51 protein-coding genes, 1 CRISPR repeat array and 1 riboswitch (1 of these 53 only partly in view) are annotated in these 57,671 nt (G+C 58.3%); of the genes, 24 read left to right on the forward strand and 27 right to left on the reverse strand.

Going from position 1 to position 57,671, the window contains the following annotated elements:
- Positions 1-156: 156 nt before the first annotated feature.
- The 3 genes from L6966_RS04745 to L6966_RS04755 are packed head-to-tail and all read right to left on the reverse strand — an operon-like array spanning position 157 to position 1,801.
- Positions 157-279 carry a TspO/MBR family protein gene (locus L6966_RS04745; protein WP_143539199.1) on the reverse strand — a complete coding sequence of 41 codons (123 nt, stop codon included), beginning with the start codon at positions 277-279 and terminating at the stop codon, positions 157-159.
- Positions 280-314: 35 nt separating this feature from the next.
- Positions 315-794, reverse strand: a complete 480-nt coding sequence (locus L6966_RS04750; RefSeq protein ID WP_143539198.1) for a hypothetical protein — start codon at positions 792-794, stop codon at positions 315-317.
- Positions 752-1,801: an NAD(P)H-binding protein gene (locus L6966_RS04755; protein WP_219336369.1), complete on the reverse strand. Its 1,050-nt coding sequence runs from the start codon at positions 1,799-1,801 to the stop codon at positions 752-754. The genes L6966_RS04750 and L6966_RS04755 overlap by 43 nt, the downstream gene beginning before the upstream one ends.
- 265 nt (positions 1,802-2,066) lie before the next feature.
- Between L6966_RS04755 and L6966_RS12085 the strand changes: the two genes are divergently transcribed.
- Together L6966_RS12085 and L6966_RS04760 are read left to right on the forward strand one after the other, a co-directional pair.
- Positions 2,067-2,201, forward strand: a complete 135-nt coding sequence (locus L6966_RS12085) for a hypothetical protein (RefSeq protein ID WP_272878787.1) — start codon at positions 2,067-2,069, stop codon at positions 2,199-2,201.
- 258 nt (positions 2,202-2,459) lie between these two features.
- A complete protein-coding gene (locus tag L6966_RS04760; RefSeq protein ID WP_180377886.1) occupies positions 2,460-3,566 on the forward strand; it encodes an ATP-binding protein in 1,107 nt (368 codons plus the stop codon).
- Positions 3,567-3,575: 9 nt separating this feature from the next.
- On the opposite strand, the gene L6966_RS04765 is transcribed toward L6966_RS04760, so the two are convergent.
- Entirely contained in the window at positions 3,576-4,013 is a 438-nt protein-coding gene (locus tag L6966_RS04765) for a GNAT family N-acetyltransferase (RefSeq protein WP_237232972.1), read from the reverse strand.
- Between the two features lie 136 nt (positions 4,014-4,149).
- On the opposite strand from L6966_RS04765, the gene L6966_RS04770 reads away from it, so the two are divergent.
- A complete protein-coding gene (locus L6966_RS04770; protein ID WP_237232973.1) occupies positions 4,150-4,371 on the forward strand; it encodes a DUF6290 family protein in 222 nt (73 codons plus the stop codon).
- A gap of 407 nt (positions 4,372-4,778) precedes the next feature.
- On the opposite strand, the gene L6966_RS04775 is transcribed toward L6966_RS04770, so the two are convergent.
- The 10 genes from L6966_RS04775 to L6966_RS04820 form a co-directional block, all read right to left on the reverse strand.
- Entirely contained in the window at positions 4,779-5,531 is a 753-nt protein-coding gene (locus tag L6966_RS04775; RefSeq protein WP_237232974.1) for an amino acid ABC transporter ATP-binding protein, read from the reverse strand.
- Positions 5,524-6,201, reverse strand: a complete 678-nt coding sequence (locus tag L6966_RS04780) for an amino acid ABC transporter permease (protein ID WP_083092649.1) — start codon at positions 6,199-6,201, stop codon at positions 5,524-5,526. Before L6966_RS04780 ends, L6966_RS04775 begins: the two co-directional genes overlap by 8 nt.
- A gap of 146 nt (positions 6,202-6,347) precedes the next feature.
- Positions 6,348-7,169, reverse strand: coding sequence for a transporter substrate-binding domain-containing protein (locus L6966_RS04785; protein WP_083092646.1), 822 nt, complete (start codon positions 7,167-7,169; stop codon positions 6,348-6,350).
- A 29-nt stretch (positions 7,170-7,198) separates the two neighbouring features.
- Positions 7,199-8,341: a trans-sulfuration enzyme family protein gene (locus L6966_RS04790; RefSeq protein ID WP_237232975.1), complete on the reverse strand. Its 1,143-nt coding sequence runs from the start codon at positions 8,339-8,341 to the stop codon at positions 7,199-7,201.
- 231 nt (positions 8,342-8,572) lie between these two features.
- Positions 8,573-9,397, reverse strand: a complete 825-nt coding sequence (locus L6966_RS04795) for an NlpC/P60 family protein (RefSeq protein ID WP_237224221.1) — start codon at positions 9,395-9,397, stop codon at positions 8,573-8,575.
- 457 nt (positions 9,398-9,854) lie between these two features.
- Positions 9,855-11,030 carry a pirin family protein gene (locus L6966_RS04800; RefSeq protein WP_237232976.1) on the reverse strand — a complete coding sequence of 392 codons (1,176 nt, stop codon included), beginning with the start codon at positions 11,028-11,030 and terminating at the stop codon, positions 9,855-9,857.
- Positions 11,031-11,216: 186 nt separating this feature from the next.
- Positions 11,217-11,936, reverse strand: a complete 720-nt coding sequence (gene cas5e, locus L6966_RS04805) for a type I-E CRISPR-associated protein Cas5/CasD (protein WP_336603603.1) — start codon at positions 11,934-11,936, stop codon at positions 11,217-11,219.
- Positions 11,921-12,985 carry a type I-E CRISPR-associated protein Cas7/Cse4/CasC gene (cas7e, locus tag L6966_RS04810; RefSeq protein WP_237224218.1) on the reverse strand — a complete coding sequence of 355 codons (1,065 nt, stop codon included), beginning with the start codon at positions 12,983-12,985 and terminating at the stop codon, positions 11,921-11,923. Before cas7e ends, cas5e begins: the two co-directional genes overlap by 16 nt.
- 12 nt (positions 12,986-12,997) lie before the next feature.
- Complete coding sequence (locus tag L6966_RS04815) at positions 12,998-13,609, reverse strand: type I-E CRISPR-associated protein Cse2/CasB (RefSeq protein ID WP_237224217.1); 612 nt, start codon at positions 13,607-13,609, stop codon at positions 12,998-13,000.
- The gene (locus L6966_RS04820; RefSeq protein WP_272878788.1) at positions 13,599-15,224 is read right to left on the reverse strand and encodes a type I-E CRISPR-associated protein Cse1/CasA; all 1,626 of its coding nucleotides are present in this window, start codon (positions 15,222-15,224) and stop codon (positions 13,599-13,601) included. The genes L6966_RS04815 and L6966_RS04820 overlap by 11 nt, the downstream gene beginning before the upstream one ends.
- 258 nt (positions 15,225-15,482) lie before the next feature.
- On the opposite strand from L6966_RS04820, the gene cas6e reads away from it, so the two are divergent.
- From cas6e to cas2e, 4 genes are read left to right on the forward strand one after another with little or no spacing between them, the layout of a single operon-like run.
- The gene (gene cas6e, locus L6966_RS04825; protein ID WP_237232978.1) at positions 15,483-16,172 is read left to right on the forward strand and encodes a type I-E CRISPR-associated protein Cas6/Cse3/CasE; all 690 of its coding nucleotides are present in this window, start codon (positions 15,483-15,485) and stop codon (positions 16,170-16,172) included.
- An 18-nt stretch (positions 16,173-16,190) separates the two neighbouring features.
- Entirely contained in the window at positions 16,191-18,830 is a 2,640-nt protein-coding gene (gene cas3, locus L6966_RS04830) for a CRISPR-associated helicase Cas3' (RefSeq protein ID WP_237224215.1), read from the forward strand.
- The gene (cas1e, locus tag L6966_RS04835) at positions 18,827-19,765 is read left to right on the forward strand and encodes a type I-E CRISPR-associated endonuclease Cas1e (RefSeq protein ID WP_237235509.1); all 939 of its coding nucleotides are present in this window, start codon (positions 18,827-18,829) and stop codon (positions 19,763-19,765) included. The genes cas3 and cas1e overlap by 4 nt, the downstream gene beginning before the upstream one ends.
- A gap of 2 nt (positions 19,766-19,767) precedes the next feature.
- Positions 19,768-20,079 carry a type I-E CRISPR-associated endoribonuclease Cas2e gene (gene cas2e / locus L6966_RS12175; RefSeq protein ID WP_419721882.1) on the forward strand — a complete coding sequence of 104 codons (312 nt, stop codon included), beginning with the start codon at positions 19,768-19,770 and terminating at the stop codon, positions 20,077-20,079.
- Between the two features lie 21 nt (positions 20,080-20,100).
- Positions 20,101-23,787: direct repeats of the CRISPR family, unit length 29 nt; unit sequence CTCTTCCCCGCTCAGGCGGGGGTATTTCC.
- A 192-nt stretch (positions 23,788-23,979) separates the two neighbouring features.
- On the opposite strand, the gene L6966_RS04840 is transcribed toward cas2e, so the two are convergent.
- The gene (locus L6966_RS04840; RefSeq protein ID WP_135012911.1) at positions 23,980-24,483 is read right to left on the reverse strand and encodes a CoA-binding protein; all 504 of its coding nucleotides are present in this window, start codon (positions 24,481-24,483) and stop codon (positions 23,980-23,982) included.
- A 3-nt stretch (positions 24,484-24,486) separates the two neighbouring features.
- The gene (locus L6966_RS04845) at positions 24,487-26,016 is read right to left on the reverse strand and encodes an O-acetylhomoserine aminocarboxypropyltransferase/cysteine synthase family protein (protein ID WP_237232980.1); all 1,530 of its coding nucleotides are present in this window, start codon (positions 26,014-26,016) and stop codon (positions 24,487-24,489) included.
- A 355-nt stretch (positions 26,017-26,371) separates the two neighbouring features.
- On the opposite strand from L6966_RS04845, the gene L6966_RS04850 reads away from it, so the two are divergent.
- Complete coding sequence (locus L6966_RS04850; protein ID WP_237224211.1) at positions 26,372-26,998, forward strand: DedA family protein; 627 nt, start codon at positions 26,372-26,374, stop codon at positions 26,996-26,998.
- Between the two features lie 96 nt (positions 26,999-27,094).
- On the opposite strand, the gene L6966_RS04855 is transcribed toward L6966_RS04850, so the two are convergent.
- Positions 27,095-28,291: an RNase H family protein gene (locus L6966_RS04855; protein WP_237232981.1), complete on the reverse strand. Its 1,197-nt coding sequence runs from the start codon at positions 28,289-28,291 to the stop codon at positions 27,095-27,097.
- A 272-nt stretch (positions 28,292-28,563) separates the two neighbouring features.
- Between L6966_RS04855 and L6966_RS04860 the strand changes: the two genes are divergently transcribed.
- The gene (locus L6966_RS04860; RefSeq protein ID WP_237232982.1) at positions 28,564-29,001 is read left to right on the forward strand and encodes a LytTR family DNA-binding domain-containing protein; all 438 of its coding nucleotides are present in this window, start codon (positions 28,564-28,566) and stop codon (positions 28,999-29,001) included.
- Positions 29,002-29,018: 17 nt separating this feature from the next.
- Entirely contained in the window at positions 29,019-29,462 is a 444-nt protein-coding gene (locus L6966_RS04865) for a DUF3021 domain-containing protein (RefSeq protein WP_237232983.1), read from the forward strand.
- Positions 29,463-29,533: 71 nt separating this feature from the next.
- Here L6966_RS04865 and ilvD read toward each other — a convergent pair whose 3' ends face one another.
- Both ilvD and L6966_RS04875 read right to left on the reverse strand, forming a co-directional pair.
- Positions 29,534-31,372 carry a dihydroxy-acid dehydratase gene (gene ilvD / locus L6966_RS04870; protein ID WP_237232984.1) on the reverse strand — a complete coding sequence of 613 codons (1,839 nt, stop codon included), beginning with the start codon at positions 31,370-31,372 and terminating at the stop codon, positions 29,534-29,536.
- 114 nt (positions 31,373-31,486) lie between these two features.
- Positions 31,487-32,296 (reverse strand): methyltransferase domain-containing protein, encoded by an 810-nt coding sequence (locus tag L6966_RS04875; protein ID WP_237232985.1) that lies wholly within the window; start codon positions 32,294-32,296, stop codon positions 31,487-31,489.
- 321 nt (positions 32,297-32,617) lie between these two features.
- On the opposite strand from L6966_RS04875, the gene treR reads away from it, so the two are divergent.
- Both treR and L6966_RS04885 read left to right on the forward strand, forming a co-directional pair.
- Positions 32,618-33,352, forward strand: a complete 735-nt coding sequence (treR, locus tag L6966_RS04880) for a trehalose operon repressor (protein WP_083092603.1) — start codon at positions 32,618-32,620, stop codon at positions 33,350-33,352.
- A 52-nt stretch (positions 33,353-33,404) separates the two neighbouring features.
- On the forward strand, positions 33,405-35,189 hold the full coding sequence (locus L6966_RS04885) for an alpha,alpha-phosphotrehalase (RefSeq protein ID WP_237232986.1): 1,785 nt from the start codon (positions 33,405-33,407) through the stop codon (positions 35,187-35,189).
- A gap of 96 nt (positions 35,190-35,285) precedes the next feature.
- On the opposite strand, the gene L6966_RS04890 is transcribed toward L6966_RS04885, so the two are convergent.
- Positions 35,286-35,819 carry a TetR/AcrR family transcriptional regulator gene (locus L6966_RS04890; protein WP_237224205.1) on the reverse strand — a complete coding sequence of 178 codons (534 nt, stop codon included), beginning with the start codon at positions 35,817-35,819 and terminating at the stop codon, positions 35,286-35,288.
- Positions 35,820-35,988: 169 nt separating this feature from the next.
- Between L6966_RS04890 and L6966_RS04895 the strand changes: the two genes are divergently transcribed.
- The 5 genes from L6966_RS04895 (at position 35,989) to L6966_RS04915 (ending at position 42,265) form a co-directional block, all read left to right on the forward strand.
- Positions 35,989-37,524 (forward strand): MFS transporter, encoded by a 1,536-nt coding sequence (locus L6966_RS04895; RefSeq protein ID WP_237224204.1) that lies wholly within the window; start codon positions 35,989-35,991, stop codon positions 37,522-37,524.
- Between the two features lie 282 nt (positions 37,525-37,806).
- The gene (locus tag L6966_RS04900; protein WP_237224203.1) at positions 37,807-38,754 is read left to right on the forward strand and encodes a carbohydrate ABC transporter permease; all 948 of its coding nucleotides are present in this window, start codon (positions 37,807-37,809) and stop codon (positions 38,752-38,754) included.
- Complete coding sequence (locus tag L6966_RS04905; RefSeq protein ID WP_237232987.1) at positions 38,744-39,688, forward strand: carbohydrate ABC transporter permease; 945 nt, start codon at positions 38,744-38,746, stop codon at positions 39,686-39,688. The genes L6966_RS04900 and L6966_RS04905 overlap by 11 nt, the downstream gene beginning before the upstream one ends.
- A gap of 87 nt (positions 39,689-39,775) precedes the next feature.
- Positions 39,776-41,077 (forward strand): ABC transporter substrate-binding protein, encoded by a 1,302-nt coding sequence (locus L6966_RS04910; RefSeq protein WP_237232988.1) that lies wholly within the window; start codon positions 39,776-39,778, stop codon positions 41,075-41,077.
- Positions 41,078-41,131: 54 nt separating this feature from the next.
- A complete protein-coding gene (locus tag L6966_RS04915) occupies positions 41,132-42,265 on the forward strand; it encodes an ABC transporter ATP-binding protein (protein WP_237232989.1) in 1,134 nt (377 codons plus the stop codon).
- Between the two features lie 146 nt (positions 42,266-42,411).
- On the opposite strand, the gene L6966_RS12090 is transcribed toward L6966_RS04915, so the two are convergent.
- The 3 genes from L6966_RS12090 to L6966_RS04925 all read right to left on the reverse strand — a co-directional run bounded on the left by L6966_RS12090 (position 42,412) and on the right by L6966_RS04925 (position 44,839).
- Positions 42,412-42,795 carry a CorA family divalent cation transporter gene (locus L6966_RS12090; RefSeq protein WP_272878789.1) on the reverse strand — a complete coding sequence of 128 codons (384 nt, stop codon included), beginning with the start codon at positions 42,793-42,795 and terminating at the stop codon, positions 42,412-42,414.
- Positions 42,780-43,424 carry a CorA family divalent cation transporter gene (locus L6966_RS12095; RefSeq protein ID WP_272878790.1) on the reverse strand — a complete coding sequence of 215 codons (645 nt, stop codon included), beginning with the start codon at positions 43,422-43,424 and terminating at the stop codon, positions 42,780-42,782. Before L6966_RS12095 ends, L6966_RS12090 begins: the two co-directional genes overlap by 16 nt.
- 119 nt (positions 43,425-43,543) lie before the next feature.
- Complete coding sequence (locus L6966_RS04925) at positions 43,544-44,839, reverse strand: adenylosuccinate synthase (protein WP_083092579.1); 1,296 nt, start codon at positions 44,837-44,839, stop codon at positions 43,544-43,546.
- A gap of 457 nt (positions 44,840-45,296) precedes the next feature.
- On the opposite strand from L6966_RS04925, the gene L6966_RS04930 reads away from it, so the two are divergent.
- Entirely contained in the window at positions 45,297-46,067 is a 771-nt protein-coding gene (locus L6966_RS04930; protein ID WP_237232990.1) for a hypothetical protein, read from the forward strand.
- Positions 46,068-46,183: 116 nt separating this feature from the next.
- On the forward strand, positions 46,184-46,609 hold the full coding sequence (locus L6966_RS04935) for an arsenate-mycothiol transferase ArsC (protein ID WP_237232991.1): 426 nt from the start codon (positions 46,184-46,186) through the stop codon (positions 46,607-46,609).
- 128 nt (positions 46,610-46,737) lie between these two features.
- Here the strand turns inward: L6966_RS04935 and L6966_RS04940 are convergent, their stop codons facing one another.
- Together L6966_RS04940 and L6966_RS04945 are read right to left on the reverse strand one after the other, a co-directional pair.
- A complete protein-coding gene (locus tag L6966_RS04940) occupies positions 46,738-47,724 on the reverse strand; it encodes an aldo/keto reductase (protein WP_237232992.1) in 987 nt (328 codons plus the stop codon).
- A gap of 263 nt (positions 47,725-47,987) precedes the next feature.
- Positions 47,988-48,776: a S1 family peptidase gene (locus tag L6966_RS04945; protein ID WP_083092569.1), complete on the reverse strand. Its 789-nt coding sequence runs from the start codon at positions 48,774-48,776 to the stop codon at positions 47,988-47,990.
- Positions 48,777-49,230: 454 nt separating this feature from the next.
- Positions 49,231-49,321: riboswitch (SAM riboswitch) on the forward strand.
- Positions 49,322-49,425: 104 nt separating this feature from the next.
- On the opposite strand from L6966_RS04945, the gene L6966_RS04950 reads away from it, so the two are divergent.
- Both L6966_RS04950 and metE read left to right on the forward strand, forming a co-directional pair.
- A complete protein-coding gene (locus L6966_RS04950; protein WP_083092567.1) occupies positions 49,426-50,337 on the forward strand; it encodes a methylenetetrahydrofolate reductase in 912 nt (303 codons plus the stop codon).
- 37 nt (positions 50,338-50,374) lie between these two features.
- A complete protein-coding gene (gene metE / locus L6966_RS04955) occupies positions 50,375-52,705 on the forward strand; it encodes a 5-methyltetrahydropteroyltriglutamate--homocysteine S-methyltransferase (RefSeq protein ID WP_237232993.1) in 2,331 nt (776 codons plus the stop codon).
- Positions 52,706-52,854: 149 nt separating this feature from the next.
- Here the strand turns inward: metE and L6966_RS04960 are convergent, their stop codons facing one another.
- Positions 52,855-54,366, reverse strand: coding sequence for an MDR family MFS transporter (locus L6966_RS04960; protein ID WP_083092563.1), 1,512 nt, complete (start codon positions 54,364-54,366; stop codon positions 52,855-52,857).
- A gap of 179 nt (positions 54,367-54,545) precedes the next feature.
- Positions 54,546-55,388, reverse strand: coding sequence for a Rho termination factor N-terminal domain-containing protein (locus L6966_RS04965; RefSeq protein ID WP_237232994.1), 843 nt, complete (start codon positions 55,386-55,388; stop codon positions 54,546-54,548).
- Positions 55,389-55,540: 152 nt separating this feature from the next.
- On the opposite strand from L6966_RS04965, the gene vapB reads away from it, so the two are divergent.
- The 3 genes in view from vapB to L6966_RS04980 are tightly spaced (at most 56 nt apart) and all read left to right on the forward strand, a layout consistent with a single transcriptional unit that may run on beyond the window.
- Positions 55,541-55,777, forward strand: coding sequence for a type II toxin-antitoxin system VapB family antitoxin (gene vapB / locus L6966_RS04970; RefSeq protein WP_237224192.1), 237 nt, complete (start codon positions 55,541-55,543; stop codon positions 55,775-55,777).
- Entirely contained in the window at positions 55,777-56,190 is a 414-nt protein-coding gene (vapC, locus tag L6966_RS04975; protein ID WP_083092555.1) for a type II toxin-antitoxin system tRNA(fMet)-specific endonuclease VapC, read from the forward strand. Before vapB ends, vapC begins: the two co-directional genes overlap by 1 nt.
- Before the next feature lie 56 nt (positions 56,191-56,246).
- On the forward strand, positions 56,247-57,671 hold the 5' portion of the coding sequence (locus tag L6966_RS04980; protein ID WP_237224191.1) for a M13 family metallopeptidase. 552 nt of this gene lie beyond the right edge of the window; only the first 1,425 of its 1,977 coding nucleotides appear in the window; its start codon is at positions 56,247-56,249; its stop codon lies beyond the right edge, outside the window.

A 57,671-nucleotide genomic window follows, 5' to 3' on the forward strand; every position in this document is an offset into this window, starting at 1 on the left:
ACCCAACAGAGGCGTAGAGGTCAACCCGCATTTCAGCACCATGTTGACGCCCAGTGCTACCTTATTTATATTTGTCTACCTTGCGTTCCAGCTCATCCTGCTGGCACTGCCGGCGCACAGCGCCGTCCAGGCGATCGGGAAAGCAAGAGCGGGCGGCTAAAAAGAAGGTTTCTTAAGCGCCTTATACCAGGGGTCATCCGGTGTGGTAACCAGGGAACCAACAACGGCTATAGCGGTCACTGCTGCACTACTGACGGCGAGCGCTGGAAGGAATGTCATGGGGTCTCCTTATCGGGAAGAAGATGGTTGAAGGGTCAGCTGGTACCTTGCAGTTTCGGTGCGCCCATGAGGCGCTCTAGTCCCTTGCTGAGGGTGGCAGGAATTGTGCCGTCCTGACGCCAGCGCTCCACAGCTGCTAGTGCTTTGACTTCGTAGCCAAAAGCGGTCATGACCAGCAGGTGCAGTCGCGCCTGGGTCAGACTGTACACACGCCAGGGCAGGGCAGGTTCAAATTCATGGATAGCAATGATGACCTGGTTGGTATCCAGCACCTGGCGGAAGGATAGTCGAGCCCTGCTTTCTTCGCGTATCAGCGCCAGGTGACCCCCGGCAATCAGGTAGGTGGCGAAGTCTTCATAGGCGGCCGTTTCTGGCTTCTTAAGCACTAGCAGGGGCTTGCTGATAAAAGGAAGCCTCACCTGGGCGTCCTGCTCTGTGATATCGGTGTTGATGAGACCGAAGCTGCTGCGCTCTAGCCAGGTGAGGTAGTAGTCTGCGGTGCGTTGTGCCCCCACCCATGAGGCACAGTAACGCGCTGAATGGACTTCACATCGTTACGCCCCGAACCTGACCCGCCACCGGTAAAAGGTAGGGGCAGATGAGAGAGGGTAAATTTCTGCGGCTCCTGGTCCTCAATAGCTGCTTTCACACTGTCTTTGAAACAGGTTGGAGCATTTGAGATGCCCTCAACGTAGTGTTGATCGGTGACCACCATGTCATGCACCAGGCTTTCTAACAAGGGGTTCACCATCTCTTTGGGTCTGCCCGAGATGAGGGTAACCCAAGCTTTAGACAGCCAGACGGGGATGATGGGCAAATCTACCATGGGCAGTTTTTTGCCCAGCACTTCGGCGGTTTGCGCAAAAAGGTCCTTGTAGTTCATTTCTTCAGGGCCGCCGATGTCTATGGCCTGCTGACCGAACTCTTCCGATTCGATGATTTTCTCCAGGGCACCCATAACATCGTGGAGTGCCACAGGGTTGGTCCGGTTGTACGCCCACTTGGGTACTAGTAGACCCGGCAGACGTTCAACCAGGGACTGCAGGATGGGGAAAGAAGAGCCCTCTGGACCCACAATTAGCCCGGCTCGTAGGGTGGTGACGGGCACCTGGTAAGAGCCCAGAATCTTCTCGCACTCAAGGCGGCTGCGCAGGTGGCGGGAAAGTTTCTTGTCGCCCTGCGGGATGATACCGCTGAGGTAGATGATGCGCCCCATCTTGTGCTCAGCGGCGGCGCGGGCAAAATTGTCTGCCAGTAGTGCATCCATATCTTCGAAGGACGCCTGGGTCAGCTTGGCCTGCGGCTGCATGGAGTGCACAAGGTAGATGGCGATATCTACGCCTTCCATAACAGCTCTGACCTGCTGAGGGTCAAAGAGATCGGCGCTCTTCCAGGTGACGTTAGGCTCGTCTTCTTTACCCTCGGTGCTGCGGGAGACAGCGATAATGTGGTGGCGGTCTTTAAGCCGCTTCATGAGGTTCTGCCCAATGTAACCGGTGGCACCGGTGAGCAGGATTTTCACAGAGACGTTCCTTCGCTAAGTATGGTTATCTTCTAGATTAGTTCTAGGGTGAAGGGAAGGAAAGAGCGGGGTAGAAAATTTCGGGATGGGCAGACCTACCGCAGCACCTTAGATGCGGCAGTCCGTCATCTCAAAGATCTGCAAGAAGCGCTGGATACGTTCGTTGTCGGAGGCGAAGAAGGCTTCGCGGGCTTACGGCCAGGGCGCGGGCAATGGAAACGCGCTACTGGCCACCGGAGAGGTTATCGGGGTAAGCCTCCGCCTTATGCCCCAAACCCACCTTCTCTCACAGGACGCCGGTGAGAAAATCACCGCCTGGGTCTACATTCCCCCGGTCAGCAAGCAGGCACAGCTACGCGAGCGCTACCCCCTGGTGCCCGGCGGTGAATGGTGCGAATAGAATTGAAGGCATGCCACGCCACACTCAACAAGCCCGTATGATTGATGGGCTCTCCCCCAGCAATGCCGCCCACCGTATCTCTGCCTACACCTACGGCAATATTTGGGCTTTACCGTAGCTGCTTTGAAGGCTGTGCTGACCCACTAGCTCGCAGTGTTCCTTACCAGCACAGACATGCTGTTTTGAGCGCGCACCTTAGGGTGACAGAGAAAAGTATAAAAAAGTATAAAAAGTATAAAAAAGTATAAAATGAGGGGTATGCGTAACCCTTTCTCCCCATCATTTGGCGCTACCCCACCCAACATCTTCGGCAGGTCCAAAGAACTCAGTAGCTTCACAGAAGCTCTCCAGGAAGGGCCTGGCAGCCCCGGCCGTGCCATGCTTTTTACCGGTGCCCGCGGAATGGGGAAAACAGTACTCCTCAACGAAATCGAAAACATCGCCCGTGATCATGGTTGGGCAACAATCTCTGAAACAGCAACACCCGGTGTAGCCCAGAGGCTCCAAGAGACCTACCTACCGCTGGCTCTTGATGACTGGGGCAAGCGATCTTCCAAAAGTCATATCACGTCGGTTTCCGTCACTGGTCTCGGCAGTCTCACCCGGAGTATCAGCGAGCAGCCCCCTGTTGTTCCTACTCTTCGTCTGCTCCTCAGCGAGATTCTTGATGTCCTTGAAGAAAACAGCTCAGGGCTGCTCATTACCCTCGATGAAGTCCACCGTGAAAACATAGATGACCTCAGAGAAATTGCAACAGCAATCCAGCATCTCTTCCGCGAAGGGCGCAACATCATGTTTGTTGCCGCAGGACTACCGCACGCTATCCACGATTTGCTGAACGACAACGTCCTCACTTTTCTACGGCGAGCAGAACGCTATTCGCTAGGTCTACTATCACCGCAAGCAAGGCACGATGCATTTGTAGAAGCATTCGCAAATAGCGGTAAAACTATCTCATCAGAGGCAGTGGAACAGGTAGCTAGCGCCTCCCAGGGATACCCCTATCTCATCCAGTTACTGGGTTACCATGCCTGGCGACTGTCTGTTGACGATTCTCAAGTGGATACGGCTACGGCACAAGAGGCAATTCAGGTCTCCCGTTCAAAACTCACATATCTTGTGCATGAACCCGCCCTATCAGCACTTTCTCACGGTGATATGGAATTTTTGAGGGCGATGGCTCATGACAAGGGGGAAAGCAAAATCGCTGATATTGCAGAGCGCCTCGGCAAAACTGTTCAAGAACTCAGCGTATACCGCCAGCGGCTTTTGAAAGCAGAAGTTATCGCAGCGACAGGCCATGGCAAGCTTTCTTTTGTCTTGCCCTATATGCAGGAATTTATCGCTAATAAATTCGCTGAATAGTAGACGGGGCTAGTCAAAGGTAAATTTCGCCAGGGTCACGCAGCCGTAGCCCTCAACGGGCGAAAAGCCTCTGCCCCGGTAGAGGTCGATGACGTGCTGGTTGCTGGGGTGGGTGTCGGTGGTGATGTAGACCTGGCGGACGCCGCCCACGGCGTCCAACGCCATGTCGAGCAGGCGGGAGCCCAGGCCGGACTTCTGAAAGTCCGGGTTGATGAGTAGGTCTTGAATATAGCTGATGCTGACCCCATCGCCGACGGCCCGCACCAGCCCGGCGAGTCGGCCGGTGGCGTCCTCGCGAGCCACCGCCAGGTAAAGGCTACCGGTGCACATGGGCACCAGGGCTTCTGGGTGGTTGGTGTAGGCGTTCCACCCAACGGAGGTGTAGAGATCTACCAGTTCCTGCTTGCTAGGTACCAGACCTACTGAAAAAGTAAAAGCGGTGTTCATGGGCAAAACTTTACCGTGCACTTATCCCTGAAAATACTCCCAGCTTCTTCATCACAGAAAGCAAGTCCAGAACAATATCCTATTGTTGAAAGTACAGCCGTTTGCCATACTGGAAAGCATAGTAAGGAGAAAACCTATGACCGTGCATGTTGAGTTTACAGCTACTGAAGAAGCACAACTACAGAATCTTTCTTCTACTCTAGGTACAAGCACTGAAGAGCTAGTGCGTTCTGCTGTACTTGAATATCTTGAACAGCAGGAAGAACAGGTATGGGCACAGCAGGCGTTGGCACGATTTGAGGCAGACGGCCGTGAGATCCGCCCTGCCCAGGAATTGTGGGATGAGCTCGGGGTCTGATTGTGGTCTGGCAACTGGTGCTGGCAAAAGAGTTTGAATAATCGATGAGAAAGCTCGATCAGCCGGACATTCGTAGAATTAAGACTTACCTTGACCAGGTAGTTCAGCTAGATAATCCGAGGGCCCGGGGAAAGCGTTGACAGCTGACAAGGTTGGTTTGTGGCGTTACCGTATAGGAAACTTTCGCGTACTCGTAAAATTTGAAGACCAGCAGATGCAGGTTATCGCTCTCGACGTTGGTCACCGCTCAGCAATTTACCGGTAGCCCTCTGAGATCCTCTGGTGTTAACACATCACCCCGCCCTTTCTCTCTTCACCCTAGTGATTATCTCGGGGTGAAGAGAAAAAGGGCGGGGTGAAGCAGGTGCAGTTGCGCCCAGGCCAGACCAGCCCTAACGCCGAGCGCCTTAGATCCGGTGGTAGTCCGTCATTTCGAAGATCTGCAAGAAGCGCTGGATGCGTTCGTTGTCGGAGGCGAAGAAGGCTTCGGGGGCACCGTTGTAGAGCACCTTGCCGCCGTCGAGGAAGACGATGCGGTCAGCAACCCGGCGGGCGAAAGCCATGTTGTGGGTAACGACCACCAGGGAGCGTTTTTCGCGGGCCAGGTCGATGAGGACGCGAATGACCTCGGCTTCAAGCTCGGGATCGAGGGCGGAGGTGGGCTCGTCAAAGAGCAGGTAGTCGGGGGCGACCGCCAGGGCGCGGGCAATGGCGACGCGCTGCTGCTGGCCGCCCGAAAGGTTATCGGGGTAGGCATCCGCCTTATGCCCCAGCCCCACCTTTTCTAGGAGTTCGCGCGCGAGCTGGGCGGCGGCGTCCTTACCCATCTTGCCGCCCAGCACCGGGGCCAGGGCCACGTTCTGCTCAGCGGTGTAGTGGGGGAAGAGGTTGAAGTTCTGGAAGACCATGGCCGAGTGCTTGCGGATGGTGCGTACCTGCTCGTCGGTGAGCCCGGCGGCGAAGTCCACCGAGTCACCCTCGATGGTCAGGACGCCGGACTCGGGGGTCTCGAGCAGGTTGAGGCAGCGCAGCAGGGTGGATTTGCCTGAGCCGGAGGGCCCCAGAATCACGGTGGTCTCGCCGTTGTCGAGGTCCAGGGAGACATCGCGCAAAATGGTGTTCTCGCCGAAGCTTTTGGTTAGATTCTGAAGGCTAAGCATGGGCGCTCCTGAGGTAGCGGCTGGTGCGGTTTTCGAGCGCACGCTGGGCAATGGAGAGAAGGGTGAAGATAACCAGATAGATCAGGGCGACCTCCAGGTACATGGCCAGAGGCTCGAAGGTGCGGGCGGCAACCTGCTTGCCGGCCTGAAAGAGGTCGACCATAGAGATGACCGAGACCAGGGAGGTGCCTTTGACCAGGTCAATCAGGTCGTTGCCCAGCGGGGGCAGGGCGATGCGGGTGGCCTGCGGAATGACGACGTGGCGCAGGGTCTGCCCCCGAGTGAAGTTGAGGGTGCGGGCGGCCTCAAACTGGCCGCGCGGTATCGAGGCGTAGGCTGAGCGGAAGGTCTCGGCCACATAAGCGCCGGTATTCAGGCTCAGCGCGATAATGGCGGCAGGCCAGGTATCGAGGGTGACGCCCACCCGGGGCAGCCCGTAAAAGACCAAGAAGAGCTGCACCAGAAGCGGGGTGCCGCGAAAGAACCACACAAAGGCTGTGGCCAGCCAGTTGAGCGGGTTGAACCGACTCAGGGTGCGGGCGGCGGTGGCCAGCAACCCCAGCACCAGCGCCAGGGCGAAGGCGATAAGGGTCAGCGGGATGGTCACCTGCACGGTGGCCAGCAGCAGTGAGGGCAATGATTGCCCCCAGAGTTCTAGGTAGCGGTCCATGATAATTTACGGGTTGCTTTCAGGGATGAAGTGAGCGGGTGCGCACTCGCGAGCACTTATGAGCGAACGGAATCAGCCGAGCGGAGCGAGGCTAGGCCGAGGCCCAGCTATGCGGGCCCGGGTCGGTGGCGGCTAGCTGGTACCGGCTAGGCCTGGGGGCTCAGGTCGATGCCAACGTACTTTTCGTAGATGGCCTTGAAGTCGCCGTTCTCCAGGTGCTTGGCAATGGAGTCGTTGATGGCGGTCTGCAGGGTGGTGGCGCCCTTGGGCATCAGAATAGCTGACTCCGAGGCGTCACCGAGCACACCGTCGAGCAGGCGGATGGGGGCGTCCGGGTGCTGCTCGGTGTAGTAGGCAAAGGTGACGGCGTCGTTACCGCAGGCGTCCACGCGGCCGGTGAGGACCTGCTCAATGGCTTCGTCGAAGCCGGTGACGATGGTCATCTGGGCACCAGCTTCTTCCAGCAGGGTGCGGAAGTTGGAGGTCTCTGATGAGGCTGCGGTGGCGCCGCCATTGAGGTCTTCGATGGTTTGCAGCTCAGAGTCCTGCAAGACGGCGACCTTACCCTCTGAGGCGACGTAGGGGTTGGAGAAGTCGTACTTCTGCTTACGCTCTTCGGTGGGTGAGACGTTGTTGATGACGATGTCGTAGCGGTCTGCGTCTACACCGGCGATCAGGGAGTCCCAGGGGGTTTCGGTGTATTCGGCGGTCACACCCAGGTCGGCAGCGATCAGGTCTCCGATTTCCTTTTCCATGCCAACGAGTTCGCCGGCTTCGTTGTGGTAGTTCCAGGGGGCGAAGGTGCCTTCGAAGCCGATGCGGATCTTACCGGCGTCCTTAATGGCCTGCAGCTTATCGGCTGCTGAATTTGAGCTGCCGGTGTCAGATGAGCCGCAGGCGGCCAGTACCAGGGCGAGGGCTGAGACGCCAGCGGCTGAGAGGGCGGTACGGCGGGTGATGTTCTGCATGGGTGTTCCTTTCGGCAGGGAGGGTGTTGTTAGTTTGAGGCGGCGTCGAGGGCGCCGATGATGTCTGCGCGCAGGTCTTCTGCCTCTTCGATACCGACGGCGACGCGTACCAGGCGGGTGGTGAGGCCAGCGTCGTCACGGTCTTCTGGGGAGTAGGCACCCTGGGTCATGGTGGTGGGCAGGCAGACCAGGGACTCAATGCCGCCCAGGGAGACGGCGAAGGTGAAGACCTTGAGGGAGTCAAGGAAGGCCTTGATGTCGTAGCCTTCTTTGACGGTGAAGGAGAAGAGGGCACCCTTGCCGGTGGCCTGTTCGGCCTGAATCTTTGCTTCTTGGGCGCTGTAGGAGCCGGGGAAGTAGACGGTCTCAACGGCGGGGTGGGCGGCGACAGCCTCGATGATGGCTTGGGCGTTGGCCTGCTGGCGTTCCATGCGCAGGGCCAGGGTCTTGACGTTCTGTAGCAGGCGGTAGGAGTCGATGGGTGAGAGCACGCCGCCGGAGATTAGCTGGGCCTTGAAGAGCTTGTCGGCCAGATCTGCGCTGTTGGTGGTGGCGACGCCCGCGAGCAGGTCGCCGTGACCGGCCAGGTACTTGGTGGCTGACTGAACCACAATGTCTGCGCCCAGTTCTAGGGGCTTTTGCAGGTAGGGGGTCATGACGGTGTTATCGACGACCAGCAGGGCCCCGTGGCGGTGGGCCAGCTCGGCGACCTTCTTGATGTCGGTGACGCGCAGGGTGGGGTTGGAGGGGGTCTCAATGAAGACCATGCCCACGTTTTTACCCTCGAAGTGGGCGTCGGAGAGGGTGGTGAGGTCGTAGACCAGTTCGTGTGCGACTCCGCGCTTGGGCAGTTCGATGGTGGCGAAGCGGTAGTTGCCGCCGTAGACGGGCATGCCCATGAGTAGGGTCTGGCCGTGTTCCAGGATTCCCATGGCAGCGGCGGTGGCTGCCATGCCGGAGCCGTAGAGGAAGGCGTGCTCGGCGCCCTCGATGGCGGCGAGGGTGGTTTCTGCCTTGGAGCGGGTGGGGTTGCCGCCGCGCTGGTATTCGAAGGGGCCTTCGGTGCCGTCGGTGGGCTGGCCGAAGGTGGAGGCGGTGTAAATCGGAGGCACGACGGCCTGCTCTTCATTAGAGTGCACGGCGTGAATGGCGCGGGTGGTAAAGCCTACCATGGTGTTTTCCTTTCGACTGCGCGGAGACGTATCGATACAGCCTATACCGGTGGCGCACGCAGCAGAGAATTAATGTTACGCCTTTATGACGGCACCTGGGGCAGACCAGGTCTTGCGGCCAGGGGCACGCTCGTCGCCGCTCACGGGCGTCCTTGTACCGGGTACGAGCAAGCCCCGCACCTGGTGGCCAGGTTGCGGGGCTTGTTTCACGCGATGACGCTCAAGGCGGCTTTAGCTGTTGTAGCCAGCGGGTGATACGAAGATCGGTGCTGACGCGGTGGGCAGGTTGACCGAGAACACGCTGGTGCCCATGCCGTTCCAGCCGCCGTGTACGGCCTGGCCGTTACCGATGTAAACAGCGATGTGCTGCTGACCGAAGCCGTTGGACTGGTAGAGAACCAGGTCGCCGGGCTGGGGGTTGGAGGTGACGGTACCCAGTGACATGTAGTCCATGGGCCAGCCGTGGAAGTTGATGCCTACGGCGCTCAGAGAGTTGGTTGCCAGCATGGTGCAGTCGGTCTGGGCGTTGATGGAGGCAGCGGCTTGAGCGGCAGCTACCACGGCGTCGCGCTTAGCCTGGTTGCCAACGGCTGACAGGGTGGGCTCCGGAGCTACGGGCTCGGTGGCGGCCACTTCAACAATCTGAACTGCCTCTGACTGTACGGTGACTTCGGTTTCAGAAGCGGGAGCTACGAGGGGGGCCTCTTCTACGGGGGCCGCAGCGAAGGTCTCTTCGACCGGGGCTTCGACGACCACTTCTTCGACCGGGGCCTCAACGGCTACTTCTTCAACCGGGGTTTCTTCGACGATGGGGGCTTCTTCGATGACGGGGGTTTCTTCAACAGGCTTTTCAGGAGCCACCACGTAGGCGGGAACGCCCCAGATGCCGACCTTGCCTTCACCGGCAAGAGCAAAGGACTGGAGCACGGGCTCTGAAACGGCTGCACCGTTGTCTACGGTGGTCTGCGGGGCTTCATTTACTGTTGCGTTGGCTGCTGCGAGTGCAGCGCCGGAGAGAATGACACCTACCGCACCTACTGAGAGTGAACGACGCAATGTTGTACCTTTCGTCTCTTCGTGAGATTTCGCAGCCGGGTTGCTGCTACTGCTGGGGGCCGTGTACGTGGGGTGTGGGCTCCCAGGCTTCGCTGGAGAAGCTGATTGGACTTTGAATAGCCTATAACGATTTGGTAACGATGTATACCGAATCATCACAAAAAGTTGGTTTTTACGAACTGTGCCGCACCTCAAGGTACCCCCTGAGAACCCTGTGAAAGTACTGTTATTACTGGTCAAAACCATATTTTAACCGGTGATTCACCAGCGAGTGAGGGGCGAAATATTTATCACACACCCTCGCGAAGGTCACGATTTGATTGAGATTTGAGTGATGCAGGCAACAGTTTAGGTGGGTGCTGCCCGCACTGCCCCGCCCTTCTGCGCTAAAGCCACCGACCTGGTGATGGGTGTTCGCCGCAGAAGGGCGGGGCTGCGCCAAAAGGGCAGACTGCTGCTAGTCGCCGCGCTGCTTTAGGCGCGCGTTGGGCAGATCGGGCGCGGGGATGACCGAGGTGCGCGGGGGCTCCTCATACTCACCGGGCAAAAGCACCACCCCACCAAAGCGGGGTGGGGCGGGGGCGGCATCCCGCTGCTCGCCCTCGGGTCTGCTACCTGCCCCGCTCTCAGGTTCACCCTGTGCCAGCGCCCCGCCGGTCACAATGCCGGTGCCGCTGGCACCTGCGGGCGCGGTGACGGCCTCAAAGGCCTCGGCCTGGGCGTTCCAGGCGGCGCGAGCCTCTACAACGTCTTCGTGAGAGCGGCCGATGAAGTTCCACCACATGGTGATTTTTTCGCCGAAGGGGGCTCCACCCAGCAGGATCAGGCGGGTAGCACCGATGGTCTCGATGGTGAGTTCTTCTGTGCCGGGTTCGATGTAGAGCATTTCATCGGCGGCCACGCGCTGGCCCTTAATAAGGAGGGCTCCGGTATCGACCACAAACCCGTGCTCGAACTCGGGGTTGAGGGCCAGGGTGAGGGTGCGGCGCGGGGCGTCGTCTGCCGGGTTCTTGTCTGCCCGAGGGTCTGAGCCGGGAGCGCCCACTAGGATTTCTGCGCCCAGCAGGGGTGAGAAGGTGGTGACGGGGGACGAACCTGCCTTGGTTTCCCCATCGACGGTGACGCCCAGCTCCCCCAGGAAGACGCGGGCCTGCACTGTAGCCGGGGCGGACGCGTCCTGCCCGCTCCCCTGCTCATTCCCTTGCCTGCCGAAGGTGAGGGCTTTGGGCATGAAGTTTTCGAAGGCGGGGGTGGTGTTCATGTCTGTGTGGGGCAGGGCGATCCAGAGCTGGATGCCGTGCAGGACGCTGGTGGCCGGGGTGGAGTATTCGGAGTGGTTGATGCCGTAGCCGGCGGTCATGAGGTTGAGTTCGCCGGGGCGGACGTCGGCGACGGTGCCGAGGGAGTCTCGGTGTTCGATGGTGCCGGTGAAGATCCAGCTGGCGGTTTGCAGGCCGGTGTGGGGGTGCGGGGCGACGCGCATACCGCCGGTGAGGGCGACGTCGTCGGGGCCGTAGTGGTCGATGAAGCACCAGGCGCCGACCATGCGGCGGTCGCGGGAGGGCAGTAGACGGCGGACGGTCATGGCGCGTAACCCACCCAGGGGCACGGGGCGAGGCTCAATGAGTTTCATAGGTTTAGTCTATCTGAGACGGACGGGAATACTTTACTTGTGAAATATTTTTGAGGGGTGTCACGCTCTGAGGGAGCTATCGGTAAACCCGAAAATGAAAACTCCACCGGCAAACCAGTGGAGCATGCAGGTGGAGTTTTCATTCATACCAGGGCAGGATCCAGACATGCTCCGGCCAGGAAAGAGCTACGCCAGCACAGTTTTGCGACGTTTTAGCTGGGAACCGACGTCCTGGAGCCAGGCTTCACGGTGAGCGACTGTCGAGACCTCTGTTGTGTAAGGAGCCATCAACTGATTCTGCACAAACTCGTGGATAGTTACTCTTGCTTTTTCTTGGCCTCTCTTTGAAGCAATTGCAGGAAGCTGATAGAGCAATTCTGAGTTACCCACGCCCAGATAGAAGGGAAAAACAGCCGGGAAGGCTTTACGGCCCAGATAGGTAGAAAAGCGCGGGCTCCGCAGAGCCTGATCGATTTCTTCAGTGCGCCCTTCAGCAGTGATTCTAACGATGAACTCGGTATCGGCTAGGTAGGTTCGATTCACGATAGATGTAACCCCGTTATCACCAGGGGTAAATACCGGCTTTTTCACACTGGTGGCACTTGCCCCTTGCATCTGCAATATGCGGCGACGAAATTTTTCCTCACCCGTACGCGGGTTGATGGTATGAAAATCGTCCACGATAGTAGAAAGGCGATCTTGCCTCACTGTGAACTGAATGTTCTCAAGCCATTCAGGGACTTCATCACGCTTGTACCCCATAGCTCCCGCAAGAAGACCTCGTAGACTGCGCGGGGACGGGACCTCTTCAGTGCGGACGATGTTACCTGTTACCGCGGCTCCTGCCCAAGACTGCAGGGGCCCAGCAAGCCGGATATAGATGGAGTCACTCATTGCTGGATCCATTCGACTACAGTATCGATGAACTCCTTAAGGGAGGTGGCTTTGAGGGCACCGAACTGGCCGTCGAGCCCCTCGTAAGTTCCGGTCAGCGCTTCAACAGGGCCGAAATTATCGGAATCAAAGGTGCGGGCCTGACGGTACTGTTTGGCAAGGTGCTCAACAGTGGGGGCCAAGTAGCCGCCATCCTTACCATTGAGCACGGGAGTTTCAAAGTCATAGGCAGTGCGGTACTGCTGCTCCTCTGCAAGAACGAGGGCAGGCTGAATATAGGGAGCAGTGCTGTTTTCCTTGCCGCGGGGCAGACCGTAGATAATTGCGGTAATGAGATCGCGGAGGTTGCCTTCAGAACGTTCCTGGCCAAACCCAGTCCAGGATTCTTTGAGCTGGGCCTTATCGATGCTGATGGTGCGATAGAAGATTCCATTGGTGTACTGGGCAACGCCAAGGAAAGTTGCACCGGTTTCGCCCTTACGCTCCTTCACATCATCTACAGTTGAGAAATAATCAGTTTCAATAGTAGCGGCGTGGGTTGTCACGCCAGGTGAGACGCTTAAAGCTGCCTCAGTGTTCTTCTTGGGAGCCTTAGCAAACATACGACCAAAAGCTGCTATTGCAAGGGATCCGGTCTTGCCGTCCTCAATAAAGTCGGAATTGGTCTTACTCAGAACGGTTGTTGCCGCAGTAGTGATTTCTTCTTCACTCAACCAGGAAGAACGGGCTGGACCTCCTTTATCACTAATTTCCTTATCACTCCCCTTTGTGAGATTGCTAATAAGGGGTCTAATCGCTTTAGTGAGGGTATTTTCGTCCGCATTGGGGTCAATCTCCAGGGCTTTGGCAACCACTTCACTGACTAAATCACCAGATCGAACTGAGCGATCGAGAGAGGCATTTTCATAGGCAACGCGGATACCACGTTTAACGGATTGAGATGAATGAAGGGCGCGCAGAGCACCACCAACGGTCACACGCTTGGGCGTTCCGTTATCATCCCGGTTGAGGTTAGAGTACGGTACGGAGGTCAGGATGCTAATAGTGAGATGGTTTGACATGGTCAGGTATCCTTACTGGTCGTCGGTCGGCGAGTTTTCCTCGGCCTGTGAATGGGTGTAGCTGAATGAAGAGTAGTAGTCTCGAAGCACCTGGCGGCGATTTTCTTGCGAGGCCGGAGATAGTCCATTACCCCAGTAAATGATGGTTTTTGCTAGGTTGTATTTATCGAGGGCCGGTGGGTTTTGTAACCCATTAGCAAGAGCCAGTAATCGCCTAATGTTCAAGACAGCCTCTTCAAGCGGTTGGGTATGAAGATAAGCAAGACGCTGCCCCACAACATCAGGATCGTTAGGGTTGAGATATTTTCTAACACCTAGATGCATAGATAGCTGGTAACACCAGGAACCGAATGAGCGATACCCCGCCCCGTTGTCTCTATCGAATGTTGGAATATTCTTGTACTCCGCAAGCATCGCAGCAACTCTCAAGAGAGCCGTCTGTTGCTCTTGTGACTTAAAATCTGCCGTATAAGGCAATACATGGGGGTAGGCATAGTGTTCAGTGATAGGGCTATTTCCGCGACGCAAGGCAGAAATTTCTTTAGTATGGCCACCTTCTTGCCCTATCATCCAGTCAATCCTTTTGATGAGGTGGCACCAAACAGCTGGCTGACTATTCGCCATCGGCTTCCTCCTGATTAGGGGTTTCGTTGATTATGTTCATGGCTTTTCTAATACGACGACTAAGATGACCCCGCACATACTCGATACGGGCGGCATCCTGATTTCGATAGGGAAGGACGGTAACATCGTAGGCTTCTATAGCGGCGTCAATAGCCTCTCGAAGGAGAGAATCCGGCAGGCTCCCACCGACCTCACTATCATGTTGGAGAAAGTTTTTATAAACAGGAGTGATGAACCGCCAATAGTTAGTAGATACATCTACCCGTAAGTTTGCAAGATTATCCAAAATATCTGGACGGCGATTTTTAAGATCCTTTTTCCGTTCCTCCGAACTCCATCTCCTAAAGGGTGAGCAAACAATGGAGTGTATCTTTTGCAATACATGTGCCTGCCTTTGAATCAGCAGCTGAACCCCCTGGGGCTGACCAAAGGACCAGAGCTCCGGATTAGGTATGTACACCTGAGACGCTCGAATAATAGAGGTTGTCGATGAACCTTGTATCTGATGCCGAATAAACGATAGTCTAGACTCGCGCGAGGAATAGAAACAATCATCTCTCCGGTCTTGGGCTGCCAATCCTTTTTCTTCTGCAGCCCACTCAACAGCTAAATCTGTAGCATCCCTACCTAAATCAAGCCGTTGATCTTTATATTCACCCATTTGGTTCTTCATATATAGATAAAAGGGATCATTGATATCGCGCTGGTCCCACCAATTCTTGCGTGCATCCTTATCCTGTCCCATAGTAGGTAAGTACCATTCGTCAGGTATACCACCGATACGCACGCCGACAAGACGATCATCATCCCATAAACAGGCCGCCGTATTGGAGCTCCAAGTACCTGCCCACAGGGGATGTTCCGTTCCATCATCCAGCAGAGCTGTAGCCCCCGTCCGGTCGCACCAGGCTGGTAAGGCATGCCCCTGAACCCAGGTTTTAGGCAAAGATTGTAAAAGAGTTGCCAGCAGGCTCTTCTCTTCCCAGAAGATCTCTGTGGCGGTTTGGCCTGATTCAACGGCCCTAGCCCCAGGAGTGCCATTGGAACATTTTCTGCCTGCGTACACATTATTTCCCGCCATGGAATAGTGATAATGCACTGCCAAGCTCTGCACCGCTTCCACTATGCCAAAGCTACTTTTTTGCTTAGACGATAAGTTCCAGAAGTCCTCCGCAGCGCCTGGTATGACATTGGGATGAAGCTTCTTAACAGGTTTATTCCCTGGCTCTATGATTCGAGAAGTATCTCTAGACGATTCAGGTTCTAGAACCGGGCATTGCAGAAAAGGAAAGGAAGATGAGAACACATCTGCACCAGCCTCCAACTGCTTTATTCCCCGGTCCACAGCTGATTCACTCAGCCCCTGCTCAAAAATCCTTTTTACTAGCGTCCTTTCTCTCCGGGGTTCGTATCCTTCTTCATAGCGCAGAACTACAGCGAGCACGTCTCGAAGAATTCGCGTCTGAGCCCCTAAAAGGTACCCAGGAATCTTTTTATCGAGTGCTGTCCCTTCTTGATGGGAAGACAGGAGAGCATCCCGTATAGTGATATTAGACACTCCCTCATCACCTTCAAGGCGAATCCAGGGAATGTCAGTCAGAGCATTGGATAGCAATGACTACCTCCTTCGGTTTCTACATCTCCAGCGTAAATCATCAATCGGAACATTACAATTGTATGTCCTGAAAATTATTGCACTTCTGTTGCCAGGAAAGTACACTGGGAACAGATTCCCCCGCGGTTGCGGGGAAGGTCTCGGACACTACAACTGTATTGAACTACCCCGCCACTAACCGAAAAATGCAGCAGGAACCCGAGGCAAGAGCAACTCTACCAGCAGCCTGCTGGTACAGCCTAGAGAAAGCAGTAAGCAGTGCCGCACGCCGTATTCCTCACCAAATATCCTGTCCATGAAGCCCTCATGGTGGCCCACCCTGGAAAACCGCAGCAAGGTTGGGATGTCAACTCCCCTATCTTCCGCCACCGTGCCACAATGCATCTTTTCCCTGAGTTAGCAGGTGACACACCACGTGCGAAATCAGGCATCCTCTTCCGACTCGATGCTGTTGCAGGTAGTGCCCCCTATTTTCTAATCCAGTCTGAAGTTGCACCAGCAGAAGGTCACCCCGTAGAGACAAAGCAAGTCTTGCTCCAGTCACCCCCAAGCGGAACGCACGTTTCCTTCCGGTTATCTGTTAACGCTGTTAAGAGGAAAGGGAGAGAAGAAGGAAGTAACCTCAAGAGAGGCCAGGGCATTACACAGATTCCTTTCGATGGAGATACTGAAGCAGATGAACGACTGCCCCGCATGAGCGATTGGCTGGCTAGCAAACTCTCCCCCGCCCTCAGCGAGGTCACTATCATGAATCACCAACGTCAAGTTTTAGGAGCTAACCGTGCAGGACGCGCTCAAGGCAGTCCTTTCGCAGTGCAGGTCGATACTATTGATGGATTCGCTCGCGTCACAAATCCAGCCCATCTCGAAGAGCTTCTTCTGAACGGGGTTGGCCGGGCAAAATCATACGGTTGTGGCCTGCTCTCCATCCGCCCATTAGCAGATTAAACACGCCAAGGAGTAGTCGTGAAGAGTCACCCTTACCTATGGTCAAAGCAAAACGGTCTCAACCAAACCTATCCCCTCTTAGCCCACCTTCTTGATACTGCAACGGTAGCAAGGGTTCTTCACGACTACTGGCTCAGGCCAGGCCTGCAAACCCTTATTGCTGAAGAGCTGGGGGACGCAAGCACAAAAATTATCCAGTGGATAGCTGGATCCCACGACATAGGTAAAGCATCTCCCATATTTCAGGCCCAGCCTCGCCGTAAAGGCCCTGAATGGGATCGGATACGCGAGTCAATATCTGTTCACGAGCCTGACTGTATCTTCCTTGACGAGAGAACGCTGGCCGATATCAATCGGAGCGGGTATAGATTTCTTGCACGACATGAGCAAGTTGGGGCTTTCTTCCTCACTCATGAGGAGTTGACGGATCGAAACGAATACACTTCTCATTTTTGGTCCGCCCTTCCAGTTTTAGGCCACCACGGCACTTTTACTTTCCCAGAACAAGGGAATAGCAAGGCATCCGACCTCGTGTTTCAGCAAGCTCTAGCGACTCTAAAGCTAGGATGGACTGACGCTCAAACTGACCTACTCGAAGTTCTCTCTGAAGCCCTTGGAATCTCACCTGATGATTTTCCTGAAGAAGTATCACCGACCGTCACCGTCCTACTTTCAGGACTCGTTATTCTCGCTGACCGTATTGCCTCAGGAACGGACTGGGTAGCACAAAACCAAGAACTTATAGCAGAAGGGAAACTTTCCCTTGAAGAACCTGTAGCTTGGATCGAGACTTGCACTGACCGTGCCCTAGAACGCGTCAAAGATACTGTAGGCCTTTACCACGGTTGGGAAAATGCAGAAACAGCTCAATCCTCTATCCTAGGTAACTACGCGCCTAGACCTTTGCAACAAGAAGCGCTCACGGCAGGCGAAGGCATTTGGAATGCAATGGCACCAACTGGCAATGGAAAAACTGAAGCAGCCCTGCTCCGGCACTCCCTCAAAGATGAACGGCTCGTTTTCCTTCTTCCCACCCAAGCCACAACTAACGCTCTCATGCGACGCATCCAAAAGGCATATTCCACTACCCCTAACGTTGCCTCTCTAGCGCATGGGCTATCTTCCATCGAAGACTTCTATATCAGGCCCGTCACCGTTTTCTCAGATACCTGTAATGGTCAAGATAGTGGTGGCCTCTACCCCACCGAGTTCGTCAAATCAGGCGCTTCTCGCTTACTTGCGCCCGTTTGCGTTGGCACCATCGATCAGCCACTCATGGCCTCTATCCCCATGAAATGGACTCACCTACGATTACTAGCACTCGCGAACGCCCATGTAGTCATCGATGAGATTCACACTCTCGACCATTACCAAAGTGAACTACTAGTACCCCTATTAACCTGGCTAGGTCTCACTCGCACTCGGGTAACCTTTCTATCCGCGACTTTTCCTCAGTGGCAACGCGAGCGCTTCCTTACAGCGTATACGGGCCACAAACCAGAGCAGGAAGGGATTTTCCCTTCAGCCGAGTCAGCTGACGTCGAAAACTTCATGCCTAGCCAAACCGTACTTAGCGTTCCCACTTACACTATTGACTTTACTTTCGCAGAGCCTGACTACCCTGATTTGGAGTCAACTCATATTCAATGGGCTATCGAGCACCGACACGAATTTCCCTCAGCAAGACTGGGCATTATCTGTAATACGGTCAAAAGGGCTCAAGCCATTGCGCAGAAGCTATCAGACCTGGGTGAAACGGTTATTTTGTTACACTCTCGCATGACTGCTGAACACCGCAAACGTAATGCTGAACTACTTGAACAAACAATCGGCTCTAATGGTCAAGGAACGGCACTAACTGTTGTTGGTACCCAAACGATTGAGGCCTCTCTCGATATCGACCTTGATTTGCTCTCTACGGATCTCTGCCCCGCACCATCCTTGATTCAACGAGCAGGACGCGTATGGAGACGAGAAGATATCGACAGAAAGAATCGAATCCCTGGAATTACGAATTTACCGATTCAAGTTGTCAAACCCAGTACGCCTGAAACATGGATGCTTAAGCCGTACTACCCAGCTGAGCTCCAACGTACCTGGGGTTTTCTACAGGATAACCCTACCTTCGAATGTCCAACTATGAACCAAGACTTCGTAGATGCTGCCGCTGTAACCCTTGACTCTATTCTCACTTCAGAAGACCTAGATCAGTTCGCTGAAAACTCTGCTGCCCTTCGTAAAGGTAAAGATAAATCTGAGAAACTAGCCAATGCCCTGCACCCTCTAAGTACCATCAAAGAGTTTAGCGACATGACGGATAAAAATTTTAACGACTCAGATGATGGCGCCTTTACCCGCCTTATCAATAGCGAAATTCGTCAAGTTATTGTAGGTGGAAGTCCTGAGCAAATACCCGGTGCTTGGGAAGGAACTTTAGAAGATCTGTGCGCTCTCACCGCGCATGACCAAACAGAAATCCAAAAGGCACTACGGGCGTCCTTACCCATTGTTGTATCGAAAGATAATCGAGAGTACCTCAATTCCCTACCCTCGCTAGATAGCTCTAAGACTCTTCTCAATCGTTACTACTACATGCAAATACCCCACAATAGTGTTTACGACCCTGTCCTTGGCTTTACAGGATCCGGTGAACAATGAGTTACTCAGAAGAAGCTCTCGCCTTCTCAACTATCCCCACTGACCATCAAGTCAGATTAGAAGACCGCGTGTCCTTCCTCTACCTTGAATATTGCGTCGTCAGACAAGATAAAACAGGAGTAATCGCATACGGCGGGGATACTGAAAAAGGAGCCATTGCAGGCAAAAGAGTTCAATTGCCTGTCAGCGGTCTCTCAGTGCTTATGCTTGGTCCTGGCACGAGTATCACCCAACCAGCTATTACTTCTTGCACCCGTGCCGGAACAACAGTCATGTTCACGGGTGGCGGTGGGGTCCCAGCCTACTCTCATGCAACTCCGCTGACCTCATCTGCTCGTTGGGCAATTGCCCAAGCGCGTCTCGTTTCACAAGAAAAGAATCAACGCACAGCGGCTCTCGTCCTATATAAAAAGCAACTTGGTATTGAACATATGCCCGGGGGAACTATTGCCACAATGCGCGGACTAGAGGGGAGAACTATCAGAAACCTCTACCGTGACACAGCCAAGAAATACAAAATTACACGCTTCCGCAGGCAAGTCGATGCCGAGGATAATGTGAACATGGCGCTTAACATCGCTAACTCTATCTTGTACGGGTGCGCAGCAGCAGCCTGCGCAGCTATCGGAGTAAACCCAGCCCTTGGAATCATTCACCGAGGAGACGCCCGGTCTCTTCTTTTTGATCTTGCTGATCTTTATAAACCTTCGCTATCAATTCCTGTTGCTTTTGCATGCCATAACAGCACTAATCTCGCTGAAGATGTTAGGACAGGAGTCCGAAAAGAACTTGTCAACCAGCAGGTCCTCAAGGGTATGCTCCAAACGTTAATGGAAGTACTTACACCGCACTTACCTCATAGGGATGATGATCGGCTTATTTCCGACCGGGGAGAAGAAGTTGAGGGGCATACCCAATACGGCGGTGAGCAGTAAATATGTTTGTGGTTCTGTCTGCAACAGCTATACCTGGACATCTGCGTGGATACCTCAGTAGATTTTTATCAGAGGCGGCGACCGGACTGTATGTTGGTAATGTATCAAAACGCGTACAAGAAAATCTGTGGGCCCGATGTGTACTTGCAGCGAAAGAAGGATCCTTCACGATGATTACCAGCGACCGGCAAGCAGAACAGGGATTCACTATTCAGTCAGTCGGAGTTCAGAGTCGCCCTGTCATTGAACTGGATGGACTTGCACTGACTTACTTGCCGGTGCCTCGGAACAGCGAAAATTCAGGTTCTAGCTGATAGAATCGCAAGTCAGATAGTCTCTTCCCCGCTCAGGCGGGGGTATTTCCGATGAAATCATAATCCTCTGCCATTTCCATGGCTCTTCCCCGCTCAGGCGGGGGTATTTCCCTCTTCGTAATCGGGAGGGGTCAGGCCGGGCTCTCTTCCCCGCTCAGGCGGGGGTATTTCCCGGGATATCCGGGAATGGGAATGGCGCGAAGACTCTTCCCCGCTCAGGCGGGGGTATTTCCAATCTGCTCAGATGAAGCAAGGATAGGTTCTTCTCTTCCCCGCTCAGGCGGGGGTATTTCCAGGCAATCACAGCGGCGGAGTACGCCACCGCACTCTTCCCCGCTCAGGCGGGGGTATTTCCGTTTTTTGCTCTTCTTTCTTGGCGTTCACCAGCTCTTCCCCGCTCAGGCGGGGGTATTTCCCGATATCCCCATCGGCATCGGTGAGAAGATGCCTCTTCCCCGCTCAGGCGGGGGTATTTCCTGGTAGCCCGCCAGAACGGCAAGTCCTACATCCTCTTCCCCGCTCAGGCGGGGGTATTTCCCATCATTTCAAATGAAGCTACTGATATCCGTGCTCTTCCCCGCTCAGGCGGGGGTATTTCCCAGGTCACCGTGAAACATGGCTTACTGAATGTCTCTTCCCCGCTCAGGCGGGGGTATTTCCCTACAGGCGGCCCGCGCCGCGAACACCGTACCCTCTTCCCCGCTCAGGCGGGGGTATTTCCGGCCAGCGTGTATTTCCCTACTGGCGGGTCTACTCTTCCCCGCTCAGGCGGGGGTATTTCCGAACCGGTGGAGATACACGGTGTCGGCATTGACTCTTCCCCGCTCAGGCGGGGGTATTTCCTACAACCGCATCACCGGCGGGTACAACCTCTCCTCTTCCCCGCTCAGGCGGGGGTATTTCAGGGAACAACGAACAAAGGAAAAACCAAAATGTCTCTTCCCCGCTCAGGCGGGGGTATTTCCTGAGAGCTCCGCGCACCAGGTGGTTGGGTCGTCTCTTCCCCGCTCAGGCGGGGGTATTTCCCGCCACCAGCCAGGCGGCGGCCTAAAAACACACTCTTCCCCGCTCAGGCGGGGGTATTTCCATCACCCCAGACCTCACCGAGCGCAAAGACGCCTCTTCCCCGCTCAGGCGGGGGTATTTCCTGGTGGGTGAAGGTTGTGGCTTGGCGGGCTAGCTCTTCCCCGCTCAGGCGGGGGTATTTCCTTGCAGTAACATCGGGTGCATCGCGAACGCATCTCTTCCCCGCTCAGGCGGGGGTATTTCCATGCGCATGGCCGAGGCTGAGCAGAAGATGGACTCTTCCCCGCTCAGGCGGGGGTATTTCCGGCTTCAGTGAAGGCCTTAGCGGTAAGCATGCCTCTTCCCCGCTCAGGCGGGGGTATTTCCGTCAATCTCGCCACCGGTCTTCGCGCCGTAGGCTCTTCCCCGCTCAGGCGGGGGTATTTCCCACCAGCCGTTTTGGTTTTTCCATACGCGTGGCTCTTCCCCGCTCAGGCGGGGGTATTTCCGTATTCTTCATCCCAGTGGTTCCAGGGGTGGCCTCTTCCCCGCTCAGGCGGGGGTATTTCCGTTGTTGAAGTGCACTGGGCGCATCGAGAGATCTCTTCCCCGCTCAGGCGGGGGTATTTCTGAGGAATGGGCCACCAGCGTAAAGCTTTCGCTCTCTTCCCCGCTCAGGCGGGGGTATTTCCGGCACGGACTATGACCCCGAACAGTTACTCATCTCTTCCCCGCTCAGGCGGGGGTATTTCCGGCACGGACTATGACCCCGAACAGTTACTCATCTCTTCCCCGCTCAGGCGGGGGTATTTCCGAGCACCCGCTGGTTGCTGGCCCTATCCATGACTCTTCCCCGCTCAGGCGGGGGTATTTCCACGAATCAACCGCCTCCTGCGCCTCCGATTCCCTCTTCCCCGCTCAGGCGGGGGTATTTCCATCTGAGGCAGATATGACCGGCCTACTGCAGCCTCTTCCCCGCTCAGGCGGGGGTATTTCCTAGGCGACCCAACTCCCCATCCCATGAGAGGGCTCTTCCCCGCTCAGGCGGGGGTATTTCCTAGGTTTACTGCCCTTGTGAAGTAGCAGCTTCCTCTTCCCCGCTCAGGCGGGGGTATTTCCGGCATCAAGGCCGAATTCACACCCGGCCAGACCTCTTCCCCGCTCAGGCGGGGGTATTTCCAGTGTCTCATAACCCGCCGCCTGCGCCGCGCCCTCTTCCCCGCTCAGGCGGGGGTATTTCCGCTTTTTTCTCCGCCCTCGCCGACCAATTCAACTCTTCCCCGCTCAGGCGGGGGTATTTCCTGAGGTGAGAGTGATCGTTGCGGCTTCTTCCCCTCTTCCCCGCTCAGGCGGGGGTATTTCCCTCATCATCAGACCCCGGAGAAACCGAAGACGCTCTTCCCCGCTCAGGCGGGGGTATTTCCTGCCACATATGAGGATTTGCGGTCTGCCGATGCTCTTCCCCGCTCAGGCGGGGGTATTTCCTAGCAGTGTGAATAAAAACCAAGACCCACGTCCTCTTCCCCGCTCAGGCGGGGGTATTTCCCATGATGGCTAAGGGTGGCGCTTCTGAATCTACTCTTCCCCGCTCAGGCGGGGGTATTTCCACAAGTTCCGCACTGAGATCCTCTGCCAGTGGCTCTTCCCCGCTCAGGCGGGGGTATTTCCATCGATAGCGTTAGTGACATGGTTATGCCAGGCTCTTCCCCGCTCAGGCGGGGGTATTTCCCTGAAATTCGAGACCATTCCGGCTCACTACATCTCTTCCCCGCTCAGGCGGGGGTATTTCCCAGTAAGCCCTGTTATGGAGAGACAGGTTACCCTCTTCCCCGCTCAGGCGGGGGTATTTCCATCAACAGGTGATTTATCCCTATCCCACGACCCTCTTCCCCGCTCAGGCGGGGGTATTTCCAAAGTGACCTCACTCGCTATCTCGCCGTTCGTCTCTTCCCCGCTCAGGCGGGGGTATTTCCAGGCACTCGGCTATAACGGGGGTGTAGGTAGCCTCTTCCCCGCTCAGGCGGGGGTATTTCCTGATGCGCAATCTTCGGCCAAGCCGTGGTCTCCTCTTCCCCGCTCAGGCGGGGGTATTTCCCTAGACCGCTCGTAGCCTGCTCCCTCGTCCTGCTCTTCCCCGCTCAGGCGGGGGTATTTCCTATGCGTAAGCTGATTGACCGCAAATCACTAGCTCTTCCCCGCTCAGGCGGGGGTATTTCGGCTACTAAAACTGTTCGATACCAGCAAACTCTCTTCCCCGCTCAGGCGGGGGTATTTCCTTCCTTTGTAGTGATCGTTGAATCAAAAGGGTCTCTTCCCCGCTCAGGCGGGGGTATTTCCAGTTGAGCCGGTGTCAGCTGTTTCGGATGCGGCTCTTCCCCGCTCAGGCGGGGGTATTTCCTCGATACGGGATTCGCGCAAGGAATCTAGTGACTCTTCCCCGCTCAGGCGGGGGTATTTCCGGCCTAGTCCATAACCGGGGCTCTTCCCGGCCCTCTTCCCCGCTCAGGCGGGGGTATTTCCCTAGGGTTGAAGCGGGGTCATTCTCGCCGTCGCTCTTCCCCGCTCAGGCGGGGGTATTTCCCAAACCTACAGGCTGACCCGGCGTGAGTGGGTCTCTTCCCCGCTCAGGCGGGGGTATTTCCGTCACCACTGGCAACTTCGCCAGTGTAGTAACCTCTTCCCCGCTCAGGCGGGGGTAGTTCTGTTGGTAACCACCACCTATGAACTCGACTTAACCATTCTCCGCAAAAGCGGAGGAACACCTTAGCGATACCCTTATCTGTACCAGACGCAGTGGAAAAATGAGCTCAATGCTTTCAAGAAATACCCATCTAAACCAGAAATGACCACCTAGTTCGTGGTCATTTCTGATGTAGATGGTACCTGCGCCAGGGGCTAGGCCAGGACCTGCCGCTTGGACGAAATCACGCCGGTCACAAACCCAGCCAGGTGCAGGCCGCCGTGGAAGCGGGCGTGCTCAATCTTCACGCACCGGTCCATCACCACGTTCAGCCCGGCGTCCTCACCCAGCCGCGCAGCCTCCTCATTCCAGGAGCCCAACTGCATCCACACGGTCTTCGCGCCCACCTCAATGGCCTCCTGCACCACACCGGGCAAATCCTCGTTGCGGCGGAAAATCTCCACCAGGTCAGGAGCCTCCGGCAAATCAGCCAGCGACGCATACACCTTCTGCCCCAGTACCTCCTTACCCTTAGCCGCCAAAATCGGGTTCACAAAATACAGGGTGTAGGGGCTCGACGACTGCAAATAGGTCGCCACAAAATAGGAAGAGCGCGAAATCTTGTCAGACATACCCACAATCGCAATGGACTTAGTCTCGTGCAGAATCTTCAGTCGCTCCGGTGCGCTGGGGCCTTCCCAGGTACGAATCTCAGTCACGGCTTAGGCCTCCTTCTTGGGTGCAGGGATCTCGCAGGCAACAACATCGGGAGAAGGCGCGGACGCCGGTGCGGACGTCCCAGCCCCCTCCCGCGCGGCGCGTTCGGCGGCGTGGGCGGTAGCATCCGCCTCCAGAGCTGCCTTCTGGGCAGCCGCCTCAGCCTCGGCAGCCTCGCGGCGGGCCACCAGCTCATCAGCGCTGGCAACGCCAACGACCTCACCGGCGTGGTTGCGGCCAGAGGCGATAGTCAGGGCCTGGTCCAAATCCCAGATGATATCGACGGCATCTTCCAGACCCACCGAAATACGGATCAAATCTTCACCCACGCCACCGGCAGCCAGCTGCTCAGCGGTCAGCTGCTGATGAGTGGTTGAGGCAGGGTGCAGAATCAGGGTGCGGGCATCACCAATGTTAGCCAGGTGGGAGGCCAGCTGCAGGTTCTTGATGAACTCGGCACCCACGTCTCGCCCGCCCGCCTTCTCAGTTCCGGCAACGCCGAAAGAGAATACCGACCCAACACCCAGCGGCAGCAGCTTCTGAGCCCGCTCATAGTGGGGGTGCTCGGGCAGGCCGGCGTAGTTAACGTAAGAGATACGGGCGTCCTCGTTCAGCCAGGCGACGACCTCCTTGGCGTTAGCCAGGTGGGCGTCCATACGCTGGGGCAGGGTCTCCACGCCCTGCAGCAGGTTGAAGGCTGCCTGGGCTGAGAGGGAGGGGCCAAAGTCGCGCAGCTGCTCCGATCGCAACTTGGTGAGGAAGCCGTACTCGCCGAAGTTACCCCACCAGGAGATGTTGTTGTAGGAGGGAATCGGCTCGGTCATGGTGGGGAACTTGCCGTTGCCCCAGTTGAAGCGGCCCGACTCGACGACCACACCGCCCAGGGTGGTGCCGTGCCCGCCCAGGAACTTAGTGACCGAGTGAATCACGATGTCAGCGCCGTGTTCGATGGGGCGAATCAGGTAGGGGGTAGAGAGGGTGGCGTCCACAACCAGGGGAATATCGTTCTCGTGGGCAACACGGGCCAGGCCCTCCAGATCAGCGACCTGACCCGAGGGGTTGGCGACGATTTCAGTGTAGAGGGCCTTGGTTTCAGGGCGAATCGCGGCGGCAAAGTCGGCCGGGTCGGTGCCGTCCACAAAGGTCGTGTCAATGCCGAAACGGCGCAGGGAAACATCCAGCTGGGTGATGGTGCCACCGTAGAGGTTGGATGAAGCAACAATATGATCCCCTGCCTGGCAGAGTGCCGCGAAGGTAATGAACTCAGCGGCCATACCCGAGGCGGTCGCCACCGCACCGATACCGCCTTCCAGCGAGGCAATACGCTCCTCTAGCGCCGCCACGGTGGGGTTACCCAGGCGGGAGTAAATGTTGCCGTACTTCTGCAGGGCAAAAAGGTTGGCGGCGTCGTCCGCGTCCTTAAAAACAAAGGAGGTGGACTGGTAGATCGGAACCGCACGAGCACCGTGCTCGGCGTCGGGGGTGCCGCCCGCGTGCAGGGCGCGGGTGCGGAAGCCAAAAGTGTGTTCGGCCATGAAAGCTCCTCAGGTAGGGTGAGACTTCTCTACCCTCCATAGTCGCCCATGCCCCCGCGGCGGCGGTAACTTATTTCACGGTGTGAACAGGTTACGCGGTTTTAACGGTAGGGACGGTCGCCGCCTGCCCGGTTGCGCCCGACCCCCTGTACCGACCCTCTGTACCGCGCCCCGGTGCTGCACCCGACGCTGCGCCCGGTGCCCCCCCCAAACACGTCAGACCGTCAGGGGGTAAACGTGACCAAAACCCCCTGCTCCCACACAAGCAACTCATAGTCAAATCTGGGTAACTAAGGGAGAATAGAGGAAGTTTTGTCACCGGGCAGGCGCCCGCATCGTATGAGAAAGGGCACTCGTGCTACAGAATATTATCGACTGGGTTATCTCTGTGATGGAGACTATTGGCTCGCCCGGCGTGGGCCTGGCGGTCTTTCTTGAAAATATCTTCCCGCCCATTCCTTCTGAGGTGATTCTACCTCTGGCCGGTTTCACCGCATCGCAGGGCTCTATCAACGTAGTAGCGGCCTTTCTGTGGGCGACCGCCGGTTCACTGACCGGCGCCTACTTCCTCTACTACCTGGGTGCTGCTATCGGTGCTCACCGCCTGCGTAAGATTGCGGCCTGGATGTGGCTGGTCAGGGTTGAGGACGTTGACGCCGCCCTGGCCTGGTTCGATAAGTACGGTAAGGTCTCTATTCTGATCGGCCGAGTGATTCCCGGTATTCGTTCGCTGATTTCGATTCCTGCGGGTGTTGACCGCATGAACCCACTCTCCTTCGGCCTCTACACCCTGCTGGGTTCATCGGTCTGGAACGCCCTGCTCATTTACTGCGGCTGGGTGCTGGGCGAGAACTGGCATGTGGTGGAAAACGTCATTAACCAGTACTCCAAGGTGGTCTACGCGATTGTTGCGCTGGCCTTAGTGGGCGTCCTTGTCTGGCTGGTGCGCCGAGCCCGCCAGGAGAAGCACGACGTAGCCTAACAGGACACCCACGGCAGTAGGTACCATCTAAATCAGAAATACCCACTAACTAGGTGGGTATTTCTGGTTTAAACGGTACCTAGGGTAGGGGGCCCGCTACTTCCACAGGCGATTGCGGGCATGCACCACCGAGGGTCGAATCTGAATCCAGTCAGCGCAGGGCAGCCGCAGGGCTTTCTCACACCCAGAAAGAGCGGTGATAATGGCCTCGCACCGCTGGTTGAACTCAGAGACATGCCCCTTATCCACAATCTGCCCCGGAAAGTGGCGGTGCATCTTCGACACCGAATCTGACGACTCCTGCAACCCGTGCCCGGTATGGCCCGGAATATGCTTGACCAACACGCGCCGCTCGCGAATCGCCTCGGTTAGCCGCTCCATCTCCCGGAGCACCTGCGGGTTCTGCACCCCCTCAGACGACCAGGTGTTATACACCCATCGGTTGTGCGCCAGGCGCAACACAAAGGTGAGAGCGCCCAGCGAGTCGGTATGAATAATCAGTTGCCGCCCGCCGTGGTAGAAGATGTTAAAGGCAGCCAGCATGGCCGAGAGTTCACCGGTCATAATGTTGGTGGCGTCGTAATGAGAATGGAAGAAGAAGCCGTCTTCGCTCACCCCGCCAATGCCCATACGCCCGCCTTTCAGGTAGCGCCTATTGTTCGTCGCCCTGAAAGAACAGTCGGTGAACACGCTGTACTGCACCAGCTTCTCGACGGGCAGCTGGGCGGTATTCCTCTCATACTCGTGGTGCGCCAGCCGTGACGCTTCGTCAAAGAAGTGGGGCATGAGCTCCCCGGCGGGTGAGCCGATGAGCTTCACGTGAATCTCGCCCAGCGAGTGTGACTCGTAGGGGTTCATCACCTTATCAATTGACCTGTACTCCATGAAATCACGAAAGGCCACAAACTTGCGGAAGAGTAGCTTCAGGTAGTGCTTATCGGCGGCGACGGTAATTAGGTTGGTTTTGTAGGCGTCGGGAATGACGTCCATGGCCGCGAGAATGGCGCGGCCGAGCATGTCAGTGTGCACGACATCGCAGGAATCCATGAGGCTGTGGGTCAGCGACTCAGCAATGGGTTCGCTGTCGATGACCTCGCGGTCCCCGTTCTCACGCGAAATAAAGGCGAAAGAGGTCAGCCCCACGTGGCAGTTACCGGCGGCGTGCACCTGATCCATGACTACTACAATGACGGCCACGCCCTGGCCGGTAAAACCGGCCGGGTAGGAGCTAGTGTAGTCTGGCGGTTCCCACGTTAACTCTGTTCTCTTGATTTGTGCCGGAGTAATTTCCACATTATTCATCTCCTTAAGGGGTGTCGCAGTTGTTTTACTTACTCTTTAAAGCTATACCAACTCCACGCCCTTTTGCCAACAGGTGAGGGGCATCGGGCACCTCCTCACTCTCTCGGTGAACGCCCACCGTCTTCACGGAGCGTCCACCCCTTACCTCATACCGCTTATCAGCCGGGTACTACCGCACGTCGCGAAAGTCTTGTTGGGGCTCCTGAGCATCTGTTCTACTGAAAGTGTCAGCCCTACTCACCTTCCTGCTGGAAAGGGAACCCATGAAATTCACGCTCACTCTTGATCGAAAATTTCAAGAGACCCGTGTAGATGTCACAGCTCCGCAGCTCACCGCTGAAATAGAAGAATTACAGAACTATCTAGCGAGCAAATCCCTAGTTCCCCTTCTTGCCTACACGAAGGGTAATGCCGTGCCCTTGGATCTAAAGCAAACTCTCCGGTTCTATACCTCAGATAAAAATGTCTATGCCCATACGACTCACGGCATATTGCAGATCAAGCTTCGCATGAAAGAGCTTGAAACCAGGTTGCACACCAGTTTTATCCGAATCAATCAGGGCGAACTCATCAATATTCACTGGGTAGAGCGCTTCGACGTTTCGCTCTCTACCACTATCGGCGTAGTGCTAAAAGACGGTACCCGGTGTTTCGTTTCTAGGCGTTCGCTAGCCAGAGTCAAACAGGCCCTCGGCCTTTAACCCACAGGAGAAGAATAATGATTCGCAAAATCGCTATCGGTGCTCTTATCGGGCTTGTAATTGGTTGCACGATGGAGCTTTTACTGTCAGCTTTCGCCGGCAACTCGTACAGTCCGGGAGCTACTAGTTACCTCGACCAGTTCGATAACCAAAATATCGCCGTGCTTATACAACGCCTTATCTATTCCGGACTTGGCGCCATTCAGTATTGTGCGGCGGGCCTCTATAAAAGGGAAAGCTGGCCGTTGCCCTTCACATCCCTGGTGCATGCCCTCATCGTGCTTACCAGTGCCCTACTCGCTGGCGCTTATCTGCACTGGTTTCCGTTAACTCTCTCTGCTTTTGCGGTGTTTTTGCTTCAGGCGCTGCTGATATATGCCCTAGTTTGGGCCGTGACCTTCTGGATGGCAGTGAGCGAAATTCGCAGAGTTAACGCAGCTTTAGGAGAAGCAAACGCTTAACCACAAGGACGCCCGCCCCGGCTTACGCGAGCCGGGGCGGGCGTCCTTGTGATTTGAGAAAAGGCCGTAATTTACTCGGGGACGATGCGTACGGCGCCCTTATCGGCGCTGGTCACCATAGAGGCGTAGGCGCGTAGGGCGCTAGAGACCTGGCGTTCACGGGGCTTGGTGGGCTTCCAGGGGGCAGGGCCCTTGGCGGCGCGGCGCTCAGCCAGAACCTCGTCGGGTACATTCACGCGCAGGATGCGGTTGTGAACATCGATCTCAATCTCGTCACCGTGCTCGATCAGACCCACAGCGCCACCGGCAGCTGCCTCGGGAGAGATGTGGCCGATGGAGATACCGGAGGTGCCGCCCGAGAAGCGGCCGTCGGTAATCAGGGCGCACTTCTTACCCAGCCCCAGGCCCTTGAGGTAGGAGGTGGGGTAGAGCATCTCCTGCATGCCAGGACCGCCCTTGGGGCCCTCATACTGAATGACGACAATGTCGCCTTCCTTCACGTTCTTCGACAGAATCTCGAAGACGGCCTCGTCCTGGGATTCCACCACAAAAGCCTTACCAACGAAATGGAAGAGCTCTTCGTCGATACCGGCGCTCTTGATGATGGCGCCGTCCTCGGCGATGTTACCGTAGAGAACCGCCAGGCCGCCGTCCTTGGTGTAGGCGTGCTCGACAGCACGAATGCAGCCGGTTTCGGCATCGGTTTCGTGGGACTCGTACTTGTTGGCGGTGGAGAAGGCCTGGGTGGTGCGCACGCCGCCGGGAGCCGCCAGGAAGAGCTCCTTGGCGGTGTCGGTGGCGGCACCGGAGCGAATGTCCCAGTCAGAGAGCCACTGCTCCAGAGAGTCGGCGTGCACAGAGTGGACGTCGCGGTTCAGCAGACCGGCGCGATCCAGCTCGCCGAGCAGGGCGGGAATACCGCCGGCGCGGTGCACATGCTCAATGTGGTACTGGGTGGAGTTGGGGGCTACCTTAGCCAGGCAGGGCACCTTGCGGGAGATGGCGTCGATGTCGCGCAGGGTGAAGTCGACGCCTGCCTCGTGGGCAATAGCCAGGATGTGCAGGACGGTGTTAGTGGAGCCGCCCATGGCAACGTCCAGGGCCATAGCGTTCTCGAAGGCTGCCTTGGTAGCGATGGAGCGGGGCAGGACGGACTCGTCGTCCTGCTCGTAGTAGCGCTTGGCCAGCTCAACAATCGTGGTGCCAGCTTCGAGGAAGAGCTGCTTGCGGGCAACCTGGGTGGCCAGGGTGGTGCCGTTACCGGGTAGGGCCAGGCCGATGGCCTCATTCAGGCAGTTCATGGAGTTTGCGGTGAACATACCGGCGCAGGAGCCACAGGTGGGGCAGGCATTCTTTTCGACCTGGGCTAGGGCGTCGTCGCTGACGCTGTCGTCCACGGCCATGACCATGGCATCCACCAGGTCTAGGCGGTGCTCCACCACACCCTCGATGCCTTCACCGGATTCCATGGGCCCGCCGGAGACAAAGATGACGGGGATGTTCAGGCGCATGGCGGCCAGGAGCATGCCGGGGGTGATCTTGTCGCAGTTAGAGATACAGACCAGGGCGTCGGCTCGGTGGGCATTGACCATGTACTCGACCGAGTCGGCGATCAGGTCGCGGGAGGGCAGGGAGTAGAGCATACCGTCGTGGCCCATGGCGATGCCGTCGTCCACGGCGATGGTGTTAAATTCCTTGGCTACGCCGCCAGCTTCGCGAATGGCTCCGGCAACCAGTTCACCCATGTTTTTCAGGTGCACGTGGCCGGGCACGAACTGGGTGAAGGAGTTGGCGATAGCGATGATGGGCTTGCCGAAGTCGTCGTCGCCCATGCCGGTGGCGCGCCAAAGGGCGCGGGCACCTGCCATGTTTCTGCCGTGGGTTGATGTGCGCGAGCGCAGTTCGGGCATGGTCACTCCCCTGTGGGTCATAGAAAAGATAGGTGTGGGTACCTAGTCTACGCCTGTGCGAGGTGCCCGCCCCAGGGAGGGGTGGGGAATTCTCGGATGGTGAATACAGAGCCGCTAGGCCGCCAGCCCCTGCGCCTCCACTCGCGTCGCCACAGCAAAGATGCGACGGAAGGGCAAAATCGTGCCGACGGGCGTAGCCGGGTAGGCCTGACGCAGGGCAACACGGTAGCGCTCAATAAACTGCTCGCGGACGCCATCGGGCAGAGAAGTCAGCACCGGCCGCGCCCCCGCTCCCGCCAGCCACTCATAGACCGGGTCCTCACCCTGAAGTACGTGCTGGTAGGTGGTCTCCCAGGCGTCCACGTACCACCCCTCACCGGCCAGGGCCTCAATGTAGGCCCCGGCCGGGGTAACTGAGTCAATCAGCTTGGTCGTGATGTAGGGGGCGAACTCCGGCTCAGCTGCAATCTCCCAGAGCAAGGCATGGGTGGGGGCCAGGAAGTTACCCGCCACCTGGAAGGCGAAGCTACCGCCGGGGGCCAGGGCCTCGGCAATGCGGGGCATGAGTTCAAGGTGGTTATCAATCCAGTGAAAAACCGCGTTCGAGACGATTAAATCGGGGCGCTCACCCCCTGCTTCAATGCCGTCGAGCCAGTCTTCGATGGTCTGCTGGCGGTATTCAACCTGGGGGTCAGTGTTGGCCGTGCGGGCAGCTTCAATCATGTCTGCGCTACCGTCGATCCCGACGATGCGGGCCTGGGGCCAGCGGTCGCGGAGCAGGGCGGTGCTCTTGCCGGGGCCACACCCGAGATCCACAATCACAGCGGGTGCGCCTTGGGGTACGTGGGCCAGCAGATCGGCGAAGGGGCGGGTGCGTTCTGAGGCATAGCGCAGGTACTGGCTGGGGTTCCAGGTGGTGTTCACGGTCTGGGCGTTCCTTTCACGAACGGGGGAACGGGGAGCCCGATGCTTCCCGATGGTGACCTCACTGTATGTTAAGAGCTCAAGCCAATGGAAGCTTTATTTTCTGTGCCGTCATGTGGGGTAATATCCTCTACTCCTCCCCCGTATGGATTACTGGGTTCTCATTTTGCGGCTTAACAACCCCACAAAATGAGAACCCAGTGGTCCATACTCGCAAAGCCCGGGGGTGCCCCCTAGACTATAGGGAAACACAATCACAGTGTGAAACTCACTCCATCTCACACACGGTGCATCTACACCGGCCTACAGGAGGGGAACCATATGGGAAAGTTTGAACGTATCTACCACGACCTTGCACGTGACATCGACGAGGGTAAGTACAGCGTCGGCGACCTTCTGCCCAGTGAAAAAAAGCTGACAGAAAAATATAGCGTCTCCCGCGAAACCGCCCGAAAAGCCCTGGCAATACTGACCGACCGCGGTTACATTCAGCGCATCATGGGCAAGGGGTCATTGGTGATTGACCACAAGCGCTACTCCATTCCCGTTTCATCACTGGTCAGTTATAAGGAGTTTGCCGAGTCCGCCAGCCGTGACGCCCAGACCGAACTGATTGACCTCAAAGACGCCGTGCTGCCCCACGTACCTTTTCAGGCGCTGACCGACGGCACGGTGGAGCAGGTTCCCGTCACCCATATCATGCGTGTGCGCCACATGGACGGCGCACCAGCGATTATCGACCATGACTACATCATCAAGAGTGTGGTTGAGCAGATTCCGCGCGAGGTCGCTGAAGACTCCCTCTACGACTACTTTGAGGGCGAGCTGGGTCTGAATATTGTATCGTCAGCCAAGCAGATTACTGTTGAGCAGGCAACCCCCAACGACGCCAAGTACCTGAACCTGCACGCCGGTGAGTATGTTGCGGTGACCACGTCAATTACCGTTCTCGAGGACGGCACCGCCTTCCAGTACACCATTTCCCGCCACCGCGCTGATAAGTTCCGCTACCTGGACTTCGCCCATCGCCGCCAGGAAATTCCGGTTTCTGAATAAAGTTCCAGATTGGTTGCAACACAGACCGAAAGACCTGTTAGACAGGTAAGGTATGGAGCGTACCCCCCTCTACTGGGGTGCGCTCATCTTTCGAGTGAGTAGCGCCCCTCCACGGCGACCGGCACCCCTGCGCACCGGCGTCCTACCCTTTGGAGCACCCGTGAGCTTTTACAGCAAGGTTATCTACCAGGTCTACCCCAAGTCCTTCTACGATTCGAGTGGTAACGGTATAGGCGACCTACGCGGCATAATCGAGAAGGTACCCTACATCGCTTCTCTGGGTGTCGACATGGTTTGGTTCAACCCCTTTTTCGTCTCCCCCCAGAACGATAACGGCTATGACATCGCCGACTATTACAGGGTTGACCCCGCTATGGGCAGTTTGGACGACGTTGACGAGCTCATCACGACCCTGGGGCAACACGGTATTGGGGTCATGTTCGATATGGTGTTCAACCACGTTTCCACCGAGCACGAGTGGTTCCAAAAAGCCCTGGCCGGCGACCGGTTCTACCAGGATTTCTTCTACCTGCGCCCCGCCCAGGCTGACGGCTCCCTACCCACCAACTGGGAGTCCAAGTTCGGAGGGCCGGCCTGGTCACAGTTTGGCGATACCGATCTTTACTACATGCACCTCTACGACGTGACCCAGGCAGATCTGAACTGGCACAACCCCGCCGTGCGCGCAGAGCTCTTTAAGGTGGTGAACTTCTGGAAGAACCGCGGGGTGCGCGGCTTCCGCTTCGACGTTTTGAACGTCATCGGTAAGGCCGAAGAACTGCGGGACGCTGCCCCAGGCGAGAATGACAAGCTCATCTACACCGACACCGACCGCGTTCACCTCTGGGTGCAGGAGCTGCACCGGGCCACCTTTGGTGATACGGAGGGCACCGTGACCGTGGGTGAGATGTCATCGACCACCATCGAAAACAGCGTGCGCTACACCAACCCGGCTAACGAAGAGCTGGACATGGTTTTTTCCTTCCACCACCTCAAGGTGGACTATGACGGCACCGAGAAGTGGTCAGATACCCCCTTTGATTTTATGAAGCTCAAGGGTCTACTCACCGACTGGGCGGTGGGTATTCAGGCAGGGGGCGGCTGGCAGGCGTCCTTCTGGAATAACCACGACCAGCCCCGCGCCATCAACCGCTTTGGCGATGTGGAGCGCTACCGGGCCGAGTCCGCCACCATGCTGGCCGCCGCCGTGCACCTGACCCGCGGCACCCCCTACATCTACCAGGGCGAAGAAATCGGCATGGTTGACCCGGTCTACTCGTCGATGGACGACTACGTGGACGTTGAATCCCACAATGCCTTTGATATTCTGCGGGAGCGGGGCGTGAGCGAGGCCGAGGCCTTCCGTATTGTCACCAAGAAGTCCCGCGATAACTCCCGCACCCCCATACAGTGGGACGCTTCTGAGTTTGCCGGTTTCTCGCGGGTAAAGCCCTGGCTGATGCCCACTTCTCAGGGGCAGATTAACGTGGAGCGTGAAGAGGCTGAGGGCAGAATCTTGCCCTTCTACCGGGAGCTGGTGAGCCTGCGCCATACGATGCCGCTGATTGCTGAAGGGTCCTATGAGCCCTTTGCCCGCGAGCATGAGAGTGTCTACGGGTTTGTGCGCGATCATGAGGGCCAGCGCCTGCTGGTGCTCTGCAACTTCTATGGCCAGGACGCCCCCGTGCAGCTCCCTGCGGAGTTTGCGGCAGGGTCGGTGCTTCTGTGTAATTACAAGGATAAGCCTGGCCTGGGGGATGCCCCTGACGCGGACGCCGCCAGCTCAGATACCCTCACCCTACGTCCCTATGAGGCGGTAGCGGTACTTGCTAGCTAGCGACCCATAGATAACTGTGGCACCCACCGCCACATGTGGCGGCGGCACCTGCACACGTGGCGGTGGGTGCCGCAGTTGTAGACTTACACCGCGAGGCTAACGCTCCTTCAGCTGCTCCACGACCTCCAACAGGGCGTCCATATCGCCACTGAGAGCAAGGTTGGGGCGGGATTCGCTACTGGCCACCGCCGCGTTGTAGTAGAGCCCGTCCCCCATCAGCAAGATAGCTCGGGCCACCGCATCGGAAGGCACCTCGGCCCGAATCATCTCAAACCAGCGCCCCTGAATCCTGTCATAGACCCCGGCAACCTTCTCAGCGGCGTCCTGACGCAGACGTGAAGCGGCCACAAAAACCCGGTCAAAGGGGGTGTCCTGGTAGACCGAGGTGCGCACGTAGTAGGCGCAGGCCCCATCCGGGTCATCTGCCATGGCCTTAAAGTCCTGCTCGGCGAGCGCCCAGGCCCGCTCCAGTAGCCCATCGACCAGGGCGGTTTTATCTGGGAAGTGGTAGAGCAGCCCGCCCTTCGACACCCCGGCACGGGAAGTAATGGCATTCAAGGACGCTGCCCGCTCCCCCTCTTCAATGAGTAGGGCTTCGTAGGCGTCGAGGATTTTTTCGCGAGCACTCATATGCCCCACCCTACCGCCTCCCTACTTGAAAACAAAACCGTCCATACGGTACAGTAATAGGTGCGCTCCCGACGAGCACCCTGCTACCGATGAGCAGCCAGGCGCACCACCGGCGTCCCGCCCGGTACCGCACCAACCCCAGGTAGCCCAACCGCACGAAAGAGCAGACATGCAACCCGCTACCGGCCAGATGAGAGCCGTCACCGAACAGACCACAGCCCCCTACCCCCGCCGCTGGGCGGCCCTGGCCGTCCTCATGCTGCCCGTACTCCTGGTCTCGGTCGATAACACCGTACTGGCCTTTGCCCTGCCCGAGATCTCGGCCCAGCTCTCCCCCAGCGGCACCCAGCTACTCTGGATCAATGACGTCTACCCGCTAATCCTCTCAGGCCTACTGATTCCCGCAGGCAGCCTGGGTGACCGCTATGGCCGCCGCACCATGCTACTACTGGGCGGTCTTGGCTTTACCGTTATCTCAGCGGCAGCAGCCTTCGCCCCCACCGCCGCCTGGCTGATTGTTGCCCGCGCCGGTATGGGTATCTTCGGAGCCATGCTCATGCCCGCAACGCTCTCGATTATCCGCAACATGTTCGCCGACGCCACCGAACGCCGCACCGCCATCGCCATCTGGGCCTCCGGATTCTCAGCCGGTGCCGCACTTGGCCCCATCCTCGGCGGCTTCCTACTGGAGCACTTCTACTGGGGCTCGGTCTTTCTCATGGCCGTCCCCGTGCTACTGCCCCTACTGGTATTAGGACCCTGGCTGATTCCAAATTCCAAGGACCCGGCCCCGGGCGCTATAGACCCGCTCAGCATCCTGCTCATCATGGCGACCATGACCCCCTTCGTCTACGCCATCAAACACTTTGCCCACGAGGGCTTTGACCTGCTCACAGTGCTCCTGCTGGTTATCGCAGCCTCCGCCGGCTTCATTTTCACCCGCCGCCAGCTGGCACGCGCCAACCCCATGCTGGACGTCCGCCTCTTCACCAACAAACAGTTCACCGGCGCGGTACTGACCAACCTTATGGCCATCTTCTCGCTGGTCGGCTTCCTCTATTTCGCCTCCCAGCACCTGCAGCTGGTCAGCGGCCACTCCCCCTTCAGCGCCGCCCTCCTGTTGCTGCCGGGCCTGGTGCTGACCGTCATCGCGGGTCTGGTTGTCGTCTATATCGTCAAGGCGGTCAAGCCCTGGATTGTAATTTCAGGTGCTCTGCTCATGAACGCAGCCGCCTTCGCCCTGGTCTTCTTCACCGCCGATTCAGGCTCTGATACCGGTGTTCTGGTGGCCTTTGCCCTGCTGGGCGTGGGTATCGGCTTTGCTGAGACCCTGACCAACGACATCATCCTGGCTGCTGTTCCCCCGCATAAGGCGGGGGCGGCGTCCGCTATCTCGGAGACCGCCTACGAGACCGGTTCAGTCATGGGTACTGCGGTTCTGGGATCGATCCTGAACGCGGCCTACGTGGCCCACCTGGTCATTCCCGCTGGAATAAGCGGGCAGGACGCGGCTGCGGCAGCTGAGACGCTCGGCGCGGCAACCGAGGTTGCAGCTCGCACCGGTGGGGAGGAGGGTGCAGCCCTGCTCGAGTCGGCCCAGCACGCCTTCGACTCGGGCGTGGTCTACACCTCGACTATCGGCATTGCCCTGATGCTGGTCTCGGCAGTCATGGTGGCCCGCACCCTGCGCGGGGTGAAGATGTAGGGGCACCCCTCACCCCTTCACTCAGGGGTAGGTACCATTTAAATCAGAAAAACCCACGAACTAGGTGGGTTTTTCTGATTTAAATGGTCTTTTCCGAGAGCGGGGGCGGACGCACGTGCTCAGGCAAGCAGACAAAAGCAAGGACGGAAACGGCAAGGGCCCGGGCTGGACGCCCCGTAACCCGCCCGTCACCTACTGGCCGGGCAAAGTAAACCCACCCGCCGACGTCCGGCCACCGAAACGTCAACACCCGTTCACCTGAACCGGGCAAAGTTATCGCTTGTGACTGCACCATCGATTCCAGGTCTTGAGAACACAGACCTGAGCCGCCAGCCGCGCACCCGCCGCGTGCGCACCAGCGCCAAAACCGTGCTCATCGGCACCGCACTAGTGCTACCCAACCTGATTCTGCTCCTGGTTTTCACCTACCGGCCGCTGATTGACAATATCCGGCTCTCCTTCTACAACTGGAACATTGCCTCCACCCGGCCAGCCACCTTCATAGGCCTCGATAACTACATAGAGTGGGCCACCAAGCCCGAGAGCTGGCAGATTGTGTGGCAGACCCTCATCTTCACAGTCTTCGCGGTTTTCGGGTCCATGGTGCTGGGTCTGGCTCTAGCCCTCTTGCTCGATAAGCCCCTCAAGGGCCGCAAGGCAGTACGCTCCCTGGTTTTCGCCCCCTACGTCATCTCGGGTGCAGCTATCGGTGTAGCCTTTCAGTTCGTCTTCGACCCCGGCTACGGTCTGATTCAAGACCTGCTCGGCAAGATTGGCCTGGCCTCCCCTGCCTTCTACACCAGCCCCGGCTGGGCCATGTTCATGGTCACCGCGACCTACATCTGGAAGAACCTGGGCTACACCTTCGTCATCTACCTAGCCGCCCTACAAGGGCTGCGTAAAGACCTAGACGAAGCCGCCGAGATAGACCGAACCCCGCGCGCCCGCAAGTTCTGGCGTGTCACCCTGCCCCAGTTGCGCCCCACTACCTTCTTTCTCTCCATCACGGTGCTACTCAACTCCCTGCAGGTCTTTGACATCATCAACGTCATGACGGCAGGCGGCCCCCTGGGCACCTCCACCACCACCCTGGTCTACCAGGTCTACCAGGAAACCTTCGTTAACTCCCGCGCGGGCTACGGCGCCGCGGTAGCCACCATCATGTTCCTGGCCGTACTCGTGATTACCGTCGTGCAGGTTCGTATGCAGGAGAAAAACAATGACCGTTGATACCGCTCACGCCCGCTCCCTGCCCGCGGCCAAGCCCGGTTCAGCCCTAGCGCAGCAGCAGCTGCAGGACGCCAGTGCCACCCGGGCGCGCCGGGCGGCGTCCGCGCCCGGCACCAAGACCACGGGCAAGATCTTAGGGTACGCAGGAATGATTCTGGCCGGGCTAGTCATCGCGGTTCCCATCTACTTCGTGGTCATCACCTCCCTGAAGCTACGCCCCGAGATTTACTCTGACCCCATCACCTGGATTCCCCAGATCCTCGCCCCCGAAAACTACACCTACGTGTGGCAGACCCTGGACTTCTCGCAATACTTCGTCAACTCGGTCATCATCACCGTGACCCTGACCCTGGTAGAAGTCTCCCTAGGGGTGCTGAGCGCCTACGCCTTTGCCTTCTACCGGTTCCCGGGCTCAAACCTTCTCTTCTACCTGGTGCTGGGCACCCTGATGGTCCCCAACGAAATCACCATTATCTCCAACTATGCCCTGGTAGCCCAGCTGGGCTGGCGCGATACTTTCACCGGCATCATCGTCCCGCTGGCCGGGGTTGCCTTCGGTACCTTCCTCATGCGCAATCACTTTCTCTCCCTGCCCACAGAAATCATTGAGGCAGCCCGGCTCGACGGCACCGGCTTCTTCCGCACCCTTTTCAAGGTGGTGCTCCCCATGAGCTGGCCAACCCTCATGGCCTTCATCCTGATTACCGCCGTCACCGAATGGAACCAGTACCTCTGGCCCTTCCTCATCTCAGACACCGGCCGGGTAGCGCCCCTGCAAATCGGCCTGACCATGCTCCAAGACAACGAGGGCCTGACCAACTGGGGCCCGGTCATGGCAGGCACCCTACTGGCCACCATCCCCATGATCGTGCTCTTCCTCTTCCTGCAACGCTCCATGATTAAGGGCCTCACCGCAGGCGCCGTCAAGGGTTAAGCCTGTCAGGGCCTCACCGGCCCCACCTCACGCGACTGCCCGACCACCAACGTCCTACCCCACCCTCACACCCAAAGGAAAACCACCATGAATATCACCCGCCGCTCCGCACTCTCCCTGGCAGGTCTGGCCGCCGCCACCGCAGCGCTCTCCGCCTGCGCGGGCACCGGCTCCGGCACCGCGTCCGCCCAGCAAGAAGGCAACGGCACCCTCCAGTTCTGGTCCAACCATCCCGGCTCCTCCCGCGACATCGAGCAGCAGCTCATTGACGCCTGGAACGCCGCCAACCCAGACACCCCCGCCGAACTCATCGACGGCGGCAAAAACTACGAGGAACTCGGCCAGAAATTCAATGCCGCCCTCTCAGGCGGCGAGCTGCCCGACGTCATCGTCGCCTCAGACGTCACCTGGTTCAACTTTGCCTTCACAGGTGCCACCACTCCCCTCAACGACCTCTGGGAGTCAGAGGGCATCGACACCTCCACCTACGTCGAGACCCTGCTGGCTGACTACACCTACGACGGCAAAAACTACGGTGTGCCCTACTCCCGCTCCACCCCTCTCATGTACTGGTACACCGCCGACCTCGAAAAAGCCGGCCTGCCCACCGATGGCACCGGCCCCGCCACCTGGCAGGAATTCGCCGAAACCTGGGCACCCAAACTCAAAGAAGCCACCGGCAAGCCCGCCCTGACCGTTGCCGACGGATCCAACTACCTGGACTGGTACTTCCAAGGCGCCTTCTGGACCTTCGGCGGCGCCTACTCCACCGAGTGGGACCTCAAATTCACCGACCCCAAAACCATCGAAGCAGGCACCTTCTTGCAGACCATGGTCAAGGACGGCCTGATTTCCGTGGTCAAGGACTCCGCCAACGAATTCGGTATCGGCAACGCCTGCGGCCTACTCGAATCCACCGGCTCCCTGGGCGGCCTCAAGGAATCAGCCACCGGCGACTTCATCACCACCTACCTGCCCGGCCCCAAGCCCGGCACCACCACCGGCGGCGCAGGCCTGGCCATTCCCGCCGGCATCTCAGACGAACGCAAGAAAATCGCGGTCAAGTTCATTGACTTCATCACTAACACCGAAAACACCATCACCTTCACCCAGGCCACCGGCTACATGCCCGTACGTACCGACGCCGCCGACGTGCCTGAGCAGGCCGCCTACATGGACGAAAACCCCAACGCCGCCACCGCCATCCGCCAGCTGAACGAAAACACCAAGTCACAAGACTACGCCCGCGTCTTTATCAACGGCGGCGGCCAGGCTATCGGCGGGGCCCTCGACAAGATCGTGGCAGGCCAGGACGTAGAAACCGTCTTCACCGCCCTCCAGGAGGAGCTGCAGGCCACCTACGACCGTGATATCAAGCCCAACCTCTAGCCCAACGCACCGAACAGGCCCCCAGCTCACCCAGTACCCTCAGAAAGTCCCACCATGGTTGAAGTCCAGCTACAAGACATTTCCCGTATCTACGACCCCAAGCGGCCGCGTGCCGTCAACCGGGTCAACATCACCGTGCGCGACGGGGAATTCCTCACCCTGGTGGGGCCCTCAGGGTCAGGCAAATCTACCTGCCTGCGTATGCTGGCAGGGCTGGAACCCGTCAACGAGGGCACCATTCTGATTGACGGGGTAGACGTGACCGAAAAGCCCGCCCGTGACCGCGATGTGGCTATGGTTTTTCAGTCCTACGCCCTCTACCCCAACATGACCGCCCGGCAGAACATGGCCTTTGCCCTAGAAAACGCCAAGCTTCCCAAGGCTGAGATTGAAGAACGTGTAACCCGGGCCGCTCAGATTCTAGAGCTGGAACACCTGCTGGACGTCAAGCCCGCCAATATGTCAGGCGGGCAGCGCCAGCGCGTCTCGATGGGCCGGGCTATCGTGCGGGAACCCAAGGTCTTTCTCATGGACGAGCCCCTCTCTAACCTGGACGCCCGCCTGCGCGTCTCAACCCGCGCCCAAATCGCCCAACTGCAGCGGGAACTCGGCATCACCACCGTCTACGTCACCCACGACCAGACCGAGGCCATGACCATGGGCGACCGCGTGGCTGTTCTCAAGGACGGCATTCTGCAGCAGGTGGACGAGCCCATGCACCTCTACCGCCACCCCGGCAACACCTTTGTAGCCGGTTTTATCGGTTCACCTGCTATGGCCCTGATTGATGCGGTGCCCGTGAGCCGGGAAACCGACGGGGTGCCCAGCACCCAGGCCCACGCGTCCCTAGGCCCGCTGTGCACCCTGCCTATTCCTGCTGAGTTCCAGGCGGTGCTCGGTGGCTCCGTGATTGTGGGCGTACGCCCCGAACACTGGGAGGTTGAGCACGTGGGTGCGGGTGAGCAGGTGCACGGGATTCGTGGCACGGTGGCGCACGTGGAACAGCTCGGTGCTGAGGCTTTTGCCTACGTGACGCCCCCGGCTAAGCTGGAGCTCCGCGCCCCCTCTATCGCTGTTCGTCTACTGGGCAAGCACGACGTGGCACCCGGTGACGAGCTGAGACTGATCCCTACCCGGGCGTCCTTCTTTGACCCCGAAACCGAAATCAACCTGGAGTACCTGGTCTAGCCCCTGGAGCAGGTCCCCTGGTCTAGGTACCATCTCAGTCAGAAATACCCACCTAGTTCGTGGGTATTTCTGATTTAAATGGTCTTTTTCGGGGAGAGGGGGACGGACGGACGCAGGCAGGCAAGACATGCAGGGCCTTTGGGCCGCTAGAGCCACTCCTTCTTCTTGAACACCACCCACAGCCCGAAGGACACAGCGACCATGAGTAGCAGGGATGCCGGGTAGCCGAAGACCCAGTGCAGCTCGGGCATCACCTCAAAGTTCATGCCGTAAATCGAGCCGATAATAGTAGGCGCCACTAGGATTGCTGCCCAGGCCGAGATTCTCTTCATATCGTCGTTCTGCCGCTCAGCCACGATGGTTGAGTTAACGGCTAGGGCGTTCTCGAGCGATGAGCGCAGGTCGTCCACCCGGTCAATCACATGGATAACGTGGTCTTTCACGTCGCGGAAATGGCGGAGCAGTTCGAGCTGGCGCTCATCGACGGCCTCAGCCTGAATACGAATACGCCCCATCAGCAGGTCCAGCATCTGCCCACCGGTTTGACCGCTCGTTTGAAGTCGCTGACCTCATTCAACAGGCCGTAGACACGCTGGGAGATTTCGCTGGCTTCGGAGTTATCGGCAAAGAGAGCGTCCTCAATTTCGTCGCCGTCGTTTTCTAGGCCCTCAATGACGGGGAAGTAGCCGTCTACGAGCATGTCGAGTACCCGGTGCAGAAAGGCCAGCGGGTAGGCCTGCATGGTCGAGCTCTCCAGTGCGCTTGCAAAGACCCCGTCCATGGTGCGCTGGGTGGTGTCTACGGAGCGCAGGGCGTCTTTGACGAGCCAGATGACGAAGTTTTTACCCACGAACATGTGGGTTTCACCGAAACGGATCTCTTCGCTGTCGTCAAGATAAATCGCCGGGCGGAGCACCAGATAGTAGGTGTTGCCGTAGCGGTCGAGCTTGGAACGCTGGTGGCCCTGCTCAGAGTCTTCAACGGCGAGGGGGTGCAGATCAAAGAGGCCGGTGAGGGTGGTGAGATCGTCGCGAGAGGGTTCAACCAGGCCGATGTAGGCGCAATCGGTGCCGGGGGTGAACGTCTGGGCGAGGCCGGTGAGGGAGTCGTAGCCGGTGACGACCCCGGTGGTGTGGTTGAGTGTGTTGAGCAAAGGCATGGTGTCTATCGTATCCCCTCTACAGAAAGGACCATTTAAATCAGAAATACCCACGAACTAGGTGGGTTTTTCTGAGTGAGATGGTACCTACTGGGGGGGGAGGGGCGCGGACGTCCGCCCTACTTCTCCTCGTCGATCAGGTCGCGTACCACAATGGTCTGCTCGCGGCCCGGGCCAACACCGATAGCCGAGATACGGCAGCCGGAAATCTCTTCCAGCTTCTCCAGGTAGAGCCGGGCGTTGACGGGCAGTTCATCGAGGGTCTTAGCCTCGGTGATGTCTTCGGTCCAGCCGTCGAAGTACTCGTAGATGGGCTTGGCGTGGTGGAAGTCCGACTGGGTCATGGGCATCTCGTCAAAGCGAACGCCGTCCACGTCGTAGGCCACACAGACGGGAATCTTCTCTAGGCCGGTCAGTACGTCTAGCTTGGTGATGAAGAGGTCAGTGAAGCCATTGATGCGCACGGCCTGACGGGCCAGCACCGCATCATACCAGCCGCAGCGGCGGGGGCGGCCGGTGTTCACACCGAACTCACCGCCGGTGGTGCGCAGGAATTCACCCATGTCATCAAAGAGTTCGGTGGGGAAGGGGCCGGCACCCACGCGGGTGGTGTAGGCCTTCTGAATACCGATGACGCGGGAGATACGGGTGGGGCCAACACCGGATCCAACGGAAGCGCCACCAGCGGTGGGGTTGGATGAGGTGACGAAGGGGTAGGTACCGTGGTCAACGTCGAGGAAGGTAGCCTGGCCACCTTCCATGAGCAGGGTTTTACCCTCGTCTAGGGCCTTGTTGAGCAGCTGGGTCGATTCAACAATCATGGGGGCCAGCCGGTCGGCAAAGCCCAAGAAATACTCCACGATCTCTTCGACCTCAACGTGGCGGCGGTTGTAGACCTTGACCAGCAGTTCGTTCTTCTGGCGCAGGGCACCCTCTACCTTCTGGCGCAGGATGGACTCGTCTAGAACGTCTTGCACACGAATACCCAGGCGGCCAACCTTGTCCATGTAGGTGGGGCCAATGCCGCGTCCGGTGGTGCCGATGGCGCGCTTACCCAGAAAGCGTTCGGTGACCTTGTCCATGGTCTGGTGGTAGGGCGCTACCAGGTGGGCGTTGGCTGAAATCTTGAGCTTAGAGGTATCTGCGCCGCGCGCTTCAAGGCCGTCAATTTCTTCGAAGAGGGCCTCGGGGTTCACAACCACGCCGTTGCCGATGACGGGTACAGCGTTTTCTGAGAGGATGCCTGCAGGTAGGAGCTTGAGCTCGAACTTCTGGCCGTTGACGACGACGGTGTGGCCTGCGTTGTTACCGCCGTTGGGCTTGACGACGTAGTCGACGCGGCCGCCGAGCAGGTCGGTTGCCTTGCCCTTACCTTCGTCGCCCCACTGGGCGCCTACAATCACAATTGCTGGCATAAGTTGTACTCCTGAATAGGGTGGTCACCTGCCGGGTTTCACGGCGGTGGGGTGGGGCTGCGCGGCCTGTGCAGACGGCGCGGACGCAGGGCACACCGCTCTTAAGGATAGCAAGGGTGGTTTGTGTTTGGGTGGGGTGTTCCAGGTTTAGCGCTTCTAGCGGTAGAGGGTGCGCGGACGATGGTAGGGCAGCAAAAGAAAAAGTTTAGGGCGTTCAGGCGGTGAGAATCTTGAAACTATCAAGAAATAATCTGACATTTAGCCAGCTTGCTCCCAGATAGTCTTTATGCTGTTGAGTATGAGCGAAAACCCATACACCCCTAGCCCGTCTTCCCCCAGCGCTGGCCAGTCGGGAGCACCTTCACCTTCTGCAGGATCCTACACCGCACCGGGCCAGCAACCCTATCACGACCCTTATGCCGTACCGCAGCACCCTAACGGTAAAAAGACTAAGAATGTGATTGGCTTAGTTGCTCTTGGCCTGGGCGTGCTCGGCTTCATCTTGGGTTGTATTCCCGGCATCATGTTCCTTGGCTGGTTCTTGCTGTTTGCAGCTTTTGTGACCGGTATTGTTGGTCTCTTCCAGAAGAACAGGGAAAAGGTCACCTCGATTATCGCCATCGCGCTCTCGGTCATAGGGTCGATTGTCTCGGCTGTCGTCTTGTTCTTTGTTGTAGCTAATAGTGTGGCAAGTGACCCTGAGTTTAAGCAGGCGGTGGAGGATTTTGAGTCGGCAGTAGCTAGCCCTTCTGCCGTTGCGTCCGTTGATTCTGGGGCGTCCTCTTCAGAACCTGCCGCTGAAGACTCTGCAGCAGCTCCTGGCTCAGCCGCTGCCATTGATGGTGTCTTGCAGTTCGGCGACACGGCAGAGTTTGAGGACGGTCTGCGTCTTACTGTGTCAGAGCTTCGCACCGATTATGTTCCTAGTGAATACGCTGCGCGTTTAGATGAGTCTTTAACGGATTATGTGGCTTTCACCGTGACGATTGAGAACGGCACAAGTACACCGTTTGAGCCTCTCTTCTATGCTGAAGGTAATTCAGGGGGCAAGGCTGTTGATCAGATTTTTGACTCTGAGCAGAATATTGGTTCAGCTCCTAGCAGCCGTATTCTGCCCGGTGAGTCTGTCACCTTTGATGTTGCCTTTGGTGTAGCTGATCCGACGAGCGTTACCCTTGATGTTTCTGCAGATTTCGATCACGATGCCGTCCTGTACAGCAATAAGTAGGTTGTTCACCTAGTTGTTTCTACGCTAATGCAAGCCCCACTCGTTCTACCGCCCTGCGGTAGGGCGAGTGGGGCTTTGTGTATGTAGAAGTTCTTGATGAACCCTATGATGGAGCTATGAGTTCTATCCCCCACGTTCTTTTTATCTGCCAGTCCAATAAGGGCAAGTCTCAGATGGCTGAGGCCCTGATGAATCTCCATGCGCAAGGACGCGTGCGGGCGACGTCCGCAGGCACCAAGGCTGCGGTGGGCAGCGCGGTTAACGCTGAATCTGCCGCCTCGCTGGCCCAAATCGGTGCAGATATGAGCAAGGGGACGCCCAAGTTTGCCAGCGCCGACGACCTGGCTACTGCCGACCGTATCCTTATTCTTGGTGGGGCCGCCCAGCTTGAGACCACGGATGAGGAGGTCCTGGCTAAGACCGAACGCTGGAATACCGTTGAGCCCTCCCACGAGGGAATTGAGGGGGCTGAGCGTATGAACCTGATTCGAGACGATATCGACGCCCGCGTCCGCGCCCTGCTGGCTGAGCTCACCGCCTAGTTCGGTATAAAACGACGCCCTTTCTCTCTTCCTTACGGTCAATAGCGCCGCAGGGAAGAGAGGGCTACCTTTGCTCGGCAGGCGGGGTGCGGTAGGCGGGGTGCGGACGCCCCGCCCGACGCGCTGCCCTAGAAGAGCGCCACCTTGGGCGGTGCCGGGAAAATCTCGTCAAGCAGGGCGAGCTCGTCCGCGTCGAACCGGCGGACGATAGCCGCCGCGTTAGCGCGCACCTGGTCTTCGGTGGTGGCCCCGGCGATCACAGAGGCAACCGGCTCCTGCTGAGCCAGCCACGAGAAGGCAACCTGCACCTCGGTCAGTCCGCGCTTGGCGGCGAAAGCTGAGAAGGCCTCGAGCTGGTCCCAGTTGGCACCGTCCAAAATATCGGGCTTAAGACGGGTCAGTCGCCCGTCCGCCGGGGCAGAAGAGCGCGAGTACTTGCCCGTCAGCAGGCCGTTAGCCAGGGGGAAATAGGGCAGGACGCCCAGGCCAAAAGCCCGCGCTGCCGGCAAGACTTCAAGTTCAGCCCGGCGATCCAGCAGGTTGTAGTGGTTCTCGGCCGCAATGTAGCGGTGCCCCAGAGCCCGGCCCAGATGCTCGGCGTGGGCAATCTGCCAACCGGCGTAATTAGACGACCCGATGTAGCGCACCTTGCCCTGCTCAATCAGAGTGCCCAGGGCAGAAAGGGTCTCTTCCATCGGAGTAGCCGGGTCGGGGGTGTGGTGGAAGTAGAGGTCAATATAGTCTGTGCCCAGGCGGCTCAGGGAGGCCTCCACTGCCCGCAAGATGTACCGGCGGGAGCCCCGCACCCCGTGGTCGGTGCCGTTAGCACCGGCCATGTCCATGCCGAATTTAGAGACAATCACTATCTCGTCACGATCTATGCCGGTCTCGCGCAGGGCCTGCCCAAACATGGTTTCAGAGACGCCGGGTTCAGCCCCGTAAATATCGGCCACATCAAAGAGGGTGATTCCAGCTTCAACAGCGGCGGTGAGGACGGAGTTTGTCGCGGCCTGCGTCTCGGTGGCGGTTTTGGAGCGGCCCAGGTTGTTGCATCCCAGACCGACAGTAGAGACGGTCAGGCCGCTCTTTCCCAGTTGACGGTATTCAATAGTCATGACTCTAGCTTAGACCTTAGGCTTTACCCCTGATAGAGCCTGCTACAGTTTGTCTCTATACCGCAGGTATTCTGCCCTACAGGGAGAGAAGAGCCGGTGGCACCTGGGCCAGTATGCCCAGGTGCCATCGCCTATATATAGGTGTTGACCGGTGCCCGGCGGCAGTAGCATCACTCATTTCACTGTTGGCCCTTTCGGGTGTAACCCTGAACGCTGTGGATGCCACTACCGGGGCCTTCAGTCTGCTAAGCCATAGCCTCTGCTCAAGCAGCGATGTCGTCAACCGACGGCACGTAGTCGGTAGAGGTAGACACGATACCGGTGGTCTCCTGAATCCAGGCAGCAGACTGGCTCAGTAGCGCATAGTTGGATTCAGCGTTGATGTTACCTCCCGGGGCAATGTCGCCGGTGGAACAAACGGCTACGATGCGTCCATCAATGAGCAGGGGACCACCGGAGTCACCCCGGTTAGCGGCGCCCGAGACCCCCTGCAGGTTGGCAGCCGGGCCGCCGTAGGCATCGGTTGAGTTACCGACGACACGAACTGTCGCCGAACGCAGGGTCGTGGTGGGCTGGTCCCAGGCCCCTAGGCCGTAGCCCATGATGACGCCCGAGTCACCAGCTTGGGGGCTGTAACCGAGGTCAAGCTCGGGGTAGCTCGTGAGGGAGACAGGGCTATCAAGTTTGATGAGGGCGATATCTCCGCTGGGTGCGGAGTACAGGTTACTCGCACTGACAGCCGTACCGGGGTTGACCTGGTCGTTAGAGTGGTAAACCTTCATGTCATAGGCACCTTCAACGCAGTGCTTTGCAGTCAAAACCCACTCGGCATTGAGCTGCTCTCCTGTGCAACCGCTGGTGCCACTGCTCCCCTGAACGCTAAAGCGAAGCTGAACGGCCCAGGGGCTGGTTTCTTGCGATCCGCCAATAATCAAGGGGGGATTACCTGACTCTCTCTCAGCAGGTGAGTCAGCCAGTGCCGCTGTACTGAAGCTAAGTGAGAGGGCGCATGTTGCAACAAATGTGGTGCAAACCTTCTTGAGTGAAATCATGTCAGGAACCTTTCATGAGAAAGTAGCTGGGTCGGCCGCTCTAGGGTTTGAGTGCTAGCGTCGAGCGGCCTCCTTTACAAAACTCACTGATCAATCCCGGGTATATCCTTGAGTCACCCATCACCCTAGTAGAAGAAATAACTGATAGAAACCGGTTTATGTATTTTGATTGGGGCATATCTTTAGCGTGAAACTATCTCACCCTAAGATTCTGCGCCGAATCAGAGATAGCCACATCTCAAAAAATTTGGAAACTTTTGAATACCCTGACCGTTCTCTTGCCATAGGCCGTATTTTCTACCAGCGCCGCCAAAACTTTCATCCTAAACAGCCCACCCTTTACCCGTAATATTGCTGTCACTTATCTCAACACACCCGACACAGAGTCAAAAAGCGACATAGAACGGCTTTGCCTTGCCAGCGCCCCAGCGGCGCTTTTAGTGTAGAACTATCAAATCTATCCAGAGCGACTGAGAGACCTAGCTCAAGGACGTCGCAGCAACCACCCCTGACGGGAAAGGTGCTCCCGCTAGGACCGATAGAGTGCATCACCAACGGTCCACCCACCGTGTTGTGTGGCGCCCTCCCGCCACCAGTGGGAGCGGGCCCCGCATTCTTTCGGGTCACGTCCACGACCTGTAAGGAAACCATGAGTACCCACATACCGGCGCTCTCATATGAACTCTTCCCACCGCGAAGTTCTGCCAGCTGCGAGAGTCTGCTGACGACCATCGACCAGTTGGCCCCCACTAACCCCGACTACGTATCGGTCACCTACTCCGGCGACCGGGCCCGTAAACAGAAAACCCTGGCCCTGCTAGACCACCTGGTTCACGAAACCCGGCTCACTCCCCTGGCCCACCTCACCTGTGTGGGGCACAGCGCCGAGGAGCTGGAAGCCGCCGTGCGTCGCATACTGGCAATTGGCGTCCGCGGGTTTTTGGCCCTGCGCGGCGACCTGCCGCCGGGTAGCAAGCAGACCCCCGACATCCCTTTTGCCCGTTCCCTGGTTGACCTCATTCGCCGGGTGGAAACCCAGGATTTTGCCCACCTGGCGGCAGGACGAGTGGCGGTGGGGGTGGCTGCCTACCCCTCCCGGCACCCAGAATCCAGCTCAGAACTACAGGATATTGAAATTTTGCTCTCCAAAGAGCGGGCGGGGGCTGACTTCGCTATTACCCAGGTTTTCTTTGAGACCTCCCGCTATGAGTCCCTGGTTCAGCGGGCCCGGGCAGCGGGTGTAACTCTGCCCCTGATTCCCGGCATTATGCCGGTGACCAGCCTGCGCAGACTCACCACCCTCTGCTCGCTGGCGGGCCTGCCCGTGCCCCAGAGACTGGCCTATGACCTAGAAACTGCAAGCGGTGAAGCCGAACGGCACCATATCGGGGTGGAGTTCGGTGTGCGCCTGCTCCAAGAGTCTCTCGACGCCGGTGCCCCCGGCATCCACTTCTACACCTTCAACGAGCACGCAGCGGTGCTGGATGTACTCGAGCAGGTTGACCTGCCCCGCTACAAGAGCCGCTTTGAAAACCCCCTGGCAGAACTGACCTACGCCTAAAGGCATACGCCTACAGATCTCACAGAAAGACACCACCATGACCACCGCTTTCCCCACCGCAACCATCACCGGCTACCCCCGCATCGGCGCCCGCCGCGAGCTCAAGCGCGCTGTTGAAGCCTACTGGGCGGGTAAGACCGATCAGAACGAGCTAGCGCAGACCGCCCAGCAGATCCAGCAACAGGCCTACCGCGCCCTCACCGAACGCGGCCTGACCGAAGACTACGCTATTCCCGCTGACTTTTCCTTCTACGACCAGATCCTCGACACCACCCGCCTCTTTACTGCCCTGCCCGCCCGCTTCGAATCGGTGCGCGATGAGCGCGGCCTCATTGACCTAGACGGCTACTTTGCCCTGGCTCGTGGCACCGAGCAGCTGCCCCCGCTAGAGCTGACCAAGTGGTTCGACACCAACTACCACTATCTGGTAGCAGAAATCGGCACCGCTACCGGGTTCACCCTCAACACCGAGGCGCTCGATGACCTGCTGGACGCAGCTGAGGGGGCGGGGGCGTCCGCGCGGCCCAGCATCACCGGGCCCCTCACCTACCTGCTCCTAGCAAAGGCAGAGGACGGCTCCCCCGTCGGCTTCACTCCTCTTGACCGTCTGGCAGACCTGCTGCCCCTCTACAGGGAGCTCCTGGCACACCTGGCCAACCGCGGGGTGAAGTGGGTACAGTTCAACGAACCCGCCCTGGGTGCTGACCAGACTGTGAGTGAGGCCGAGCTGGCGAAGCTCGTCGAGCAGACCTATGGGGAACTCACCAATCTCACTGACCGCCCTGCCCTGCTGGTCACCAGCCCCTACGGCAACCTGGCCGGTCTGCTGGAACCTTTGGCCCGCTCGGGTGTGGAGGCCCTGCACCTTGACCTGGTATCTACCGATTACGATCAGGACGCCCTCGCCCGCCTCTTCAGCGGCGAATCGGTACCCCTGCTGGTGGCGGGTGTGGTTAACGGCCGTAATATCTGGCGTAATGACCTGGCAGCCTCCCTGGCTACCCTTCAGGCGGTGGGGGCGGCGTCCGTTTCTACCTCAACCTCACTCCAGCACGTTCCCTACGACCTGGATCTTGAAACCGGGCTGGATCAGAAGCTCACCAGCTGGCTGGCCTTTGCCCACCAGAAAGTGAGCGAAATTTCCCTGCTCGCTCGAGGGCTCGCCGAAGGCCCCGACGCTATCGCCACCGAAGTTGAGCAGGCCAGGGTAGCGCTGGCTGCCCGTGCCCAGTCCAGTGGGGTCAACGACCCCTGCATCCGCGAGCGCACCCTCTCCGTTACTCCCGAAAACTACGAGCGCCCGTCCGCCCAGGTGCGCCAGCAGGCCCAGCAGGACCTGAACCTGCCCCTGCTACCGACCACCACTATCGGGTCTTTCCCGCAGACTAGCCACATTCGCTCCCTGCGTGCGGACTACCGCAAGGGTGCCCTGACTAGGGACGAGCTCGATGCCCATCTGCGGGAGGAGATTCGCTGTGTCATCGACTTCCAGGAGCGTCTGGGTCTGGACGTCCTGGTGCATGGTGAGGCTGAGCGTAACGACATGGTGCAGTATTTTGCTGAGAACTTCGACGGGTTTGCCCCGACCGAGCACGGTTGGGTGCAGTCGTACGGGTCGCGCTGTACCCGCCCCTCGATTCTGTGGGGCGATGTGAAGCGCAGCGGCACAGGTACCCGTGGTGAGGCCTTTACCGTGCCGTGGATTAGCTTCGCACAGCAGCAGACCGGTAAGCCGGTCAAGGGTATGCTCACCGGCCCGGTCACCATTCTGGCCTGGTCCTTTGTACGCGACGACCAGCCTCTTGAAGCGACCGCTACCCAGGTTGCCCTGGCATTGGCTGATGAGATCGCTGACCTTGAGGCCGCGGGTACCCGCATTATTCAGGTGGACGAGCCCGCCCTGCGCGAGCTACTACCCCTACGAGCTGAGGACCAGGCAGCCTACCTGGACTGGTCGGTGGGCGCCTTCCGCCTGGCGACCTCGCAGGTTGCTGACTCCACCCAGATTCACACCCACCTCTGTTACTCGGAGTTCAACGAGATCTTCGGGGCGATTGACGCCCTGAACGCCGATGTCACCTCGATTGAGGCGGCGCGCTCCCGCCTGGAGCTGCTGGCCGACGTACCCGAGAGCTTCGACCGCGGCATTGGGCCCGGCCTCTGGGACATTCACTCCCCGCGTGTGCCCTCAGCTGATGAGGTTCAGGCGCTTCTGACTACCGCGCTAGAGCACATTCCTGCCCGTCAGCTCTGGGTCAACCCCGACTGTGGCCTGAAGACCCGCGCCTACAAGGAGACCAAGGCCTCCATCGAGTCCCTGGTTGCCGCGACCGAGGCGGTACGGGCCAGCCTGACCGTAGCGGTCTAGGCCCCCCGGGGGGTTAGAGGTTCAGCAGAAGGACGCCGCCCCCGCCTTACCTGCCATCTGGCAGGAGGGTAGGGGGCGGCGTCCTTGCATCTGTGAAGCGCAGGTGCGGCTTTAGTGAGCTGGGCTGATTCTAGTGAGCTGGGCTGATTCTAGTGAGCCATTGGCGCAGAGCCAGCGGCCTGCTTACCCGCCGGCAGGAGCAGGGCCACCACAATAGAGGCCAGTGACATAAAGGCGGCCACCAGGAAGGCCAGGTGCACACCGGCCATATAGGCCTCGGTGCCGGTGCCACCGTGGGCAGCTGAACCGATACCCAGCAGGGCCACGAAGAGGGCGGTCGCGGCGGCACCCGAAACCTGCTGGAAGGTGGTCATGGCCGAGGAACCGAAGGCGTGTAGCTCGTGGTCGAGAGAGCCCAGCCCCAGTGACATCATGGGGGTGTTAATGAGCGGCAGGGCAAAGGTCATAAGCATATAGGTGCCCACCAGATACCAGACCGGGGTGGTGGCGCTGAAGGTGCTCATCAGCCAGATGGAGGCACTAAAGAGAAGGGCACCGGGAATCACCAGGGTGCGGGCACCGAAGCGGTCCGACAGGCGGCCGACGAAGGGGCTCAGTACTGCCATCAGCACACCGCCGGGTAGCAGCATTAGGCCGGTCTGCAGGGCGCTCATGCCCAGCACATTTGCGGCGTAGAGGGGAATCAAAATTGCGCTTCCCAGCATCACGCCCATGCCCAGGGAGGTCATAATGACGGTCAGGGTGAAGGGGCGGGCGCGGAAGATACGCAGATCCATGAAGGGCCCGCGGTCCTGTAGCTGAATCTGGCGGCGGGCAAAGAGGGCCAGCAGAACCGCTGAGGCAGCCACAATAACCCAGGGGTTAACCGGCAGGTGGGCACCGCCGTGGGAGGAGTCGCCACCCATGGATGACAGGCCCAGAACCAGGCCGCCGAAGCCCAGGGTGGAAAGCACGATGGAGAAGATATCGAGTTTCTGTGAGGTGCCTTCGGGCTTCTCAGCCGGAGCTAGGCGCAGACCGATGACCAGGGCAATGACGCCAATAGGCAGAATCAGCCAGAAGAGCCAGCGCCAGCTAGCGGCGTTCAGGATGATACCTGAGACAGTCGGGCCAGCAGCGGGAGCAGCCGAGATGACCATGCCGATAATCCCCATGGCCTGACCAATCTTGCTGGGGGCAACCAGGCGCATCATAGTGGTCATCAGTAGCGGAATCATTACACCGGTACCGCCAGCCTGGAGCACGCGCCCAACCAACAGCAGAGCGATACCGGGGGCGGTAGCCGCCACCAGCGTCCCTACCGAGAAAAGGGCCATGGCCCCCACAAAGACCGTGCGGATGGAGTAGCGGGAGATGATGAAGCCGGAGGCCGGGGTCACCACGGCCATGGTCAGCATGAAGCCGGTGGAGGTCCACTGGGCTGTTGAGGCGCTGATGTTCAGATCTGCCATAATGTCGGGCAGGGCCACACCCAGCAGGGTCTCATTCAAAATCAGCACGAAGGCCGCAATCACCATAATGGCCAGGAGAAGGAGTTCCTGGCGCTCTAGCTTACGGGCGGCGGGCATTGATGCGGTGTGCGCAGCCGGTTCAGTAACCGGGTGAGCTCCGGTTCCGGGGTGTTTTTGTATAGAAGACATAGGTCATTAAGCCTACTCTTTGTAGTTCTACAGCAAAATAGCTGATTGCTCACAGACCCAGGTCACATTGGGTTTTATTAGGCAGGCTGCCGGGCAGTCAGAGCTTGATAGAGCGAGTGCTGATAGCCAAAAGGGGACCAGGTTCCCCCGATCCCCTTTCCGCAGCTTTTTGAAGTTGTCTACTGGGCGGCGCGCACAGCCACGAGAAGCTCACCCTTGTTCATGGTTGAGCGGCCGGGCACCTTTAAGCGCTTAGCCAGCTGGTAGAGCTCAGCGCGGGTGAGCTCTGCCAGGGGGCGCACCTCAGCCACCAGGAAGGGCTGGTCGCCGTCCTGCAACTCGGGTGCGGACGCCGCGTCCTCCTGGGCAGGGGCCTCAGCCAGAGGCTCGGTGGTGAGGTCCTCATCGAAGTCAGCGGGGTCAGCGCTGACAAAGGTCTCCTCGTAGAGCTCTTCGGCTTCTTCAGGTTCGTCAGCCTCTTCGGGGGCCAGCCCTTCGTCCTCACCGACCTCGGTCACAGCCTCGGGGGCATCCACCTCCAGGGCTTGCTGTTCACCCTCAAACGCTTCAAGGTCACCGGGCTCCAGGCTCTCAGCGTCCAGGATCTGTTCGTAACCGGTAGCTTCTTCCTCACCTTCGGTTACATCGGCCAGAATCAGCTCAGCCTCACGCTGGGCGGCGCTCTTCTTCTTGTTATTGGCCTTCTTTTTCGAGTCCTTCTTGTCGGACTTCTTCTCTGCCTTTACTTTCTCGGCGCTCTTCTTGCCTTTACTCGCGGAGGAGACAGCGGCGTCCTTGCCCTTCTCTTTGCCCTTGGGGGTAGCCTGAGGCTTGTCAGCAATTTTTTCGTACCTCTTACCCACCAGCTCGTACTTCTTTTCGAGCTTCTTCTGCGCTTTCTTGCGGGCCTTCTTCTGATCGCCGTGCTTCTCAAACGACTTGGCGTAAGCCTTGATATAGCGCTTCTGGGCCTTATCGCTGGAGCGCTTGAGTTCCTTGCTGAGTTCTGGCTTCTTGCCCATGGTTCACCTTCCAGTTATCAGTGTTCTTACTGTCTAAGCGTAGTCCCCGTCACGGCCTACCCCAAGCGCGCCGCGGCTTGATTGCGATCCCCGCACCCTATACATCCCATTAACACAAGTATATATTTAATGTATATAGCAGGAGGTTTCTCATGACTCAGTCAACAGTTTTTATGAACAACAGGACCCAGGCAGTTCGACTGCCAGCAGACATGCGTTTTAGTGAAAACATCAAAAAAGTCAATGTACGCAAAGTAGGTTCAGAACGCATCATAGCCCCCGAGAACGCAGTGTGGGACAGCTTCTTCACCCCCGACGCCCCCACCGTGACAGATGACTTTATGAGTTCCCGCCACGGTGGCACCCAGCCTGAGCGCGAGGAACTCTAATGCTGACCTACATGCTCGACACCAACATCGTAATCTATGTGATGAAAAGGCGCCCGCCCGAAATTCTCGATACTTTCAACCAGAACGCTAGCCGCTTATGCGTCAGCAGTATTACAGCAGCCGAACTGTTTTTTGGCGCAGCGAAAAGCGCTAAGCCAGAGCAAAATTTGCGCGTAGTCGAGGATTTTTTATCACGACTCACCATTCTGCCCTATGACTTAGACGCCGCAGCCCAGTTTGGCGATATCAAGGCGACCTTGCAGAGGGTAGGTCGAGTGATCGGTGAGAACGACCTTCACATCGCAGCCCATGCACGCAGCCGGGGGCTAGTGATAGTAACGAATAATGAGCGAGAATTCGAGCGGGTTGAGGCACTGCGCGTGGTGAACTGGGTAAAGCCGCTCACGCTCTGAGCCGAACCTGGCGGCCCTACCTGACTGGTGACCTCCGCGCCCTTAAACTGGGTGACATGACTAACTCAGGTATCGACACTAGCTTCCTTGACCCCGCCACCAGCCCAGCCGACGACTTCTTCCGTCACGTCAACGGCACCTGGTACGACTCCCACGTCATCCCCGCCGACCGCTCACGCGACGGCGGCATGTACTTCCTGCGCGATGCCGCCGAAGAGCACGTGCGTGAAATCGTTGAGAAGTTCGCCGCCGAGCAACCGTCCTCACGCATCGGAGCCCTCTACTCCTCCTTCATGAACACCGAGAAAATCGAGGCGGACGCCGCCGCCCCGCTGCTCGCCGAGGTGCAGCCGGTGCTGGAGGCAGCTACCCCCGACGATTTTGTGCGCGTCATGGCCGAACTTGACCGTCAGGGCCACGGCGGCCCCTTCGGCTGGTACACCAGCATCGACGCTAAGGACCCCGAGAAGTACGTGCTCTACCTGGCGCAGACCGGCCTGGGCCTGCCCGATGAGTCCTACTATCGCGACGAGAAGTACGCCGAACTGCGCGAAGCCTACGTTGCCCACATTGAGCGCATGTTTGAGCTGACCGGCCTAGCCGAAAACTTCGGGCTTGAACCGGCGGACGCCGCCCGCGCGGTTTTTACCCACGAAACCGAGATCGCCTCCCACCACTGGGATAACGTGCGCACCCGCGACGCCGACGCCCGCTACAACCCGGTAAACGCCGCCGAGCTGGACGAGAAATTCCCCGGCTTCCCCTTCACCACCTGGTTGGCCGGTATGGGTATTTCCACTGAGAAGGCCGGCACCGTTGTGGTCAATCAGCCCTCCTACTTTGAGGCTGCCGCCCAGATGTGGGCCACCGCTCCCCTCTTCATCTGGAAGCTCTGGTACATCTGGCACATGGCCCACTCCCGCGCCCCCTACCTGAACCAGGCCATCGTTGAAGAGAACTTCGACTTCTACGGCCGTACCCTCTCGGGATCCGAAGAGCTGCGCGACCGCTGGAAGCGCGGCGTCGGCCTGGTCGAAAACTCCCTGGGCGAAGAACTGGGCAAGGAATACGTGGCTATTCATTTCCCGCCCACCCACAAGGCCAAGATGCTGGAACTGGTGGACGACCTGCTGGAGGCTTACCGCCGTTCTATCACCGACCTGGACTGGATGACCGACGAAACCCGCTCCCGCGCCTTGGAGAAGCTCAGCAAGTTCGCCACCAAGATTGGTTACCCCGATAAGTGGCGCGACTACTCCGCCCTGGAACTGACTGACGACCTCTTCGAGAACCTGCGCCGCTCGGGCGTCTTCGAGCACGAGTTCCAGATCAATCGCATCAACGAGCCGGTTGATAAGACAGAGTGGCTCATGACCCCGCAGACCGTCAACGCCTACTACATGCCCCCGGCCAACGAAATCGTCTTCCCCGCAGCGATTCTGCAGGCCCCTTATTTTGATATGGACGCGGACGCCGCCGTC

The organism is Rothia nasisuis, assembly GCF_928381405.1.
GTDB classification, from domain to species: domain Bacteria; phylum Actinomycetota; class Actinomycetes; order Actinomycetales; family Micrococcaceae; genus Rothia; species Rothia nasisuis.

Bases quoted from the DNA above. Each gene is read 5' to 3' on its own strand.
- L6966_RS04770 (WP_237232973.1), top strand. From the start codon at position 4,150: ATGACCGTGCATGTTGAGTTTACAGCTACTGAAGAAGCACAACTACAG.
- metE (WP_237232993.1), top strand. From the start codon at position 50,375: ATGACCACCGCTTTCCCCACCGCAACCATCACCGGCTACCCCCGCATC.
- L6966_RS04790 (WP_237232975.1), bottom strand. From the start codon at position 8,341: ATGGTAGGCTTTACCACCCGCGCCATTCACGCCGTGCACTCTAATGAA.
- L6966_RS04935 (WP_237232991.1), top strand. From the start codon at position 46,184: ATGAGTTCTATCCCCCACGTTCTTTTTATCTGCCAGTCCAATAAGGGC.
- L6966_RS04895 (WP_237224204.1), top strand. From the start codon at position 35,989: ATGCAACCCGCTACCGGCCAGATGAGAGCCGTCACCGAACAGACCACA.
- L6966_RS04865 (WP_237232983.1), top strand. From the start codon at position 29,019: ATGATTCGCAAAATCGCTATCGGTGCTCTTATCGGGCTTGTAATTGGT.
- L6966_RS04800 (WP_237232976.1), bottom strand. From the start codon at position 11,030: ATGAAACTCATTGAGCCTCGCCCCGTGCCCCTGGGTGGGTTACGCGCC.
- L6966_RS04775 (WP_237232974.1), bottom strand. From the start codon at position 5,531: ATGCTTAGCCTTCAGAATCTAACCAAAAGCTTCGGCGAGAACACCATT.
- L6966_RS04965 (WP_237232994.1), bottom strand. From the start codon at position 55,388: ATGGGCAAGAAGCCAGAACTCAGCAAGGAACTCAAGCGCTCCAGCGAT.
- L6966_RS04860 (WP_237232982.1), top strand. From the start codon at position 28,564: ATGAAATTCACGCTCACTCTTGATCGAAAATTTCAAGAGACCCGTGTA.
- cas1e (WP_237235509.1), top strand. From the start codon at position 18,827: ATGAGTTACTCAGAAGAAGCTCTCGCCTTCTCAACTATCCCCACTGAC.
- L6966_RS04815 (WP_237224217.1), bottom strand. From the start codon at position 13,609: ATGGCGAATAGTCAGCCAGCTGTTTGGTGCCACCTCATCAAAAGGATT.
- cas5e (WP_336603603.1), bottom strand. From the start codon at position 11,936: ATGGATCCAGCAATGAGTGACTCCATCTATATCCGGCTTGCTGGGCCC.
- L6966_RS04925 (WP_083092579.1), bottom strand. From the start codon at position 44,839: ATGCCAGCAATTGTGATTGTAGGCGCCCAGTGGGGCGACGAAGGTAAG.
- L6966_RS04960 (WP_083092563.1), bottom strand. From the start codon at position 54,366: ATGTCTTCTATACAAAAACACCCCGGAACCGGAGCTCACCCGGTTACT.
- L6966_RS04905 (WP_237232987.1), top strand. From the start codon at position 38,744: ATGACCGTTGATACCGCTCACGCCCGCTCCCTGCCCGCGGCCAAGCCC.
- L6966_RS12095 (WP_272878790.1), bottom strand. From the start codon at position 43,424: ATGCCTTTGCTCAACACACTCAACCACACCACCGGGGTCGTCACCGGC.
- L6966_RS04780 (WP_083092649.1), bottom strand. From the start codon at position 6,201: ATGGACCGCTACCTAGAACTCTGGGGGCAATCATTGCCCTCACTGCTG.
- L6966_RS12090 (WP_272878789.1), bottom strand. From the start codon at position 42,795: ATGCTGGACCTGCTGATGGGGCGTATTCGTATTCAGGCTGAGGCCGTC.
- L6966_RS04910 (WP_237232988.1), top strand. From the start codon at position 39,776: ATGAATATCACCCGCCGCTCCGCACTCTCCCTGGCAGGTCTGGCCGCC.
- vapC (WP_083092555.1), top strand. From the start codon at position 55,777: ATGCTGACCTACATGCTCGACACCAACATCGTAATCTATGTGATGAAA.
- L6966_RS04945 (WP_083092569.1), bottom strand. From the start codon at position 48,776: ATGATTTCACTCAAGAAGGTTTGCACCACATTTGTTGCAACATGCGCC.
- L6966_RS04845 (WP_237232980.1), bottom strand. From the start codon at position 26,016: ATGGCCGAACACACTTTTGGCTTCCGCACCCGCGCCCTGCACGCGGGC.
- L6966_RS04745 (WP_143539199.1), bottom strand. From the start codon at position 279: ATGACATTCCTTCCAGCGCTCGCCGTCAGTAGTGCAGCAGTGACCGCT.
- cas7e (WP_237224218.1), bottom strand. From the start codon at position 12,985: ATGTCAAACCATCTCACTATTAGCATCCTGACCTCCGTACCGTACTCT.
- L6966_RS04915 (WP_237232989.1), top strand. From the start codon at position 41,132: ATGGTTGAAGTCCAGCTACAAGACATTTCCCGTATCTACGACCCCAAG.
- L6966_RS04940 (WP_237232992.1), bottom strand. From the start codon at position 47,724: ATGACTATTGAATACCGTCAACTGGGAAAGAGCGGCCTGACCGTCTCT.
- L6966_RS04885 (WP_237232986.1), top strand. From the start codon at position 33,405: ATGGAGCGTACCCCCCTCTACTGGGGTGCGCTCATCTTTCGAGTGAGT.
- L6966_RS04890 (WP_237224205.1), bottom strand. From the start codon at position 35,819: ATGAGTGCTCGCGAAAAAATCCTCGACGCCTACGAAGCCCTACTCATT.
- L6966_RS04785 (WP_083092646.1), bottom strand. From the start codon at position 7,169: ATGCAGAACATCACCCGCCGTACCGCCCTCTCAGCCGCTGGCGTCTCA.
- vapB (WP_237224192.1), top strand. From the start codon at position 55,541: ATGACTCAGTCAACAGTTTTTATGAACAACAGGACCCAGGCAGTTCGA.
- cas2e (WP_419721882.1), top strand. From the start codon at position 19,768: ATGTTTGTGGTTCTGTCTGCAACAGCTATACCTGGACATCTGCGTGGA.
- L6966_RS04760 (WP_180377886.1), top strand. From the start codon at position 2,460: ATGCGTAACCCTTTCTCCCCATCATTTGGCGCTACCCCACCCAACATC.
- L6966_RS04950 (WP_083092567.1), top strand. From the start codon at position 49,426: ATGAGTACCCACATACCGGCGCTCTCATATGAACTCTTCCCACCGCGA.
- L6966_RS12085 (WP_272878787.1), top strand. From the start codon at position 2,067: ATGCCCCAAACCCACCTTCTCTCACAGGACGCCGGTGAGAAAATCACC.
- L6966_RS04765 (WP_237232972.1), bottom strand. From the start codon at position 4,013: ATGAACACCGCTTTTACTTTTTCAGTAGGTCTGGTACCTAGCAAGCAG.
- treR (WP_083092603.1), top strand. From the start codon at position 32,618: ATGGGAAAGTTTGAACGTATCTACCACGACCTTGCACGTGACATCGAC.
- ilvD (WP_237232984.1), bottom strand. From the start codon at position 31,372: ATGCCCGAACTGCGCTCGCGCACATCAACCCACGGCAGAAACATGGCA.